The sequence below is a fragment of the Deltaproteobacteria bacterium genome, from assembly GCA_020848905.1.
In the GTDB taxonomy this organism is placed as follows: domain Bacteria; phylum Myxococcota_A; class Polyangia.
The window spans coordinates 56793-114463 of the sequence record JADLHG010000020.1 but is presented as its reverse complement, the minus strand read 5'-3'; the positions used below and the strand labels follow the sequence as shown (position 1 = coordinate 114463).

Annotated in this window: 40 protein-coding genes (2 of these 40 cut by a window edge); 14 read left to right on the top strand and 26 right to left on the bottom strand. The window is 69.4% G+C overall.

What is annotated here, in order from left to right:
* The 15 genes from IT371_09910 to IT371_09840 all read right to left on the bottom strand — a co-directional run.
* Window positions 1-292, bottom strand: the 5' end (the start) of a protein-coding gene (locus IT371_09910; protein MCC6747962.1) for a response regulator. It extends 1868 nt beyond the left edge of the window; the window shows 292 of its 2160 coding nt (coding positions 1-292); it begins with the start codon at window positions 290-292; its stop codon lies off the left edge, out of view.
* Complete coding sequence (locus IT371_09905) at window positions 289-2046, bottom strand: hypothetical protein (protein ID MCC6747961.1); 1758 nt, start codon at window positions 2044-2046, stop codon at window positions 289-291. Before IT371_09905 ends, IT371_09910 begins: the two co-directional genes overlap by 4 nt.
* 270 nt (window positions 2047-2316) lie before the next feature.
* Entirely contained in the window at window positions 2317-3345 is a 1029-nt protein-coding gene (locus IT371_09900) for a tellurite resistance/C4-dicarboxylate transporter family protein (GenBank protein MCC6747960.1), read from the bottom strand.
* Window positions 3346-3403: 58 nt separating this feature from the next.
* On the bottom strand, window positions 3404-5071 hold the full coding sequence (locus tag IT371_09895; GenBank protein MCC6747959.1) for a NarK/NasA family nitrate transporter: 1668 nt from the start codon (window positions 5069-5071) through the stop codon (window positions 3404-3406).
* A complete protein-coding gene (locus IT371_09890; protein MCC6747958.1) occupies window positions 5068-5730 on the bottom strand; it encodes a hemerythrin domain-containing protein in 663 nt (220 codons plus the stop codon). Before IT371_09890 ends, IT371_09895 begins: the two co-directional genes overlap by 4 nt.
* Before the next feature lie 16 nt (window positions 5731-5746).
* On the bottom strand, window positions 5747-6475 hold the full coding sequence (gene narI, locus IT371_09885) for a respiratory nitrate reductase subunit gamma (protein ID MCC6747957.1): 729 nt from the start codon (window positions 6473-6475) through the stop codon (window positions 5747-5749).
* On the bottom strand, window positions 6472-7167 hold the full coding sequence (locus IT371_09880; protein MCC6747956.1) for a hypothetical protein: 696 nt from the start codon (window positions 7165-7167) through the stop codon (window positions 6472-6474). Before IT371_09880 ends, narI begins: the two co-directional genes overlap by 4 nt.
* A gap of 1 nt (window position 7168) precedes the next feature.
* Window positions 7169-8719: a nitrate reductase subunit beta gene (narH, locus tag IT371_09875; GenBank protein ID MCC6747955.1), complete on the bottom strand. Its 1551-nt coding sequence runs from the start codon at window positions 8717-8719 to the stop codon at window positions 7169-7171.
* 14 nt (window positions 8720-8733) lie between these two features.
* Window positions 8734-12351, bottom strand: coding sequence for a nitrate reductase subunit alpha (locus tag IT371_09870; protein ID MCC6747954.1), 3618 nt, complete (start codon window positions 12349-12351; stop codon window positions 8734-8736).
* Between the two features lie 63 nt (window positions 12352-12414).
* Window positions 12415-13269 (bottom strand): c-type cytochrome, encoded by an 855-nt coding sequence (locus IT371_09865; protein ID MCC6747953.1) that lies wholly within the window; start codon window positions 13267-13269, stop codon window positions 12415-12417.
* A gap of 570 nt (window positions 13270-13839) precedes the next feature.
* Window positions 13840-14985, bottom strand: a complete 1146-nt coding sequence (locus IT371_09860) for a Fic family protein (protein ID MCC6747952.1) — start codon at window positions 14983-14985, stop codon at window positions 13840-13842.
* Between the two features lie 91 nt (window positions 14986-15076).
* A complete protein-coding gene (locus tag IT371_09855; GenBank protein MCC6747951.1) occupies window positions 15077-16489 on the bottom strand; it encodes an AarF/ABC1/UbiB kinase family protein in 1413 nt (470 codons plus the stop codon).
* Window positions 16490-16517: 28 nt separating this feature from the next.
* Window positions 16518-18074 carry an SUMF1/EgtB/PvdO family nonheme iron enzyme gene (locus IT371_09850; GenBank protein ID MCC6747950.1) on the bottom strand — a complete coding sequence of 519 codons (1557 nt, stop codon included), beginning with the start codon at window positions 18072-18074 and terminating at the stop codon, window positions 16518-16520.
* A gap of 38 nt (window positions 18075-18112) precedes the next feature.
* Window positions 18113-20683: a hypothetical protein gene (locus IT371_09845; GenBank protein MCC6747949.1), complete on the bottom strand. Its 2571-nt coding sequence runs from the start codon at window positions 20681-20683 to the stop codon at window positions 18113-18115.
* Window positions 20684-20794: 111 nt separating this feature from the next.
* On the bottom strand, window positions 20795-23200 hold the full coding sequence (locus IT371_09840) for a hypothetical protein (protein ID MCC6747948.1): 2406 nt from the start codon (window positions 23198-23200) through the stop codon (window positions 20795-20797).
* 480 nt (window positions 23201-23680) lie between these two features.
* On the opposite strand from IT371_09840, the gene IT371_09835 reads away from it, so the two are divergent.
* Together IT371_09835 and IT371_09830 are read left to right on the top strand one after the other, a co-directional pair.
* The gene (locus IT371_09835; GenBank protein ID MCC6747947.1) at window positions 23681-25999 is read left to right on the top strand and encodes a HEAT repeat domain-containing protein; all 2319 of its coding nucleotides are present in this window, start codon (window positions 23681-23683) and stop codon (window positions 25997-25999) included.
* 145 nt (window positions 26000-26144) lie between these two features.
* Window positions 26145-27605 (top strand): coniferyl aldehyde dehydrogenase, encoded by a 1461-nt coding sequence (locus IT371_09830; GenBank protein MCC6747946.1) that lies wholly within the window; start codon window positions 26145-26147, stop codon window positions 27603-27605.
* 12 nt (window positions 27606-27617) lie between these two features.
* On the opposite strand, the gene IT371_09825 is transcribed toward IT371_09830, so the two are convergent.
* On the bottom strand, window positions 27618-28424 hold the full coding sequence (locus IT371_09825; protein ID MCC6747945.1) for a histidine phosphatase family protein: 807 nt from the start codon (window positions 28422-28424) through the stop codon (window positions 27618-27620).
* Window positions 28425-28644: 220 nt separating this feature from the next.
* Entirely contained in the window at window positions 28645-28869 is a 225-nt protein-coding gene (locus IT371_09820; protein ID MCC6747944.1) for a hypothetical protein, read from the bottom strand.
* Window positions 28870-28953: 84 nt separating this feature from the next.
* Between IT371_09820 and IT371_09815 the strand changes: the two genes are divergently transcribed.
* A complete protein-coding gene (locus IT371_09815; protein MCC6747943.1) occupies window positions 28954-30006 on the top strand; it encodes a DUF2804 domain-containing protein in 1053 nt (350 codons plus the stop codon).
* Window positions 30007-30025: 19 nt separating this feature from the next.
* Here the strand turns inward: IT371_09815 and IT371_09810 are convergent, their stop codons facing one another.
* The 3 genes from IT371_09810 to IT371_09800 are packed head-to-tail and all read right to left on the bottom strand — an operon-like array spanning window position 30026 to window position 32506.
* Complete coding sequence (locus IT371_09810) at window positions 30026-30865, bottom strand: cytochrome b/b6 domain-containing protein (GenBank protein MCC6747942.1); 840 nt, start codon at window positions 30863-30865, stop codon at window positions 30026-30028.
* Between the two features lie 14 nt (window positions 30866-30879).
* A complete protein-coding gene (locus IT371_09805; protein ID MCC6747941.1) occupies window positions 30880-32025 on the bottom strand; it encodes a cytochrome c3 family protein in 1146 nt (381 codons plus the stop codon).
* A gap of 49 nt (window positions 32026-32074) precedes the next feature.
* The gene (locus IT371_09800; protein ID MCC6747940.1) at window positions 32075-32506 is read right to left on the bottom strand and encodes a hypothetical protein; all 432 of its coding nucleotides are present in this window, start codon (window positions 32504-32506) and stop codon (window positions 32075-32077) included.
* A gap of 199 nt (window positions 32507-32705) precedes the next feature.
* Here IT371_09800 and IT371_09795 point away from each other — a divergent pair, with 199 nt between their 5' ends.
* Complete coding sequence (locus tag IT371_09795; protein ID MCC6747939.1) at window positions 32706-33680, top strand: M48 family metalloprotease; 975 nt, start codon at window positions 32706-32708, stop codon at window positions 33678-33680.
* Window positions 33677-34180, top strand: a complete 504-nt coding sequence (locus IT371_09790) for a hypothetical protein (protein ID MCC6747938.1) — start codon at window positions 33677-33679, stop codon at window positions 34178-34180. Before IT371_09795 ends, IT371_09790 begins: the two co-directional genes overlap by 4 nt.
* Window positions 34181-34204: 24 nt before the next feature.
* Here the strand turns inward: IT371_09790 and IT371_09785 are convergent, their stop codons facing one another.
* From IT371_09785 to IT371_09775, 3 genes are read right to left on the bottom strand one after another with little or no spacing between them, the layout of a single operon-like run.
* Window positions 34205-34873, bottom strand: coding sequence for a response regulator transcription factor (locus tag IT371_09785; protein ID MCC6747937.1), 669 nt, complete (start codon window positions 34871-34873; stop codon window positions 34205-34207).
* Between the two features lie 11 nt (window positions 34874-34884).
* On the bottom strand, window positions 34885-37212 hold the full coding sequence (locus tag IT371_09780; protein ID MCC6747936.1) for a HAMP domain-containing protein: 2328 nt from the start codon (window positions 37210-37212) through the stop codon (window positions 34885-34887).
* A 26-nt stretch (window positions 37213-37238) separates the two neighbouring features.
* Window positions 37239-37847 carry a hypothetical protein gene (locus IT371_09775; GenBank protein ID MCC6747935.1) on the bottom strand — a complete coding sequence of 203 codons (609 nt, stop codon included), beginning with the start codon at window positions 37845-37847 and terminating at the stop codon, window positions 37239-37241.
* Between IT371_09775 and IT371_09770 the strand changes: the two genes are divergently transcribed.
* Window positions 37822-38718 carry a sigma-54-dependent Fis family transcriptional regulator gene (locus IT371_09770; protein MCC6747934.1) on the top strand — a complete coding sequence of 299 codons (897 nt, stop codon included), beginning with the start codon at window positions 37822-37824 and terminating at the stop codon, window positions 38716-38718. The genes IT371_09775 and IT371_09770 overlap by 26 nt on opposite strands.
* A 27-nt stretch (window positions 38719-38745) precedes the next feature.
* Here the strand turns inward: IT371_09770 and IT371_09765 are convergent, their stop codons facing one another.
* Together IT371_09765 and IT371_09760 are read right to left on the bottom strand one after the other, a co-directional pair.
* Complete coding sequence (locus IT371_09765) at window positions 38746-39504, bottom strand: hypothetical protein (GenBank protein ID MCC6747933.1); 759 nt, start codon at window positions 39502-39504, stop codon at window positions 38746-38748.
* Between the two features lie 2 nt (window positions 39505-39506).
* Window positions 39507-40964 carry a GMC family oxidoreductase gene (locus tag IT371_09760; GenBank protein ID MCC6747932.1) on the bottom strand — a complete coding sequence of 486 codons (1458 nt, stop codon included), beginning with the start codon at window positions 40962-40964 and terminating at the stop codon, window positions 39507-39509.
* A gap of 385 nt (window positions 40965-41349) precedes the next feature.
* On the opposite strand from IT371_09760, the gene IT371_09755 reads away from it, so the two are divergent.
* From IT371_09755 to IT371_09720, 8 genes are all read left to right on the top strand, one after another.
* On the top strand, window positions 41350-41928 hold the full coding sequence (locus IT371_09755) for a hypothetical protein (GenBank protein ID MCC6747931.1): 579 nt from the start codon (window positions 41350-41352) through the stop codon (window positions 41926-41928).
* 118 nt (window positions 41929-42046) lie between these two features.
* Window positions 42047-50932 carry a cyclic beta 1-2 glucan synthetase gene (locus tag IT371_09750; GenBank protein ID MCC6747930.1) on the top strand — a complete coding sequence of 2962 codons (8886 nt, stop codon included), beginning with the start codon at window positions 42047-42049 and terminating at the stop codon, window positions 50930-50932.
* A gap of 42 nt (window positions 50933-50974) precedes the next feature.
* Window positions 50975-52084 carry a hypothetical protein gene (locus IT371_09745; GenBank protein MCC6747929.1) on the top strand — a complete coding sequence of 370 codons (1110 nt, stop codon included), beginning with the start codon at window positions 50975-50977 and terminating at the stop codon, window positions 52082-52084.
* Between the two features lie 3 nt (window positions 52085-52087).
* Window positions 52088-53230 carry a DUF4185 domain-containing protein gene (locus tag IT371_09740; GenBank protein ID MCC6747928.1) on the top strand — a complete coding sequence of 381 codons (1143 nt, stop codon included), beginning with the start codon at window positions 52088-52090 and terminating at the stop codon, window positions 53228-53230.
* Window positions 53227-54234, top strand: coding sequence for a hypothetical protein (locus IT371_09735; protein MCC6747927.1), 1008 nt, complete (start codon window positions 53227-53229; stop codon window positions 54232-54234). The genes IT371_09740 and IT371_09735 overlap by 4 nt, the downstream gene beginning before the upstream one ends.
* A gap of 142 nt (window positions 54235-54376) precedes the next feature.
* Window positions 54377-55528 (top strand): hypothetical protein, encoded by a 1152-nt coding sequence (locus IT371_09730; GenBank protein ID MCC6747926.1) that lies wholly within the window; start codon window positions 54377-54379, stop codon window positions 55526-55528.
* A complete protein-coding gene (locus tag IT371_09725) occupies window positions 55525-56583 on the top strand; it encodes a hypothetical protein (GenBank protein ID MCC6747925.1) in 1059 nt (352 codons plus the stop codon). Before IT371_09730 ends, IT371_09725 begins: the two co-directional genes overlap by 4 nt.
* Before the next feature lie 294 nt (window positions 56584-56877).
* Complete coding sequence (locus tag IT371_09720; GenBank protein MCC6747924.1) at window positions 56878-57360, top strand: hypothetical protein; 483 nt, start codon at window positions 56878-56880, stop codon at window positions 57358-57360.
* Window positions 57361-57546: 186 nt separating this feature from the next.
* Here the strand turns inward: IT371_09720 and IT371_09715 are convergent, their stop codons facing one another.
* Window positions 57547-57671 carry the final stretch of an alpha/beta hydrolase gene (locus IT371_09715; GenBank protein ID MCC6747923.1) on the bottom strand. It continues 688 nt past the right edge of the window, so only the last 125 of its 813 coding nucleotides appear in the window; the start codon falls outside the window, past its right edge; it ends in the stop codon at window positions 57547-57549.

Genomic DNA, 57671 nt, shown 5'->3' with positions numbered 1-57671 from the left:
GCTTCATCGCCCCGACGGCCGAATCAACCGTTCCATAAGCTGTGAGCAGGACCACCTTCGTCCGCGGCCAACGTGAGCGGATACTCGTGAGCAGATCCACTCCGCTCATGCCAGGCATTCGAATGTCGCTCAATACGAGGTCATACTCTCGCGCCTCGAGAAAAGTTAGCGCGCGTTTCGCAGAGTATGCGACGTGTACCTCCGCGCTCAGCTCGGCCTCTCCGAGCAGCATAGCGATCCCATTCGCCATGTCGCGGTTGTCATCTACGACCAAGATGCGCGCGCCCGTCATGCGTCACGCTCCGCCACCCGCCCGTCCGCTCGCCGAGGCGCAGGAGCCGGCGAAAGCTCGGCTCCCGTCGTCCGATCCGGAAGCACGATGCGGAAGAGCGATCCGGTACCGACGACGCCTTGGACCTCAATCCGGCCGTCGTGGCTCTTGACGATATTCTCGGCGACGGACAGTCCCAGGCCCGTATCCGTCGCCTTGATGGTGAAGAAGGCCGGGGGGGCCTGCTCGACCTCGCCAGACGTGATAGCCGCGCCTGTGTCGCGCACTTCGATGGTATGCGCTGTCGCTTCCCCGTCCTGCGTTTCGTAGGCGCCGATCGAGATCTCCGCGCGCGCGCTACCAGCCTCGATGACGTTCATTACCAGCTCGAGAACCGCTTGGTGCAACATGCCTGCATCGGCCTCTGCCCAGATTGGCACGTCGCTGGCGTGGCTGCCACTCGAGAGCCGCACGCCAGCATGCGCCGCGAGCGGTCGCACCGAATCGATTGCGTCGCGACAAAGTTGGCGTAGGTCTACTCGGCAGCGTACTGGCTTCGGCGCGCGCGCCAGGTTCAGCAGCGTGCAGACGACCTCACGGCATCCCTCCGCACTTCGGCGAATCGTCTCGACGTGGCGGAAGATGGGGTTCTCCCGTGACAACTTCGCTAACGCGTGCTGGCTGTACAGGGAAACTACTCCGATGAGATTGTTGATCTCGTGGGCAACCGTGGCGGCGAGCTTGCCGACCTCACTCATGCGCTCCTCGTGCATGTGGTGCTTCTCCCTCGCCAAGCGGTCGGTAACGTCGCGGACGACCATCACCAGCCCCAGCGTCTCGCCGGGCGCGCTCTGCACCGGCGAGCGGGTCGCTTCGAACGTGCGACCAGCACGCTCGAAGGTGGCGCAGTCCAAGCGCCCCTCGATCTCGTGAGGGAGCACACCGGCTAGCTGGAGAGCGGCCAGTGCGCCGCGCGTGTCCCAGAGCTCTTGGGCGCGTCGGTTGGTGAAGAGCAGCTCTCCCGTCGGACCCAGGAGGATCACTGCTTCATCCATGCAGTCGATCATCGCCTGCAGCCTGGTGCGTTCTGCCTCGACCTGCGCGCGTGTGTTCGCCAGTTGTTGTCTTTCGGCGGTGAGCTCATCGACGGTGGCCGACAGTAGCCGTTGACCCAGCCGTAGCCTCGCGGTCGAAAAGCGCGTGACCAGCGAGGTCGCGACCAGCGCGAGGATCAGGCCACCCAGGAGCCCGAGAGCCCGTAAGTCCAAGGTGCGGCCGGTGCAGTGCTCTCCGGCCCGCCGCAAACAATGGTGCTCGACGAGCCCAGTGCCCTCCGCCAGAACGGTTGCTGCGACCAAGGCGACGGTGAGGCCCAAGACGCCCGACGCGGCGCGGGCAGAGAGCACGATGTTGGCGTTGACGATGTGAAGCACGAAGAGCGGCAGGAACGGGTTTTCGATCCCTCCTCCGAAGTGCACGAGAATCGCGAGGGCTACGCAGTCGACAGCGATTTGTCCTGCGATGCGCGTGAACCAGGACCCGGTCGGACGCGGTCCCAGAAGGGCCAGCAGCGTGTTATACGCAAGCAGCCCTACTACCGTCGCCCAGAGCTTGGGGGCCGAGCCCATCGGGAGCGTCTGAAGCACGGGCCCGGCAAACACGAGCAGCAGCGCGACGCCGACGGCGGTGACCCAACGGAGTCGAACGAGCCACCAGAACACCGCGTCGCCCCGCTCTGGATCAGAACCCTCCATCGCTGGCCAGCTTTGAAACATCGCCTCACACCTGACCCCAACGTGCCCCTTTGCATAAGCTGCCGAGAATCGCAGGCTAATCGGTCCGTTGTTGAGCTACCCTCTCGACGGATCGGCCACGGCTGTCGAGGAGCCGGCCGTTCGCCGCGCCGCGACGTGCGTGACGACCGTGCATCGGACCCTCCTCGGTGGACGGGGGACGCAGGTCGACCGCCGGAAGAATCGCGAGCAAACGGCCGAGCTCACCCATAGCGGAGGCCGTGGCGTGAGGTTCGCGCTCGAACCGGATGTTCATGCACCCGACCCCGCACACGTCGACCCTGAGCGCAGCCCGCGCACGACGCTGTGGAACCACCCGCCCATTGTAATCGTCCAGGCTCCTAGCGCGACCCAGACCATCGATCGTGCCACGAGCACGAGCGGCGGAAACTCCGCCGCGAGAGACAGTCGGTACGACGCGAGGCTGTACATGCCGAGTGGGAAGACGAGGCTCCAGTACATCGGATGATAGGTGAGTGGCACCTTGTGTACGACATGTTTCCAGATTCCGACGATGACAAAAAGCGGGATCCACCACGTACCCCAGGCCCAGAGCACCAGCGTGGTTCCCTCGACGAACGGCCGGAGGGTGGACAGGAACGGCACGATGGGTGCACACAGAATCAGCGCCGAGCCTGCGTTTGCACTGATCGCCGCGGCGCCCATGACGACCCAGAAGAGCGGCATCGCCTCCTCCGGTCCGACGCGAAGGAAAAAGATGCGGTTGCTGAAAAGGGTGACGAATACGCCGTACAGCGCGACCCCGATGCCCCAGAGCGCGTGCACGGCGACGAAGGTGAGCGCGGCGAAGCTACCGAAACTGGGTGCGAGCAGCGTACCGAGCAGAACGAGCGACTGGGTGCCCACGATGGCGATGAGCCACCCCCCGTGCACGACGCCGGCGCCGCGGCCGTCGTTGGTGAAGATGAGAACCGCGAAGCTGAAGTAAGAGAGCAGGACCCATAGCCCCAGCGCGATGAACCAGAGCGCAGTCGCGATTCCGTAGTAGCCGCGCAGGAGGAGCTGGATGCCGAGCACGTTGGTCCCCGCGACGATCGTGAAGAAGGAGAAGACGAGGCGCGGGTCGAGTAGGTCTCGCCAGAGCAGCGTACGATAACGCAAGGCGCGTGCGGTCGTGGCGACGACGAGCGCGGGGTGCGCGACCAGGTTGACCGCTAGCAGGAGCGCGGAAAGCGTTAGGTGGTCCAGGAAGAAAAATGAGTTCGAGATGATGCCCGTGGCCATGATCAATGCGAAGTGGCCGGGGTAGAGGCCGCTCACCGCGCCGTCGAGCGCTCTCGCGAGGCGGGTCGGGAGCGCAGGCTCTCGGACGCCGCTCTCAGCCACGGGGCACTTTTCCGCTGCTCGCTCCCGCGTCCTTGCAGGCGAGGCCGTCGAGCGCGTCGAGCACGCGGTGGATGCGACAGTCCTTGGATTGCGACTCGACGTGCACAATGGCGACGTCCGCCCTCACGCCGTGTGCGAGACACACAATCTCGCGTTGATCCGTTGTGGCGTCCACAGGCATCCCCTCGAAGCGCCGGGCCAGGTGCGGTGCCGCACGATCCATCATCTGGCGAACGACCCGGTGCATCCACGCGAGACACACGAGGCTCAGCGCACCGAGGAACAGCCAACACGTGATCCAGAGTCCGGTGGCGCCCAGCAGATAGCCAAAGATGACCGGTCCGACGAAGCCGCCGAGCCCTCCGATCATCCCGACGAAGCCGCCGACGAGTCCCACCTCGTTGGGAAAATACTGCGGAATATACCGGAACGTCGCCGCCATGCCGAAGCCCATCAGTAAGCCGACGAGGAGCAGGATCCCGGTGAAGATCCATATGTTGGCCTGGAAGTGGATGTGGGTAATGCCCTTGGCCAGGAGCTGCTTCTTGGTCACGTGGTCTCCCGGGGCGACCACCGGTGTCTGCCAGAAGTTCTGACGGGGCCAGACGAGCACGCCTGCGCGCTCGAGCATCTGCGATGGTTCGGGGTGAATCGAGTACGATACGCTGGATACGACGATTCGCGTCTTGTGCGTCTCCTCGACCTTCCCAGCGGTCTCGGCAAAGACGCCCTGGCCAGGCACGAAGAGATCCAACCGGGGCACCGACAGCAGCGCAAAGCCGACCACGCAGCCGGTGAGCACGTAGTACATGATGCGGCGCGCGCCGAGGCGATCGGAGAGCCAGCCGCCCGCCGCGCGCGTCAGGTTGGACGGAAAGGAGAAGACGGCGGCGAGCAGGCCAGCCGTCGCCAGCGGTAGCGCGTACAGGTTGAGATAGTACGCAATGAGCCACTGCGACAGCGCGACGAATCCTCCGAACACAAGGAAGTAGTAGAGACCGAAACGCCATACGCGAACGACGCGCAGCGGCGCAAGGGCCTGGCGCATCGTGCGTGGCTGCCCTACGGCCGGCAGGCGTGTTTCGGTGAAGAGCCAGAATATCACCGCGGTCACGGCGAGCGCCGCAGCGTAGAGGCGCGGCATGATGCGCCACGCTTCCGCGTTCGCCCCGTTGTGCGTCAGCCACATCAGGAGTGAGGGCGCGACGAGGTTGGTCACGGCCGCGCCCGCGTTCCCGGCCCCGAAGATTCCGAGCGCCGTTCCCTGCTTCTCCTTGGGAAACCATAGCGAGGTGTAGGCAACGCCAACCGAGAAGGAGGTGCCGGCGAGACCGAAACACAACCCGCCGACAAGGAACCCCCAAAACCCAGAGGCGAAGCTGGTCAGAAACGCGCCGACCGCGGAGGTCAGCATCACGACGACGAAGACGATGCGGCCACCATAGCGATCAGCGAGCATCCCCACGGGGAGTCGGAGGATGGCGCCGGTCAGCACCGGCGCGCCGATCAGCCATCCCATCTCGGAACGGCCGAAGGTGAATACGTGCTGGTCAACGAGGAACGTGACGAGCACCCCGCCCATCATCCATACGGCAAAGCACACCGCAAACGAGAACGTATTGATCGCAAGGATCCGGTGCGCTTTCGAGCGGTCCGTCATCGTGCGATTCTGTCGCCCTGCCCCGGCAGGATTTGGTCGAGCTCATCGGTGGACAGCAGCCGCTGCGCCGCCGCGAACACGACGTTGTCCTCGCGAAACATGTGCAGCTTCAGCGCATCCACCAGACACTTCGCGTGCCTCAGCGCGGCGTCGCGAACTACCAGCGCCGAGCTTGCGTCGGGCAAATGCGGTGCGATCTTGAGAAAGTTCGTGATGACCGCCGAGAGCCGGATGACCTGCAGATGGTCGTCCTTCATGATGTCTACGGCGGTCGTGGCGACGGGCCCCTTGCCGTGTTCGCCTTCCTCGAGCAGCCGGGCGTTGAGCAAGGGGAAGAGGCTCTCCTCCTCCTGCCGGCTATGCGGGACGAAAGTGCGTTCGAGTCCGTCGAGAAAGCCGAGCAATTCGCCGTGCACGTGCTTGGTGAAGCCGGCTTTCGGAACGGACTGGAGGACCGCTTCGAACGCTGTGAGCTCCGTGGACAGCAGGGAGTGCTCCTCGCACAACTGCTGGAGAAACGGATGCATGTCCAAGACAGAGACGCGCTCGAGGCCCGGCGGAGAAAAGGCCTCCGGTGGATCCATCGGGGACAACCCACCGCTGCCCATCCCCACCTGGGGTTGCCTAGTCAGCGGGTCCTCGTGATCCACGGCGCCCATCTCCGCGCTCCTTGCGTCAGTTGTTCTTGGGCCGCGTCCTGGTCCACGGGGTGGCGGGATCGCGTATCGCCTTGCGGTCCCAGTTCCACATCACGCGCTGATACGGACGCCCGAGGTAGTGAAGAGGTGCGACCAAGATGTGAACCAATCGAGTGAACGGAAAGATCGCCACGATCGTCCACGCGCCGACGATGTGAAGCTTGATCACCAGAGGCATGGCGCTCACTGCCACGATGTTCGGGTCAAACGCGAACAGCGACCTCAGGTAGGGCGTGAGATCTGCGGCGAACCAGGACGAGCCCCAGCGGTAGCCAATGGCGATCCACAGGCCGAGCACGACCTGAGCGAGCAGGAGCAGCTCGAGGGCGACGTCCATCCGGGTCGTCACCATCCGCACGCGCCGGTTGGTCAGCCTTCTGACCAAGAGGCCAAGCAGGCCGGCGAGAATGCACAGGCCGAAGGTGAACGCGGTGACGTGCAGCACGATCAGGCGGAGCGGGTTGCTGTTCCATAACAAGATCCCGCGCGGAATGAGGAACGCTGTCAGATGCCCGAAAAAGACCACGAGTATCCCGACGTGGAAGGGCATCGTCCCCCAGAACAGCGCCTTCGTCTCGAGGAACTGAGACGAGAGGGAAGAGACCTTGAATCCCTTGTTGCGGTAGCGCTGTATGGTGCCGACGAAGAAGAGGAGCAGCGCCGCATAAGGAAGTCCCACAAACAGGAAGACGTTCGGTAGATTCATGGCGTACCTCCTGGGGCGCTGGTGCAGCCGTCACAGTCCTCGATCCCGAGCTCGGTGCTGACGGCCTTGGCGAAGCTCGACTCCTGCTCGCGTGGCAAGGTGGTCTTGAGCGAGAAGTCTTGGCGGAGTACTTCGAAGATCGCCTCGAGAAGGTGACGATAGGCGACGCGCGTCTCCCCCGCTGCGGCCTCGATGAGGGTCTTGTGGTGTTTCTTGTAGAGCGCCTCCTTCTTCGCGAGCCGCGTTGGATCGAACTCGCGGATCATCTCCTCCAGGGCAGGCCCGAGCAGCACGCGAACGAGTTCCTCCCGCAGGGACGCGTCGATCAGCTTCGGAAGAAGGCGAAGCACGTTGGTCAGGTGGTCGGCGAGCTCCGTGCCGCAGTCGTTCCCCACCCGCGTGTGCTCGCTGCTCAGGTTGGCGAGCAGCGCTCCCCGCTTGTAGTCTTCGCCGAACAGCGTGTAGCCGATGTCGAGGGACGTGATGGGCTGTACGTCGAAGGTCCTCGTGTGCAGCTCCCGGAGGGCCAAAAGGTCGTCGGCGGGCAAGAGTTGCAGGAAGTGCTCGAGCTTCTGCGCTGCCCGCGGGTAGGACTCCGAGAGCGCGACAACCGCGTGCGCCACTTCCGCTCGGAGCTCGGGCCCAGGGTATGCGACCAGCCTCGACAACAGGTCGTAATGCGTCGTAGACATGTCACATCCCTCGCTCCGGCTTCTCGCGAAATCCGAAGCCGGTGGAGCCCTTCACGTCGCCAGTGAACTCCAGCATCTCCATCGCTTGCTCGCGGTGCGCCGGCGGGATGACGAAGCGATCGTTGAACTTCGCGAGCGCCGTGAGATAGAAGATGCCTTCGGCCGAGTCCGGGGTGAGCCCCGTCTCCTTGAGCGCCTTCTTCGCCTTCTCCTCGGACAGATCACCCACGGTCTTCCACCTGCGATACATTCGAACGGCCATCAGCTTCTTGAGACGAAGCGCGATCGCCGCCGTATCCCCCGCGCTGAACAGGCTCGCGAGGTACTTCAGCGGGAAGCGCGCCTGCTCGATCGTCCCCCAGAGCTCCTCGGTGCTGGTGTCGTAGAGCCAATTGTCCGTCCAGGTCTTTGCGATGGCGTTCAGCTTCTCCTTCTGAGCGCCGTCCGACTGGGATACGGACGCCATCACGGGCAGGAGCGGCGGCACGTAGAAGAGCATCGGCAGCGTCCTGAACTCCGGATGGAGAGGAAGCGCCATGCCCCACTGCTTGACGAACTTGTAGGTCGGCGAGTCCTGAGCCGACTTGATCGTGGAGTCTGGGATGCCGTTGGCCTTCGCCGCAGCGATCACGGCATCGTCGAATGGATCCATCAGAATATCGAGCTGGCGAGCGACGAGATCCTTCTCATCTGCCGACGCCGCGGCCTCGATGCGATCCGCGTCGTAGAGCATGACCCCGATGTAGCGGATGCGGCCCACACAGGAGTGCATACAAGCGGGCGCGTAGCCTGCCTCCATCCGTGGGAAGCACAGAATGCATTTCTCGGATTTTCCAGTGTGCCAGTTATAGTACGACTTCTTGTAGGGGCAGGCCGTCACGCACATTCGCCAGGCGCGGCACACCTTCTGGTTGATGAGGACGATTCCGTCTTCGCCGCGCTTGTAGATGGCGCCCGACGGGCAGGACGCGACACAGCCTGGATTCAGGCAATGGTTGCAGATCCGGGGCAGGTAGAAGAACGCCATGCGCTCGAGCTGGAACATCGCCTCGCGCTCGGCAGGCGTGAGCTTCTCCAGGTTAGGATCATTGCGGGCGTAGTCGGGCGTGCCGCTGAGATCGTCGTCCCAGTTCGGTCCCATCTTGACGTCCATCGGCTCGCCGGTGATGAGCGAGACGGGCCGCGCCGTCGGTTGGTCATCTCCCGGAGGCGCCTCGATCAGGTTCAGGTAGTCGTAGGTGAACGGCTCATAGTAGTCCTCGACGGACGGCAGGTGGGGATTGTGGAAGATGTTGAGAAGCCCCTTCCGCTTTCCCGCACCCTTGAGGTGAATGCGACCGGCGGCGTCCCGACCCCAACCTCCCTTGTAGATTTCCTGATTCTCCCACTTGCTCGGGTAGCCGGTGCCGGGCTTCGTCTCGACGTTGTTCCACCACTGGTACTCGGCGCCTTTTCGATCGGTCCAGATGTTCTTGCAGGCGACTGAACAGGTGTGGCAGCCGATGCACTTGTCCAGATGAAAGACCATGGAGACTTGGGCTCTGATATCCATCTCTGTGTCCCTTCTCAGAAGACGACCGTGGTCATTCTCTTGACGATGACGTGCGTGTCCCGCTGCGGTGCTATGGGGCCCCAGTAGTTGAAGTGGTAGCTGAACTGCCCGTAGCCGCCGCTCAAGTAGTTCGGCTTCAAGTGAATGCGCGTGAAGCTGTTGTGGCCGCCGGCCCTCCGGTTGCCACGCACCTGGGACTTCGGAATGCCGACCGTGCGCTCGGGGACGTGATAGACGATGCAGACCCCTTTCGGGATGCGCGAACTCACGCAGGCGCGCGTGCAGTACACGCCGTGATCGTTGTAGACCTCGACCCAGTCGTTGTCCTGAATCCCGAGCGCGGCCGCGTCAGCTTCGCTCATCCAGCACGGCTCGCAGCCCCGCGACAGGGTGAGCATGCGGTGGTTCTCCATGTAGGTCGAATGGATGTGCCACTTGCCGTGGGGCGTGAGGCAGTTGAGGGCGAGCGCCTCGCCGCCCTTGAGCGTCTCCTTCAGATCACCGTACGCGGCCGGCCTCGGTGACGGCTTGTAGGTGGGCAGGTTCTCCCCGTACGCGAGATACAGGTCGTGATCGAGGTAGAAGTGCTGCCGCCCCGTGAGAGTTCGCCAGGGCACACGCCTGTCGTGATTGTAGGTGTAGGCGCAATACGCTCTGCCGTCGTTCATCAAGCCCGACCACAGCGGAGACGTGTTGTAGCGCCGCGGCTGCGCTTGCAGGTCCTCATAGCGAATGAGCACGTCTTCGCTTCCCGCACCGAGGTCGGCGAGCTTCAGCCCCGTCTTCCTCTCCATGTTCCGGTAAGCTTTCATGTTGAGCTTGCCGTTCGTGAGCGTCGAGAGGTGCAAGAGAACGTTGGCGGCCAAGTTGTCTTCGCGCAGCGACGGATAGACCTTGCCGGCAATCACCTCGGTCGGAAAGTGATTGGAGGCGAGAAGTTGATCGTATTCCTCCTCGCAGTGGTAATGATTGCCGTGGGCGCCGAGCCCCTTCGATCGGATTAGGTCGCCGAGCGCAATATACTTCTCGTAGAGCTGGGTATAGTCGCGCTCGACGATGCCCATCTTGTGCATCGTCTTGCCCGGAATCGCTTCGCACTCACCGCGATACCAATCCTTCAGCGATGGCTGGGTGACCTCGTCCGGTGTGTCGTGAGACAGCGGCGTCGCTACGATGTCCTTGTGGGTTCCGGAAAAGTGCTTCTTGGCGCAGTCGGCGGTCGCCTTGGCGAGCGCCTTGAAGATGTCCCAGTCGGACTTCGATTCCCACACCGGCGCGACCGCCTGCGAGAGCGGATGGATGAAGGAATGAAGGTCGGTGCTGTTGAGATCAGCCTTCTCGTACCAGGACGCAGCCGGAAGCACGATGTCCGAGTAGAGGGCCGACGAATCCATGCGGAAGTTGAGGTCGACGACGAGATCCATCTTTCCCGTCGGTGCCACGTCATGCCATTTCACCTCCGTCGGATGTTCGTCGGAGTCCTTGCCGATCGCGTTGGAGTGCGTACCGAGGTAGTGCTTCAGCGCGTACTCATGCCCCTTCATGCTCCCCATGATCGCGTTGCCACGCCAAATATACCAAAGGCGGGGGAAGTTCTTCTCCGCGTCCGGGTCGGCGACCGAGTACTGCAGCGTCTTGCTCTTGAGCTTGTCGAGCGTGTATTTGAGGATCTCGTCGTCGGTCTTGGCGCCGTTCGCGGTGGCCTCGCGGGAAAGGGCGAGCGGGTTCTGCTCGAACTGCGGGTAGAACGGCATCCATCCGTTGCGCACCGACTGGAAGATCGTGTCCGCCGTATGTTGCGCGGTCATCTCGTTCTTCGGCACCGCGTTGTAACGAGAGAACTGTCCGTCGTAACGGTACTGGCAGGTGTTGATGTAGTGCCAGAGCGGGGCTTGCTGAAGCCGGCTCGGACCCTGCCAGTCCTTCGCGAAGGCGATGGCGGACCAGGAGTCGACTGGAGCGAGCTTTTCCTGGCCAACGTAGTGATTGAGACCGCCGCCGTTCTTGCCGACGCATCCTGAGAGCATCAGGGCCATGGCGCCGGCGCGATACATCAAGTTCGCGTGGTACCAGTGGTTGATACCCGCGCCGACGATGATCATGCACTTGCCCTCGGTCGCCGCGGCGGTGTTCGCCCACTCGCGCGCAAACTGGAGCACGGTCTTCGAATCGATCCCGGTGAGGATCTCCTGCCATGCGGGCGTATAGGCGGCGTCCGGGTCGGTGTAGTTCTTGGGGTAGTCCCCGGCCAGGCCGCGACCGACGCCGTACTGCGCCATGATCAGGTCGTAGACGGTCGTTACCGGTACCTTGCCTTCGGTGGTTTCGATGTACCGCACGGGCACATTGCGGACCACGGTCCTGTCGAGGCCGAAGTCCGTGAACTCCGTCGGAAGCGTGTCATCGCGGTCGCCAAGCAGGGTCAGCCTCGGATCGTAAGGCTTGTTGTCGATCGCATTCTCGTGCAGGGTGTTCCAGTTTCCCTGGGTCTTGTCCCAGCGGTGGCCCACGCTGCCCTTCGGGACCACGAGCTCGTTGCTCGTCTGGTCGATATTGAGAAACTTCCAGTCGCCGTGCTCGATGTCCCGCCACTTCGCGATCTCGTTGGCGCGAACGAGGCGGCCGGGACGGTAGTGATTTCCCACCTTCGCGAGCTTCACGAGATACGGGCTGTCGGTGTGCTTCTTGACGTAGTCCAGGAAATACGGAGTGGCCTTCTCGTGGTGGAATTCCTTTAGGATCACGTGCGAGACGGCCATCCAGAAGGCACCGTCACTACCGGCGTGCAGCGGCACCCACTGGTCCGCGTATTTGCAGACTTGGCTGAAGTCCGGGGCAAAGACCACGGCCTTCGTGCCGTTGTGCCGAGCCTCCGCGAAGAAGTGACAATCGGGCGTTCGCGTCATGTTCAGACACGCGCCCATGTCGGCGATCATCTTCGCGTTGTACCAATCGGCGCTCTCGCAGACGTCGGTCTGCTCGCCCCAGATCTCCGGAAACGCCGTGGGTAGATCGCAGTACCAGTCGTAGAAGCTCAGGTTCACGCCGCCAAATAGCTGCAGGAAGCGCGCGCCCGCGGCATAGCTCAGCATCGACATCGCCGGGATGGGCGAGAAGCCGAACACGCGATCCGGGCCATACTCCTTGGCGGTGTGAATGTTCGCAGCCGCCATCAACTCCAGCACGGTGTCCCACGAGGCGCGGCGGAAGCCGCCCTTGCCGCGCGCCTGCTGGTAGGCCGCACGCTTCTGGGGGTCCTTCTGCAGGTTCGCCCAGGCGAGGACCGCGTCACCCTTCGCTGCGGCCTTCTCTTTTTCGAAGGCGTCGAGCAGCGCGCCGCGGATCAGCGGATACTTGATGCGTAGCGGGCTATACAGGTACCAGGAGTACGAAATCCCGCGCTGGCATCCACGCGGCTCGTACGGCGGCAGCGAATCCTCGAGCAGAGGGTAGTCGAGTTGCTGCGTTTCCCAGACGACGATGCCATCCTTGACGTGAATCTGCCAGGAGCAGCCCCCCGTGCAGTTGACGCCGTGGGTGCTCCGGACGATGCGATCGTGCTGAAAGCGATTGCGGTAGAACTCTTCCCACCGCCGCGTCTCGGGCGAGATGATGTCCTGGATCCAGCTCATGTCTCTACCTCTCCGGTCTTTCGCGGACCAACGACGTTGCACGATTCACGGCACGGCCCTCGATCATTGCGTCTTCACCTGACGCTCGAAGATTGCGTGATTCACCGGGCGTCTCTTCCTGCGGCGTCCGAAGGCCCAAAACATGCCCATAAGCACCAGGAAGCCCGCCGCGCCGCTGTAGACGAGCTTGAATCCGTAGTCGCGCGGCTGCTGAAATGCCTGCTGTCGGTCGGCGTCCTGAAGGAAGCTCACGAGAGCGAAGACCTCGTCGTCGGTGAGCGGCCGCTCCCGGAAGGCCTCCTCCATCACGGGAAACGGCGGCCGGCCCAGGATCGCGTGAATGCCGGGTGCCCCCATGCGCCCGAAGACCGTGGTGAGCTCTGCAGCCAGCACGCCACCCCCGATCACCGCGTCGTTCTTGACGTGGTGACAGGAGTTACAAGCGGGGCCGCCATTGGTGAAGCGACGGTTGCCCTGAAAGAGCTCTCGTCCTTCTTGGATCGCCTCGGGCGTGGCGGGCCGCTCGCGAGGCTGCGCGCCGGACGGTCCGCCGCCGGTCTTCACATACGCTAGGATCTCCGCCACCTCGTCCGGGGATACCGGAGGGTCGGGCATCACCATGCCAAACTGCTTCTGGAGTTGGACGGCGGTGGCGTCGCCGCTGCTGATCATCTTCTGCGGGGATCGCACGAACCTGTTCACCCACTCCTCGGTGCGCCGCCCGAAGACCCCCTGAAGGTCGGGGCCGACTTTGCGTCCTCCCCCGATCGTGTGGCAGGCACCGCAAATACGACTGAACTTCGCCGCGCCGGCGCTCGGTTGCGCGACCGCCACCGTCGGGGTCCAGACTAGGAAAAGAAGCGTTGGGGCGAGGGTCAGAGACGCGTGGCGAACAGACGACTGCGCAGTCATGGTCATCGGGGCCTCCGGTTCCTCGCTCGCGGCGCTCGGCGCGGCGTCCCGGCACATCTAGCAGCGGCGACTTACACGGGGCTTACAGCGCGGCGGAAGACGTCGCACGGGACCTCGCGGTCAGCCGCCATATCAGTCTGCGGGGAGACGAATTCCTTCCGATGCGGACCTCTCGACGAGGTCGAAGCGGCGGACCAGACTCGCGGCAGGTCGAGCACCCGCCCCCGCGTCCTTTTCCCAGCCGCGGACGGGTTCCCAGCGGCCACCCGAGACGGCGTGCCTGATGGCGTCAGACGCGTACCAGATCGTGCCGATGCCGCCGAACATCTTCAGCAGCGGGCCCCAGCCCAGCTCGGGGTTCGCGTTCTGGCCGCCCCCGAGAGGGCGGGCACGTGGTGCCCCGTGAGCCCGTACAGGCCGCCAGCAAAGAGCATGTCCGAACGCCGGAGGGAAGCTGGCCGGGGAGCCACCGCGCGAAGAGGGGCTCCTTGGGGGATGGACCTTGGAGCGGCGGGTCCTGAAGCCCGTGGCGCGCATCGCCACCTTCCTCGGGGGCGCCTGTGCGGGTCTACCTCTCTACCGCGGCTGGAGCCGCGCGGGCTCCTCCAGGATGCTGAGAATTGCGGGCGCCACGTAGACCCGATCTCGCTTCGCCTCCGAGGTCCTGGAGAGGATCGACAGTACCTCGAGCCGGTCCACTGCCCTCTGGGCCGTGGTGAAGGCGACGCCCAGCCGTGCGGCTACCCGCTTCACGGTACAGTAGGGATTCGCGGCGAGCAGGTCGACGAGCTGGGTTGAGGCCCTCGAGGCCGCGCCGGCGACCGCCCTGCGCCATTCCGAGAGGAGATCGTTGATCTGCCTGGAGCGGTCGAGGGCGTCCTCCGCCTGACGGGCCACTCCGTTCAGGAAGTATTCGAGCCAGGGTTGCCATTCCCCTCGGTTGCTCACGCCGCGCAGATAGCCGTAATAGTCTTGGCGGGTCGCCTCGAAGAAGGCGCTCAGGTACAGGAGCGGCGCCGGCAGAACCTCGCGCTCGACGAGAAAGAGGGTGATCAGCAGACGCCCCACACGCCCATTGCCGTCGAGGAAGGGATGAATGGCCTCGAACTGATAGTGGGCTAGCCCAATCTGCGCCAGCGGGGGCATGGTCCGCTCGTGGAGGAACTTCTCCAGCGCCCCGAGGCAGGCCTTCATCTCGGGGACCGGCGGCGGGACATAGGAGGCGTTGGAAAGCGTACAGCCCGGCGGACCGATCCAGTTCTGGATGCGACGGAACTCACCCGGCCTGGACGGGTTCCCACGGACGCCTTCCATGAGGCGTCCGTGGACCTCTCGAATGAGTCTCAGGGACAGCGGCAGCACCTTCAACCGCTCCAACCCGTGTTCGAGGGCAACGACGTAATTTGCTACCTCGCGCAGGTCAGCCGGGCTCCGCTCGACGCCGGCCCCAGCCTCGGCGGCCAGCAACTCACCGAGAGTAGCCTGGGTCCCCTCGATCCTGCTGGAGAGCACCGCTTCGCGGCGAAGGAAGGGGCGAATCAGCAGATGCGGGTTGGGGAGGCGCCCTCCCTCTCCGGCGAGCCTCCCTACCGCTCGGTCGGCATCAGACAGCGCTCGCACGAGCCCTGCCGTCCACGTGAATGCGGGCGGTAACGGGTCGGGGACGAAGGCCCAGAAGCCCTCGCCCCTAAGCTTCCTCCCCGAAGCCCGCGTCTTGGCCATGGCGTCGTCCTCGTTTGCGGCGGCGAAAACAAGCCTCGGCTCTATTATCGTCTGAAGACAATAACGAAAACAACCCCATTGGCCCTCTCCGCTACGTCGGCGCCGCCTCGACGACCGCGGTGGCTTGTGGCGGGGCCTTCGACGCGGTCAGGGCGAGCGCGCGCTGGACGTCCTCGGCCAGGCTCAGGAAGACCCGCGGGTCGGAGAAGATATTCAGGTCGGGGGCGAGGAGCCGCGCGTAGCGGTCGAAGTAGAGCACCTGCTTGATGATCAGGATGAACTCCTTCGGCAGCCGCGCGCCGTGCCGCCGCGCCATGGCCAGGATGTTGGGCAGGAGGTCGCTGAACTTGAGCTGCGCGAAGGTCTTCTCGCGCATCGGGCCGTAGGCCTTCGCCATGTCCGCCGCCAGCGCGTCCACGTCGACCCCCTTCTTCACCCCGCCCATCTCCACCACCACGCGCGAGAGGTCGCCGTACTGCCCGGTGGCCATGGCCATCACGTAGCGCGCGACGAGAGTGCGCCGCAGGTCGTCGAAGCGCCCCACGATGCCGAAGTCGAGCAGCCCGATGCGCCCGTCCTTCAACCACATCAGGTTCCCGGCGTGCACGTCCCCGTGAAAGAGGCCGTAGAACATCACGCACTGGAACCAGGCGCGCATCCCCGTGAGGAGCATCGTCTCCGCGTCCAGGTTCGCGGCGCGGATCGACTCCACGTCGTCGACGTTGTAGCCGAAGAAGCGCTCCATGGTGAGCACGTGCTTGGTGGTGAAGTCCCACAGCACCTCGGGGGCGCGCACGTTCTCGTGCCCGAGCTCGACCATGATGCGGTTGAACTCGTCCATGTTGCGCCCCTCTTTCGTGAAGTCGAGCTCCTCGCGGATGGTCTCGCCGAAGTCCTCGATCACGCCGGTGGGGTTGGCCAGCGCCACGTCGCGGCTCACGGCCGCCGCCACGCGCGCCCCGAAGTGCATGATGTGCACGTCGGCGGTGACGCGCTTCTCGATGTTCGGGCGCTGAACCTTCACCACCACCTGCCGTCCGTCGGCGAAGGTCGCGGCGTGGACCTGCGCGATCGACGCGGAGGCGAGGGGCTTCGGGTCCACCGTGAGCTGAGCGCCCTTCTCGCCCAGCTCGCGCAGGAGGATGTGCTTCACTGTCTCGAAGGAGAACGGTCGCACCGAATCGAGGCAGCTCCGGAACTCCTCGACGTAGGGGGGGGTGAAGAGCCCGGGGCTCGAGGCGATGATCTGCCCGAGCTTGATGTACGTCGGCCCGAGGTCCTCGAAGGCCAGCCGCAGCGTGCCGGGCCGCGTGAGCCGCGCGTAGGTCCCCCCCGTCATGGCCGCCCAGAGGCGCCGCAGGCCGACCAGGTCGGCGAACCGCAGGAGGAGGTACTTCAGGCCGATGCTCACGGTGACGAGCAGGCGCCTCCCGGGACGGAAGGAGAGCAGCGCCCCGAAGAAGAGCCCCAGGACGGCCAGCGGGACGATCGCGCCCCAGCTCATGAGGAGGCCTCGCGGCGCAGGAAGACCACTACTTGCAGCAGCGGAAACCGAGGGTGGGGAGCTGGAGCGTCGCCCCCGGAGCCGGCAGGTCGTAGGTGCAGGAGAGCCCGTCGCCGTGGTCCGCGATGCTCGGCGTGTCGTAGGCCCCGCCCTTGATCGCGTAGCCCGCCGGCGTCTGCCCGCTGTAGCTGGTGGCGATCCACTCCTTCAGGTTGCCGCTCAGGTTCAGCACCTGGCCCCCGGCCACCGTGCTCACGCAGGCCGTGGGCTGATCCGTGACCAGCGCCTCGTCGTCGTTCGCCGGCGTCCCGGGGTTCGAGTCGTACGCGCGGCCGTTGCAGGTATTGGGCTGGAACGCGTCCCCGTAGGGGAACTTCGCGTTCAAGAACCCCTTGCACGCCGACTCCCACTCGGCCTTCGTGCAGAGCCGCGCCCCGACGCGCCGGCAGGCCGCGAGGGCGTCCTCCTTGGTCACGCTCCCCCAGGGGAGGCGCTTCGCCACCGAGCAGGGCCGGCCGTTCGAGTCGATCCCCGCCGCCCCCGCGGTCGCATCCGGGCGGCTCGCCTCGTACTTGAAGATCTGGAAGGCCGGCGTCCCCGCGACCGGCACCCACTGCTCGTCGGTCACGTTGTCGTCCACCGTGCCGTTGCAGTCGTCGTCGAGCCCGTTGCAGAGCTCCGCCCCCGGGCTCCGCCCCGCCGTCTTGAGCTTGCACGAGGTCTTGGTCCCCGACGCGTCGCACGCGAACTCGCCCACGCTGCGGCAGATGCCCTTCTTCGGTGGGTTGTCCACGTCGCACTCCTTGCCAATCGCCGTGGGCAACGACTGATTGGTCCACGGATCGTCGGCCAGCCCGTCGCAATCCCCGTCCACGCCGTCGCACCGCTTCTCATCGGCGATGACCACGTTCGGGCAGAAGCCGCCCACGCACTTGTTGCCCGCGCCGCACTGCGGGTCGGTGGTGCAAGGCTGGAGCTCGACGGCCCCGCCGTACTGGCACTGCCAGCCGTCCTTGCCCTTGCAGGTCGCCGCCGCCCCCGCGCACGGGCCGAGGTTCTTGCAGATCCCCGTCGGCGCCTTCACGTTGTCGTCGATCTTCTGGTTGCAGTCGTTGTCGACGCCGTCGCAGATCTCGACGCCGGTGGGCGTGCACTTGAACTCGCACCCGTTCGAGGCGTCCTTGTCGAAGTCGATCCAGCCCGCCTGGCAGCTCCCGATGGTGCACTTGCCCGCCTGGCAGGCCGGAAACGCGTTCTTGGCGAGGAGGTCCTTGCAGCCCTTGCAGCCGTCGCAGTACCGAACGTCCCCGAGCTTGTCGAGGCCCTCGTCGATCTGCCCGTCGCAGTTGTCGTCCGCGTTGTTGCAGACCTCCGTCTGCACCCGGCACGCGTCGAAGGTCATGTCCTGAAAGGGCCGCACGTCCGGCGTCGAGTCGGGCTTGCGCGCGTCGGCGTGGACGATCGCGTCTTGCCACCCTCCGTCGCCGGTGCCCGACCCGCCGTCACCGTACTCGCGGAGCTTGTAGGGGTCCTGGCTGCAGGCTGCGAGGCCGAGCACCAGAGCGAGCAAGAGCCGAGGTCTCATCGTCCGAATCTCCATGCTAACGAAGGTCACGTTACGTCCTATCGCACGCCCGCCGCCCCCGAGCGAGGCGCCCTGCGCCGCCGCCCGAGCCCGTGCAGCCCGAGGAGCGCCCCGAGAAGCCACAGGCTCCCCGCCACGCCGCCTCCCGCCTCCCCCTCGGTCGAGCAAGCGCACCCGCCCGCACCGGTGGCCAGGATGTCCCGGCCGCCGAGCGCCTGACTCACGCACCGCCCGAGCTCGCAGGAGTACCCCGCCCCGCAGGCCACCTGCTCGCAGGGGTCCTCGCCGCAGGTCCCGCCGCGGCACACCTGACCCTTGGCGCACTGCACGGGCAGGCAGGGGGCGGTGATGCACTGCCCGTCCTTGCAGACCGAGCCCGCGCCGCACGCCACCGTGGCGCACGGGTCGGCAACACACCTCGTCGCCGAGACGCCGCCCTCCTCTACCACCTGGCAGCTTTCGCCGCTCTTGCAGAAGAGCGTCTCGCAGAGCTTCACGCAGCTCCCCTTGCTGCAGAACTCGCTCGCCGCGCAGGTCACCCCCGCGCACGCGTTGGCCACGCACTGACCGGCCACGCACTTCTTGCCCGCTTCGCAGGCCTTGGCCGGGTTGTAGCAGGTCTGGTCCTCGCAGACGCCGCGCACGCACTTCTCGTGCGCTTCGCACTGCATGCCGGAGCAGGGGTCGATGCACTCGCCCGCCTTGCAGACAAAGCCCTTCGCGCCGCACTCCGCCGCGTCGCACGTATCGAGCACGCACCAGCCGTTCTTGCAGATCTGCCCCTTCGGGCAGCTGAACTCGGAGAGGCCGCAGGGCTTGCTGCACTGCCCGTTGATGCACTGCGAGCCGCCGGGGCACTCCGCCTGCTCGTCGGTCTCGCCGTCGCAGTCGTTGTCCACGCCGTCGCAGATCTCCTTGTCCGGGCCCACCGCGCCGCCGCAGGCTCCCCACTGCCCGGCAGCGCAGCTCCGCTGACCGATGCGGCAGCGCCCCTTGCACGCCCCGCTCTTCACGTCGCACCCGGCGCCGAAGGGGTAGCAGAGCTCGCTCATCCCATCCACGGTGCCGTCGCAGTCGTTGTCGAGGCCGTCGCAGATCTCGGGGCTGCCGAGCGTCCCGCCGTCGCAGAGCAGCGTGCCGTTCACGCACTTCGTTGTCCCCGGCTTGCACACGCCCACGGCCGCCCCGCAGGGCGACGAGACCAGCTCCTCGTCGATCTTGCCGTCGCAGTCGTCGTCCTTGCCGTTGCAGATCTCGGGCTGCGGCTGGCAGGTCGTGCACCCGCCCGGGATGTTGTCGTCCACCAGCCCGTTGCAGTCGTCGTCGATCGCGTTGCAGACCTCCGTCGTGCCCGTCGCGTCGGGGGCGTTGCAGGTGACCCCCGTCCCGTCCGTCTTGCAGACGTAGACGCCGCCGCGCGCGCAGAGCCCGTATTTGCCGTTCGAGCAGGGCTTGCCCTTGAGCGGGAAGTCCTCGTCCACCTGGTTGTCGCAGTCGTCGTCCTGGCCGTTACAGGTCTCCGACGGCGGCAGCGACCGCGCCACGATGTCGAGGAAGGCCCGCTTCACCGAGTCGGAGCTGCCGCTGACCGTCACGTAGGTGCCCTTGCCGGCCGAGGCGATGTCCGCGAGCATCTGCACGTTCACGTCCACGCCGATGGTGTGGGTCACCACCTTCAGGTTGTTGTAGAGGTTCCCGGCCCAGGTCGGCGCGTAGAACGGGTCGGTGGACGTCTCGTTGCAGGTCTCGCCCCCGTCGGTGAGAAAGGCGATGACCAGGCGCTCGCACTTCTTGCGGTAGTCCGCGGCCGGCAGCGCCACCTCCTTGTGGAAGTAGCCGTGGGCGTAAAAGAGGCTCTTGCCGAGCGGCGTGAAGGCCGAGAAGAAGGCGCGCACCTCCGGATTCACGAGCGGAGCGAGCGCGTCGGCGTCCTCCTGCTGGTCGAAGTACCACATCACGTCCTCGGGGGCAGAACCGAACGGGACCTTGAGGACCTCGGTCTTGTACTGCGAGTACCACGGCGCGCACAGGTTCGACGGGTCGCCGCAGTTCGCGGTCTGCTGCGTCGCCAAGAGCGGACTGTGCGTGGAGATCTTGCAGGCGAAGCGCCCGTCGCTTTGCGGGTGGCGCTCGGACATCGTGCTCGCGTCGGTGTAGTAGTGCCCGGCGCAGGGTCCCCCGGGGTCGCCCACGTTGCACTCGGAGGGGCAGCGCGGCGTGCGCGTCGCGCTCACGAGCTGCGGGAAGGTGGCCAGCGCGAAATCGACCTCCTTCTGCCCCATCCCCTGGAGCGCGTCGAAGAGGGCGCTCTTCAGCTGATAGAGGCGCGTGGTCTGGGCGCGGCTGCTGCAGAGCGGCGAGCCGTCGCTGCCCAGGTTGACCCCCGAACGGAGGCAGACGTTGTAGAAGGCGTTGCCGAAGCAGACGAGCCCGGCTCCGCAGGTCATGCCGGGCATGACGCAGGGCCCGCTCTCCACCCCCGCCACCTCGGTGCGCAGCATGCTGCCCGAGGTGTCGAAGAGGATCATGATCTTCGGCTTCACCTGCGCGGAGGCCACGCCGACCCACGCCACGGCGAAAACCGCCCCCGCGATCGCACTACGACGCATGCGCCTCCCTCCCGGCAAGCCTTCCGACGCCCCGATCGATTGCGTGAGTCGTCATCGTAGGAGGTCCGAAGGGGCCGGTCAATTTGGAGCCGATCGTCAAGAGTGCGCCGCTCAGCGGGACCGGACGCGTCGCGCGCGCCGCCGCCCGTGCAGCCCGAGGAGCACGCCGAGGAGGAGCAGACTCGCGAAGCCCTCTCCGGCGTCGCCCGTGGTCGAGCAGGCGCAGCCGCCCGCACCCGTGGCCAGGATGTCCCGCCCGCTCAGCGCGAGGCTCAAGCACCGGCCGAGCTCGCAGGAGTAGCCCGCCGCGCAGGAGACCTGTTCGCACGGGTCCGCCCCGCAGGTGCCGCCCGAGCAGACCTGCCCCTTCGGGCACTTCACCGGCAGACAGGGATCCGAGATGCACTGGCCGGCCTGACAGACCGCCCCCGCCCCGCAGGCTACCGTCGCGCAGGGGTCGGCCACGCACCGCGTGACCGGCTTGCCCGCCTCGTCCACGACCTGGCAGGTCTCGCCGCTCTTGCACACCAGCGTCTCGCAGAGCTTCACGCAGCTCCCCTTGCTGCAGAACTCGTCGGCGCCGCACTTCACGGTCGCGCAGGCATCCGCCACGCACTGGCCCCCGATGCACTTCTTGCCGGCCTCGCAGGCCTTGGCCGGGTTGTAGCAGGTCTGGTCCTCGCACACGCCGCGCACGCACTTCTCGTTCGCCTCGCACTGCATCCCGGCGCAGGGATCGATGCAATCGCCGGCCTTGCAGAGCCAGCCCTTGGCGTTGCACTCGCCCGGGTTGCAGGTGTCGAGGATGCACCAGCCGTTCTTGCAGAGCTGCCCCTTCGGACAGCTGAACTCGGCCAGGCCGCAGGGCTTGCTGCACTGCCCGTTGATGCACTGCGAGCCACCGGGACATTCCGCCTGCTCGTCGGTCTCGCCGTCGCAGTCGTTGTCCACGCCGTCGCAGATCTCCTTGTCCGGGCCCACCGCGCCCGCGCACGTGCTCCAGGCCCCGGCCGCGCAGTTCCGCGCGCCCATCCGGCACTTGCCCTTGCAGGCCCCCGTCTTGGTGTCGCACCCCTGCGGGAACGGGTAGCAGAGCTCGCTCATGCCATCCACCGTGCCGTCGCAGTCGTTGTCCTTGCCGTCGCAGATCTCGGCGCTGCCGCCGGTTCCGCCCTCGCAGACGAGCTGGCCGTTGACGCACTTGGTGACCCCCGGCTTGCACACCCCGACCGGCGCGCCGCAGGGCCCCGACGGGATGTCCTCGTCGATCTGGCCGTCGCAGTCGTCATCCTTGCCGTTGCAGATCTCGGCCTGGGCCTGGCAGGGAGCGCACGCCGCGGGGAAGCCCTCGTCGATCTGCCCGTTGCAGTTGTCGTCCACGCCGTTGCAGATCTCGGTGGTCCCCGTCGCGTCCGGCGCGTTGCAGGTCACCCCCGTCCCGTCGGCCTTGCAGACGTAGACCCCGCCCCGGTTGCACGCGCCGAGCTTGCCGTTCGAGCAGGGCTTGCCCTTGAGCGGGAAGTCCTCGTCCACCAGGTTGTCGCAGTCGTCGTCTATCCCGTTACAGACCTCCGTCGGCGGCAGCGACTGCGCGATGATGTTGAGGAAGGCCTGCTTGAGGGCCGTGCTGTCCCCCTTGGCGACCACGTAGGTCCCGTGTCCCGCGCTCGCGATGTCCTGGATCGCCTGGCTCGCCACGTCGATCGCCACGACGTGCGTTACGACCTTCAGGTTGTTGTAGAGGTTCGTGGCCCACTTGGTCGGGAAGTAGGTGTTCGACTGCGTGTAATTGCAGGTCTCCTCCCCGTCGGTGAAGAAGGCCACGACCAGCCGCTCGCACTTCTTGCGGTAGTCGCCGGCCGGCAGGGCCACCTCGCGGTGGAAGTAGCCGTGCGCGTAGAAGAGGCTCTTGCCGAGCGGCGTCCACCCGGAGACCCGCACCTCGGGGTTGTCGAGCGGCGCGAGGCGGTCCGTGTCCTCCTGCTGATCGAAGTTCCACATGATCTGTTCGATCGGCTGGCCGAAGGGGACGCGGAGGATCTCGTTCTTGTAGGACTGGTACCAGGGGGAGCAGGGGTTTGACGCGTCCCCGCAGTTGGCCGTCTGCTGGGCGGCGTCGGTGGGCGTGTGACCCGTGACCTTGCACCCGCGGCGGTCCGAGTCGATCTCCGAGGCCATCCCCGCGGTCTGGTAGTAGTGCCCGCGCATGCAGGTCGCGTTGATCGTCGGGTCCATGAGCTGGGGATAGGTGGAGAGGGCGAAGTCCACCTCCTTGGTCCCCATCCCCTGCAGCACCTCGAAGAGCGCCGTCTTGAGCTGGAAGATGCGGGTGTCGGTCCCCACGCCGGCGCAGAGGGGCGAACCGTCCTTGTCGATCTGGTCGCCGTTCGCGTCGGTGGTCATGCTGCCCGAGGTGTCGAAGATGATCATGATCTTCGGCTTCACCTGAGCAGAGACCATAGAGGGTGCCGCGCCGCACACGAGGGCGAGCAGCGCCAAGCCGGTACGTCTTCGCATCGAAGATACTCCCCGCTAATACGCCAACGATCTTGAAATCAATAGATCCTAGAGGGTGCCCGGGCCCGGGTCAACGTTCATTCCTCCTTTTATGTTGCGTACTTGTAGCTCAAGCGGGCGGCGCCTCCGCGGCTTGCGCACCTTCTGCGGAGAGATCCTACTTCCGCCGCCATGGGGCGCGGCGCGGACCGAGGAGGAGCGGGCCGCGCCTAAGGGCCCGGCGCGGAACAAGATGATCGGGTTGTGGTGGTCGAGGCGCGCGGCCAGCGAGGCGCGAGGAGTGCGCCTACCCGTCGGTAAGCAACCGACGAGCAACGACGCTGGTCGCGATGGATCGGCCGCCACAATGAGCAGGTTGTTCCGGGCCGGGCCCTAAGGTTCGCAAGAAGGTTGGGAACCGCGCGCAAGAGGCGGCTGTCCCAGGACGTAGGAAGAGGCGTCGGCCGCCCCCCCGCGGCCCGCTCGAAAGAGGAGGAACCGATGCAGGAGCTGGCGCGTGTCCGCAGGCGAAGTCGGTGGCTCCTCGGCGCGTGCGCCCTGCTCGTGGCGGCGACCGGGTGGTCCTGGCTGCGGCGCCCCTCGAGCGCGCGGGAGCCGCTCGACCTGGACCGCGACGGCGCGGTGGCCGAGCTGAAGGAGCAGCTCTCGTCGGCGGGGTACGCCGAACGCGTGCGGATGCTGCACAAGCTCGGACGGAGCGGGAGCCCGAAGGCCACCGCCGCGGTGATCGAGCTCTACCGCAGCGCCGCGAACGACCGCGTCCGGCTGAACGCGATCCAGGAGCTCGGGCGGCTCGGCACGCGCGAGGCGGTGGCGGAGCTGGCGGAGATCGCGCAGGGGACGCGGCGGCACCTGGCCCAGCGAGCGATCCGCGCGCTAGGGCAGACGGGGAGCCCCGATGCCGAGGGGAAGCTCCTCGAGCTGCTCGAGAGCGAGGAGCAGCGGTCCGGGCGCGCGCAGGTGCTCGACGCGCTCGGGGCGCTCGGCGGGGAGCGTGCGGTGGAGACGCTCGTCAAGCTGGCCCAGGACCGCGAGGAGTCCGCGCGGCTGAGCGCCGTCGGAGCTCTCGGCGAATCGGGTGCGCCCAGCGCCCTGACCGTGCTGGCGCAGCTCGCAGCCGACCCCGAACGCAAGGTGCGAGAGCGGGCCGTCGCCGCGCTCGGCAGCCACGGCAGTCCCGAGGCCAAGACCGCGCTCGTGCGCCTCGTACAGGAGGGGGAGGCGAGCCTGCGTCCCGCCGCGCTCGAGGCGCTCGGCCAGTACGGCGGCGACGAAGTGCAGATGCTCCTCGCGAGCTTCAGCGGGAGCCGCGACCCCGAGCTCGCCCGCGCGGCGCTCTCCGCGCTCGGCGAGAGCGACGGGCCGCTCGCGCAGCAGGCGCTGATCAAGGCCGCCAAGGAAGGGCCCGAGGAGGGACAGGGGGAGGCGATCCGCGCGCTCGGCCGCAACGGCTCGCCCGAGGCGCGGCAGACCTTGATCGAGCTCTTGCGCACCGGAAAGAACGCCTACGGCGTGGCCTCCGCGCTGGCCGAGATGAAGGACCCCGGGGCGCGCGCGGCGCTCCTGTCCGCCGCCAAGAGCGGCGCGGCGGAGACCCAGGTGGCCGCCCTCCACGCGCTGTCGCAGCTCCGCGGCGCCGACGTGGACGGGACGCTGCGCGAGCTCGTTACCAGCGGCGGCCCGCGCGTGAGCTCGAGCGCGCTGCACGAGCTCGCCTCGCGCCAGGGCAAGAGCGCGCTCCCGCTCCTCGAGCAGGCGTACCGCGACGGCAGCAGCCAGCTCAAGAGCGCGGCGCTGCGCGAGCTCGCCAGCCTCGGAGACCCGGCCTCGAAGGAGCTCTTCCTCAAGGCCGCGCAGTCCGGGGACTACCGCCTGACCCACACCGCCGTGGACGCGCTGGCCAAGCTCGGGGGCAAGGAAGCCGTCCCCACGCTCGTGGATCTGCTGAAGACCGGTCCGCAGGCCAGCCGGGGATCGGCGATCCACGCCCTCGGCCGGCTCGGTGGTCCCGAGGCGCGCACCGCGCTCCTCGACCTGCTGAAGGATCCGGATTCGCAGGACCACTACAGCGCGACCTGGGCCCTGGCGCAGATGAAGGACCCCGAGACGAGGCGGCACCTCGCCGGGATGCTCGACGACCGGACGGCGCCGGCCGCCGCCCGCGAACGTGTCGTCTCGGCCCTCGGCGGCGCGGAACACGCGGACCTTCTGCTCAAGGCGGCGCAGCACCCGGACAAGGAGGTCTCGCTCGCGGCGCTCAAGCAGCTCGGCCAGGTGGGCGGGGCCGACGCCGAGCGCACGCTCCTCGACGCGGCGGCGGGGCGCGGCGGGCAGAAGTCGGCTGCGCTCACGGCGCTCGGGCAGCTCGGCACCCCGAAGGCCGTCGGCGCGCTCAGCCAGGCGCTGAACGACAAGGAGAGCGTCGACGAGGCCACGCGCGCCCTGGCCCGCATCGGCGGCAAGCAGGCGCTGGAGGCGATCACCGACCGCTACCGCACGGCCGACTCCGGCGAGCGCAAGACCATGCTCAACAACCTCGGCTATCAGCCCGACGCCTCGCTCCGGCCGCTCCTCGTCACCGCGCTCGGGGACAAGGACACGCAGGTGGTGGCCACTGCCGCGCGCATGCTCATCCGGTCGGGGGATCGCAACGCCGAGCCGCAGCTCGTCGCGCTCCTGCAGAGCGGCGCCACGAGCGCCGACGTGAAGGCGGCCATCGCCTCGACGCTGCGCTCGTACAACAGCCGGCTCTACAAGACGCACAAACAGCTCATCGATGGCCTGAACGGGGACGGGTAAGCCTTCGCCGCTCCCGCAACTGCCAGGATCCAAAGGCCTCCCCGCCGCCTCCTATCTCGCTCCGTTCGATTGCGCTAGGCTGCGCGCCGAAAGCGGGCGCCAGACGGCGAGCGTTCCGCACAACCGCAAGACGGGAGGGTGTGAGATGGCTGGGGTGACGACGGACTTCCGAGGGGGAACGATCGACAGCACGGGTCACGTGGATCGCCTGTGGGCGACCTACGACACGCTGCGGCGCGGCTACCAGGGGGACATGACGCCCTCGTACAAGACGCGCAAGGAGCGGGTCGAGGCGGTGCTCGCCGTGGTGGCGGACCACCAGCAGGCGATGTGCGACGCCGCGGCGACGGACTTCGGCTGCCGACCGCGTCAGGTCACGATGGTGGGCGACGTCTTGCCCGTCTTGCTCAAGGCGCGGCACACGCTGTCGCACCTGAAGGAATGGGTCACGCCGCAGGCGCAGCCGGTGGACCGCCTGCTCTTCGGCCTGGCGCAGAACCGGATCATGTACCAGCCGCTCGGCGTGGTGGGGATCCTCGCGCCGTGGAACTTCCCCTTCGACCTGACCTTCGGGCCGCTCGTGGACATCCTCGCCGCCGGCAACCGGGCGCTCATCAAGCCCTCGGAGCTCACGCCGGCCTGCTCGGAGCTCGTGCGCCGCATGGTGGAGCAGGCCTTCCGCTCCGACGAGGTCGCGGTGGTCACGGGCGGCCCGCAGGTGGCCGAGTCCTTCGCCGCGCTCCCCTTCGATCACCTGCTCTTCACGGGGGGCACGCGCATCGGCAAGAAGGTCATGCGAGCGGCCGCGGACAACCTGACCCCCGTGACGCTCGAGCTCGGAGGCAAGTCGCCGGCCATCGTCTGCGCCGACCGCCTGACCGAGGCCACGGTGACCGACATCCTGGTGGGCAAGCTCTTCAACGGCGGCCAGGTCTGCATCGCGCCCGACTACGTGCTCCTGCCCGAGGGGCAAGAGGTCCGCTTCCTCGAGCTCGCGCGCAAGGTGGTCCAGCGCTGCTACCCGTCGATCTACGAGAACCCGGACTACACGAGCGCGGTCAACGAGCAGCACCTCGGCCGCCTGCTCGCGCACCTCGCCGACGCGCGCGGCAAGGGGGCCGAGGTGGTCCCGCTCTCGCCGCTCGACGAGGCGCAGGTCCGTCGCACGCGCAAGCTGCCGCCGGTGGCCGTGCTCCGCGCGACCGACGAGATGACCGTCCTGCAGGAGGAGCTCTTCGGGCCGATCCTGCCCCTCGTCCCCTACGTGCGCCTGGACGACGCCCTGGCCTACGTGAACGCCCGGGCGAGGCCGCTCGCGCTCTACGTCTTCACCAAGGAGAAGGCCACGGCCGAGCGCGTGCTCGGGAGCACCATCTCGGGCGGCGCGTGCGTGAACTCGACCATGATGCACGCGCTGCAGTCCACGCTCCCCTTCGGCGGCGTCGGCGCGAGCGGCATGGGTGCCTACCACGGCTTCTTCGGCTTCCAGAACTTCTCCAAGGCCAAGCCCGTCTTCGACCAGGCGCGCATCAACGCGAGCCGCGTCTTTCACCCGCCGTATGGCCGCGTGATCGACGCCCTGCTCAAGCTCATCCTGCGCAAGTAGCCCGCGCCGCGCTCAATTCCCCTTCATGACCTGGCGCAGCGAAGCCTCGCTGAGCGGATAGATCTGTCCGTTGGAGATCTTGAGGGCGCGATGGCTGAGCGCGTGCGCGGCAGGAAGGAGGGTAAACAGGGCCTTCGCGGTGTTGTCGTGGGCCACGAGCAAGATGGTGCGCCCCTGATACCTGCGCTCGAGGTCCGCGATGAGACCCGCCGTGCGTCCTTGAACGCTGGCGAACGACTCGACGCCGCGCGCCTCCAGCGAGGGCTCGTCGTTCGGCCCGATGACGCCCTGCTGCTGCCTCAGCACGTCTGCCTCGCGCACCCGGTCGTAGTCCGCGTAGAGCGATCCGTTCAGCGTGCCGAAGCCCCGCTCCCTCAAGTTCCAGTCGAGCGCCACCGCGCCGCTGATGCCGGCGGCGCGGCGAAAGAGCTTCGCCGTCTGGCGCGCACGCTTGAGCGGGGAAGAAATGATGAGGGTGTCCTCGGGCAGCGGAGACCGCTCGCCGGCCACCTGGGCCTGGGTCAGGCCCAGCGCCGTGAGGCCATGCCCGAAGAGCGCGGGCAGGCCGCACGAGATGACGCCCTTCACGTTGCCAGTGCTCTCGCCGTGCCGAAGCAGGTAGTAGGTGTTCTTCAGCTCGCTCGGCTGGACGCTCGGCGCTGCGCTCGCCGAGCCGCCGGCGCGCGGGCGGAAGCCGAGCAACGCTTCGAGGCCGCCCGCGATGAAGCGGCGGAACCCATCCGCACGGGCCTCGCCCGGCAGCGCAGCGGCGGTGCACACGGCGCCACACACGGCGATGACCAGCGATGCCTTCTTCATCCGACGCTTCCGGGGGTCAATCACCCCGGGTCATGCAACAAGCGTGCTCTTTCTCCGCGTCACGGCAGGCACGTAATCGACCGGAATCAAAGGCTCCGCCCCACGAAGCCGGCGGCCCTGGCGCGGGCCAGGCCCGAGCAGCCCCCAGCGCGCCCGACCACTGTAGCCAGCCCCTTGCGCTCGGCTGGGCCCAAGGGGCCCGCGGCCTCTCCGGCGGCAGCTACGGCACCGGTTCGGTGCTGATGCCCTTCGAGTTCGGCTTCTTCTTCTTGGCCGGCGTCTTCTTGGCCGGGCTCTTGTCCTCGGGGGAAGCCTTCTTGGCTACATCCTTGAGCTCCGTCGGGCTCGCGGACTTTGGCGCCCCCTCGTCGGCAGAGGCCGAGGCCCCCGTGGTCAGCCCGAAACCGCACAGCGCAACGCCCGTGATCCAGCTTCGCATCCGCATCGCTCGCTCCCTTTCACCCTCGATGGTGAGGAGCCAGTCTAGCATTCCTCGTGCTACGTTCGTGACCCGTCGCGGAGGTTCGAGATGCCCGCCCAGATAAGCGCTGTCCCCTCGTGCCTCGTCGATCCCTCGGGGAAGGTCGTCGCCGGCGTCTTTTCGGCCCCCGTCGGCTCGGCCAACCTCGAGGCGGCGCAGCCCACGGTGTGCGGGCTGCGGCTCCCGCACCCGCTGGCCCGCCTGCGGCTCAAGAGCTGGCACCACTACGCGCTGATCCTGCCCGAGGCCTTCGTCGGGCTGGCCGTGGTGGACACGGGCTATCTCCGCACGAGCTGGTGCTTCGTCGTGGACCGTCGCACCAATCGCTCGGCCGAGCACGCGCGGCTCGGGCCCCTGCTCGATTTGCACGTTCCGGAAGATCTCTGGCTCAGCACCGGACACGTGCGCAGTCGCGGCTATCAGGTAGAACTCGCGAGCCGCCTCGCGCAGGGGGAGCACGAGCTCGGGCTCGAGATCGACGGGGGCAAGGGGCGCCCCGAGGTGCGGGGGCGGCTGCGCTGCCTCGACACGCTCGGCGAGATCAACCCGCTCGTGGTGTGCCTGCCGCTGGGCGAAGGCCGCTTCATGTACTCGCACAAGGTGGCGCTCCCGCTCGAAGGGGAGCTCTCGATCGGCGGCGAACGGCTGCGCGCCTCCCCCGAGACCTCGTGCGCGATTCTGGACGTGCACAAGGCGCACTACCCGCACCACACCTTCTGGCGCTGGGCCACCTTCGCCGGCCGCGACGCGCGGGGCCGGCTCCTCGCGCTGAACCTCACCAAGAACGTGGTCACCGACGACGAGCGGTGGAACGAGAACGCGGTCTGGTGCGACGGAGAGGTCGAGCCGCTCGGCGCCGCGCGCTTCTCCTTCAACGAGAAGAACGTGCTCGCCCCGTGGAAGCTCGAGACGAGCTGCGGCAGCGTGGAGCTCACCTTCCGGCCGCAAGGGGAGCGCAAGCAGAGCCTGAAGCTCGGCCTCATCCGGTCGGTCTTCCACCAGCCCTACGGCGCCTTCACCGGCACGGTGCGTTTCCGCGGCGAGACGCTGGCCATCGAGCAGCTCTTCGGCCTCTGCGAGGACCACGACAGCCTCTGGTAAGAAGGGCCTCCGACAGAGGTCAGCGGCGCGCGGGTGAGCTCTCCGTCGCGGGCGTCGCGGCCGGCTCGGCCGGCTCGGTCGTCGCGGGCATCGCGGCCGGCTCGGGCGTCGCGGGCGTCGCGGCCGGCTCCGTCGTCGCGGGCATCGCGGCCGGCTCGGCCGGCTCCCCGAAGATGCGCTCGTACTCCCGCCCGTGGTGCTTGCGCAGGTGCTCCTTCGAGACGTAGCCCGTGAAGATGCTGCGGTCGAGCGGGAAGACGTCCGGCGAGAGGTGCGCCCCGTAGACGTGCCAGACCACCAGCACGAGGAGCGCCAGGAGCGCCTCGTTGGAGTGGGCCACGCGCGCGGCGGGGATGAGCTGTCCCGGCAGCCAGCTGGCCACCAGGGTCGGGTACATCAGCGCGAGGCCGGAGAAGATCATCACCAGGCCGCCGAGGAGGAGCCCCATGTACTCGAACTTCTGCCGGTAGTCGAACTTGGGCAGCGCGGGCGGGCGACGGCGCGCGCCGAGGTAATAGAGGAGGTTCCGCCAGGCGTCCCGCAGGTCCTGCGGCACCGGGAGCAGGGAGGGTCGCATCCGCCGGGTGACGAGCCCCACCAGAATCGCCAGCAGGTGCACGGCGGCGTGGAGCGAGAACACCACCCCGGCGATGCGGTGGATCAGGCGCACGTGATCGAGGCCGCCCATCGCCGCGAGCAGCCAGACCGAACCGTCGCCGTAGAGCTTCTGCGGGAAACCCGTCACCACCAGGACCACGAAGGTCACGGTCACGAGGACGTGCTCCGCGCGGCGGAGCGGAGAGAAGCGCTGGATCTGCGTTTCCCCGGCGGGAGTCTTGCGAAGGATCTCTGCACGCATGGGAGTCTCCCTTCTCATCGACCACTGCGAACGCGCCAGAGGTGCAGGAGGATGTGCAGCACCAGGGCGCTCATGATCAGCGGGATCAGGATGCGATAGCCCCACTTCACGCCCCAGACGAGCGGCGCGCGGGCCAGGGTCGGCGGATAGTGCGAGAGCCAGGCCGCGGCGAAGGCGGGGGTGGCGGTCTTGTGACACCGACGACAGAGCACCACCACGCGCTCGCGCACCGCGCTCGCCGTCCCCTGGCGGTCGAAGCGCGCGATGTCGTGCGCCCCGTGGCAGTCGATGCAGGTGGCCATGGCCTGCGTGGGCGCGCCCGCGCCCCTGGCGTAGAGCGCCGTCGAGCGCCCATGAAAGTCGTCGAGGTAGGTGGTGGTCACCGCCGAGCTCAGGCGATAGCGCTTCATGCGCTTCTCGTCGCTGTGGCACTCGGCGCAGAGCAGGTGCGAGGTGAGGCGGAACTCGGCGCGTCGGGGATCCGCGATGGCATGGGCCCCGTGGCAGTCGGTGCAGACCGGCACGTCCTGCTGGGCCTGCAGGTTTCCCTCGCGGAGCGCGCGCCCGTGCACCGAGCGCCCGTAGGCCCGCGCGACCTTGGCGTGGCAGCCCGCGCACCGCTCGCTGATGGCCAGGCGCGGACGCCGGGGGTCCAGCGTGTCGTGGGCGCCGTGGCAGTCCACGCAGGAGGGAGCCTTGGCCGACCCCTTCTTCAGCTCGGCGTAGTGAATCCCGTCGAGAACGCGCGTGTAGTAGGCGTAGTGGCAGCGCTTGCACCCCTGCGACTGCGCCAGGCGATAGGCGCGGGCGCTCGCGTCCCGGCGCTGCGGATGCGGGTGCTCGCCGAGCTGGCGGTGGCAGTCGGTGCAGCCGAGCTTGCGGCTGTGCACCGAGCGGCCCCACGCGGCGACGTCAATGCCCGTAGAGATCTTGGACCCGTCGGGGAAGGAGACCTCCTCCCCCTCCCCTTCGTGGCACTCGAGGCACGGCTCCGTGACGCCCTTGCGGGCCGGCACGGTGGGCTTCTCGCGGACCACCGGCTCCGCGGGAGCCGCCGCGAGCGGACCCGCGGACAGCCCGAGGACGAGGACGGTGAGGCCGAAGCGCAGGCGACCGTTCGCCCGGCTGCGCGCGCGACGCTGGCGATCGATGTACCTCATGACGAGCTCCTCTTCAGCGTTGAAGACCCGCGCAAACCGAGGCACCGCTTCAGGTCGGGTCGCCCGGTTTCTGTTCGTCACGGCGCTGCGCGTCCACGCGGTCCGCGAGGTCCTCGAGCTCCTCGTCGGTGGCGCCCGTCGTGGGCTCCTTGTCCGGGTGGTCCAGGTACGAGGCCTGCGGCTGGAAGCCCGGGCGCACCAGGTAGGCGTGCTCGCGCGCCTCGTGCCGGACGAGAGAGGTGACCTTACGCACTGCGACCCAGGCAATGGCCCCGAACACGACGAACGGGAAGGCCATCACGAAGACCGCGCCGAAGAGCGGGCTGAGGGCCGCGAGCAGGAGGGTCGGGAGACGACGATACCGCGCCCCCGCCGGACCCTCGAGGGACTCGCCGTCGGCCCCCACGTGCTGCACGTCGAGGGGACGGAGGCTGAGATAGACGCCCTGCGGGACGCTCTGACCGACGTTGTGGACTCTCATGGTGGGCCCTCCTGCGGCTGCGGGGCGCCATTGCCCACGCATCTGTCCCCAGCATGATCGGGGGGCCCGAAGCCCACTATCGGTACGGCTGCCGAGCGGCCTCCGGAAAAGTACCTAGGCGGCGGCCTTTGATTGCGGGGCAGGCCTCTGGCACGATGGACCCGGTTCCTGCGGAGGCACGGCAACCCTGCCCGCCGCCTTGACTCTCCTGCTGCTCAACCTCCTGCACGGGACGATCGCGCTCGCGTGGGTCGTGGCGCTGCGCCGCTCGGGCGCTCCCCTCGCTCCGCGCACCGCGGCGGGGCTCCTCACGCTGGCCGTGGGCCTGCCCCCCGTCGTCCTTCTCGCGCAGCGCCTGTGGCCTGTCCCCGACCGCTGGGCCGTGATGCGCCTGGACCTCTGGCAAGAGCGGCTCGGCGTGGCCGGCTGGCCGCTCTTCGCCTCACTGCTCCTGCTCCTCGCCGGGACCTCCGCGATCTTCCTTTTGCAGGAGCTCCTGCCGGCGCTGCGTCGGCGGCGGGCTCTGGTCGGTCCCCGCGTCCTCGACTCGCGGCTCGAGGCCTCCGCCGAGCGCGTGTGGGGCGCCGTGCTCGCTCGAACGAAGCGCCCTCGCCGCGACCGCCCCCGCCCCGTCGTCCGCTGCCTCGAGGTGGCGCGCCCGCTGGCCGCGCTCTCCGGCTTCCTCCGGCCCGAGGTGCTGGTCTCTCGCGGCCTGCTCGCGCACCTCGACGACGAGGAGCTCGACGGCGTGGTGGCCCACGAGCTCGCGCATCTGCTCCACGGCGGGAATCTCTGGCCCCTCGTGCTCTGGCTGCTCCGGGTTCCGCAGGCCGCCAGCCCGGCCGCGCTGATCCTCTTCCGTCAGCTCATGGAGCTGCGCGAGGCGGCGTGCGACGCGACCGCCGCCGAGCTGACCCGACGACCCGCGGCGCTGGCCGCCGTGCTGCTCAAGCTCCAGGGCCGTCCTCCGCCGGAGGTGGGGAGCGGCTGGCTGGAGCGGGCCCGCGGAGAGGTGCTCCGTCGGGCAGGGGTGGCCGCGACGCGCGCGCGGGTCGAGCGCCTCCTCGAGCCACAGGCGCTGCCCGCACGCCTCGGGACCTTGCTTCCAGTCGCGGCCGTCCTTCTCGGCGCGCTGCTCTGGAGCGTCGGTCCCACGCGGATCCCCGCGCCATGAGCGCGCACCTCGGCCCGCTGCCCCGCGCCGTGCTGTGGACCCTGCTGCTCGGCGCCCTGCTCCTCGCGACGGACCGCCTGGTCCTCGGCCCGCGACCGCCACGGGGCTGGGTGGCGATCGCCCGCCTCGAGGCCCTGCCCGCCGAGGCGGGGCAACCGGTGGTGCCGCCGTATCTGCCCGAGACGCTCGTCTGGCCCCCGGGACAGATCTTCTATCGCACGTGGCCCACGCCGGGATGGTGGCTCGGCCTCGCCGAGCGGACGGGAGACCCACCGCAGCTCTGGCTCGGCACGGGGGAGGCGCCCCCGCCGGCTCCGCTCGCGCCGCTGGCCGCGTGCTGGCGCGAAGGGCGGAGCGGCCGCTGTCCCGCGGGCTGGCGCGCGCTCTCCACCGCCAGCGCGCGAGGTCTCACGCTCTACCTCGTCGGACGCCTCGAGCCGGTGGAGCTGACGCGCATCCTCGAGGGGCTGCGCACCGCACCAGGCCCCGCGGGGAGGTGAGCGAGAGGTCCCGGGGCGAGCTGCTCAGCGCAGCCGGAGCACGCCCAGCCGGATGGCGAACTGCACCAGCTTCGACCGATTGTGGATCTGCAGCTTGTCCATCAGGCTGGCGCGGTGGGCCATCACCGTCTTCACCGCCACGTCGAGCGCGGTGGCGATCTCCTTGTTGGCGTACCCCTCGGCCACGAGCGTGAGCACCTGACGCTCGCGCGGAGTGAGCAGGGCCAGCCGCTCCTCGTCCGAGAGACTCTCCGGCTCCTCGCGGCGCCCCGCCAGCAGGCCCCCCGCGATGGTGGGGTCGAGATAGGTGCCCCCCGCAATCACGGCCCGAATGGCCGCCAGGAGCTCCTCCCCCCGGGCGGACTTGAGGACGTACCCATTCGCCCCGGCCTCGAGGAGCCGTCGTGGATAGACCGCCTCCGCGTACTGCGAGAGCACCAGGATGCGCACCGGCACCCCGCGCCGCCGCAGCTCCATCGTGACCTCGAGGCCACCCATCCCCTCGAGCGTGAGGTCCAGCAGCACCAGATCGGGGCCCACCCGCACGACCAGCTCCAACGCCGCCTCGCCACTGGCCGCCTCACCGAGCACCTCGATCCGCGGATCGCTCTGCTCCTCGAGAAAGGCCCGCAGTCCCACGCGCAGGACGGTGTGGTCGTCCACCAGCACGATACGGACCGGTCCGGTCGTGATCCCGCTCGGCTTCACCGCGGCGTCGCGCTCTCTTTCTCGCCCGTCAGGGGAACCCGCACCCGCACGCTCGTCCCTTCACCGACCTGACTCACGAGCTCGAAGGTACCACCGAGGAGCCGGGCTCGCTCCCGGATCCCGAGCAGCCCGAGGCCCCGGCCATCGGGCGCAGGGTCTTCCCGCTCCAGCGCGCGCGGGTCGAAGCCATCCCCGTCGTCTTCGACCAGGACCTCCACGAAGCCCTCGCCGAAGAGCAGGCTGACGAAGGCGTGCTGGGCGTGCCCGTGCTGGACCGTGTTCTGCACCGCCTCCTGGGTGATGCGAAAGAGGAGCACCGCCGTCTGATAGGGGAGCTTGACCTCGTCCCCGTCGACGGAGAAGACGCAGCGCAGGCCGTGCTCGCGCTCCAGCCGCTCGAGGTGCCACTGCAGCGTGCCGGCCAGGCCCATCGTCTCGAGCAGCGTGAGGCGCAGGCCGAGCATGATGTTCCGCACGCCCGTCTGCACGCCGCGCAGGCGCTCCTCGAGGGCCTCGAGGGGGGCGCGGTGCTGCTCGTCCGCCTGGCGTCGCGCCAGGCGCTCCACCTCGAGGCACAGCGCGGCCAGGTCCTGCGCGATGGTGTCGTGGAGGTCACGCGCCACCCGCCGCCGCTCCTCTTCCTGGGCCCGGAGCACGCCGTCCAGGTACTGCTGTTGCTGGAGGCCGCGCGCCGCGTCCGCGTCCCGCAACAGGCGATGCGAGGCCGCCATCGCCACCTGGTCGAGGAGCGAGCGGAGCCAGCGCTCCTCCACGAGCGGGCCCTCCCCGGGGTCCGCGAGGACGAGCACGAGCTCGAGCTCCTGCGGCGTCGAGAGCCGCGCCACGGCCCCCCAGCGGAGCCCCGAGAGGCCGAGGGCTTCGCGCTCGCCGGCGTCGAGGATTCGCAGCGCCGCGGTGCCCGAGGAGGAGCTCCCGGCGAGGAGGCTCTCCGCACGCGCGAGCGCCTCCTCGGGCCTCTGCGCGGGCCAGGCCCGGGCGGCCACCCAGCTCCGCTCGCGATAGGCGACCCGCAGCGCGCCGGCGGCGAGGCCGAAGACCCGCAGGATGGACACGAGGCCTTGCTCGGCCAGGTCCTGCAGGCCGCGCCCGCCCATCAGCTGGGCCGCGATCTCCTCGAGCGCGTCCAGCTGCACCCGAGTGCGCTCGAACTCGTCGCGCAGGGCACGCTTGTGGTGCTCGGCGGCGGCCAGCGACTCGCGCATGCGGCCGTGCCAGAGCACCAGGGCCTGGGCCAGCTCCCCCACCTCGTCGTCGCCGAACCGCGGCAAGGCGGCCGGCTCGAGGCTCCCGCGCAGGCGCCGCACCGCGCGGGTCAAGCGGGTCAAGGGACGCACGAGCCCCCGCACCGAGAGCCCGGCGAAGAGCAGGAAGAGCGAGACGAAGGCCGCGCCCACGAGCATCAGGCGCCGCCGGAGAGTCACCGCGGGGCGCAGCGCGTCCGCCTCGGGCTGGTGCACCGCCACTCCCAGGGTGAGGGTCGGCAGCGGCGCAAAGGCGAGCACCTGCGTGTTCCGCTCGACGCGCGAGCCGGCCTCCTGGTGACAGCTGTGACAGCGGGAGCGCATCAGCCGACGCTCGCGCAGCGCCGCGGAGAGCACCTGCTTGTGGTCGCCGGTCTCGAAGAGCCGCGCCGGGTCGGTGCTGGCCACATGAATCCCTCGGTCGTCCACCAGATCGAGCCCGGTCGTGTCGCCGCTGGCGCCGGCCAGGACCTGGAGCAGGTTCGTGCTGGCCGGCTGCAGGAGCCCGCCGAGGAAGCCGCTCGGCCGCCCGCGGCGGTCCTTGATCGGCACCACGATCACGATCACCGCCGCGGAGGAGGCCGAGGACTGCACGAGGTGGCTATTTACCGCCCCTCCCCGCGCGCGGGCCCGCTGAACCAGCAGCGCCACGTCGGGCCCCGGCAAGGAGCGCTCGGCGGCCGCGGGGACGGCGGCGAGCAGGCCTCCTTTCGGGTCGAGCAGGAAGACTCCCTCGCCAAAGGTGGTGCCGAGATACTCCCTCTCGAGGGCGCGGCGCAGGGCCTCGCGGCGCAGCGGCTGCTCCTCGAGCAACGTGCCCACCTCGGCCGCCAGCCGTTCCAGGTCGCGCCGCAGGTGATCTTCGAGGAGCACCCCGATGGTCCGCGCGTGGTGCGCACGCTCGGTGAGCAGACGCTCGATCGAGTCCTCCACCATGCGGGAGGAGACCACGAACGCCGCTCCCACGATGCTCGCGCTGCCGAGCAGCAGGTACAGCGCGGCGCGGGAGTAGAGACTGCGGCGCCAGCGGGGACGGGCCCCGTCGTGGGGAAGAGAGCTCATCACGCCCTCCGACGATGCCCTGCACCCTACTCCCGCGGCGCGTTCACGTCGACGGCGCTGCGCGAAGGCCGCCTTCTGGCGCGACCGAGCGCGAGGGCGGAGAGACAGAGCGCGGCGAAGAACGCCCGCTCGGAGCTCGGCATCGACGGCGCCGCCGGCACGCTGCAGCCTCCCGAGCCGCCGCTGCCCGGGGCCGGGCTGCTCGCATCCACCGTCGCTGCGGCGCCCGCGTCCGGACTAACCGCGCCGCCGGAGTCGGGGCCGGTGGTGCTGCCTGCATCGGGCTTCGCGCTCGGTGGACCGAGCTGCGAGCTGATGTACTTGCTCGGGTCGTCGACCTTCGTGCCGACGGGCGGGAGGCGGAGCTCGACCCAGGTGTACGCCTCGGGCGAGGCGGAGGAGACGAGGACCAGCTCGGGGACCAGCCGGTCGTTGGCCGCCTTCTTGGGCTCCACCAGCGCGTAGAGGTTCGAGCCCTGGCCGTAGGGCGCCTGCACGCCCCACGTCGCGTTGACGAGCTCCCCATCGTTCTTCGGCGGCAGGTCCTCCTTCGGCACGCCGAAGGTGTTGAACTGGGCCGGGCGGTTCTCGAACGCGGCGAGCGCGCCGGTGCTGGTGGTCGGCGAGACGGGCACCGGCAAGGAGGTCGTGGCGCGCGCGATCCATCAGGAGGGACCGCGGTCGCATCAGCCGTTCGTCGCGGTCTCGTGCGGCGCCATCCCGCGCGAGCTCTCGGAGAGCGAGCTCTTCGGCCACGAGAAAGGGGCCTTCACCGGCGCCGTCAATCTGCGCCTCGGCTGCTTCGAGCGCGCGGACGGCGGCACGCTCTTCTTGGACGACGTGGACGACCTGCCGCTCGACATCCAGGTCAAGCTCCTGCGCGTGCTCCAGGAGGGGACGTTCACCCGCGTCGGAGGGGCGACCGAGGTCACGGTGGACGTGCGCGTGGTCGCCGTGACCAAGCTCCCTCTCACCACCGCCGAGCAGCGCCACAATCGCTTCCGAGACGACCTCTACTACCGCCTCGCGGGGCTCGAGATCCGGCTGCCGCCGCTGCGAGATCGCCTCGACGACGTGCTGCCCCTCGCCACGCACTTCCTGCAGGTGTGCGCCGCCAGCGAACACCGGACGCCGAAGCGGCTGACTCCTACCGCAGCGGAGCTCCTGATGCGGCACACCTGGCCGGGCAACGTGCGCGAGCTCCGACGGGCCATCGAGTCGGCCGTGGTTCTCAGCGCTCACGACGCCATCGAGCCGGAGGCCTTACCCTCCTACCTCCACGAAGGAGACCCGGAAGCCGAGCAGAGGCGCCTCTTCTCTCTGCACCTCGACCAGGCCGAGCGACTCGACTTCCAGGAGCTCGTCGCGGACTTCGAGGAGGAGCTCCTCTCCTGGGCGCTGCGTCGAGCGGCCGGCAATCGGGTGCGCGCCGCCGAGCTCCTCGGCCTGGCCCGCACGACGTTTCAGAGCCGCCTGGCCAAGCGGCAGGGAACCCCACCGCGCTGAACCTCGGCGTCGGTCCCGCGTCCGTCCTCAGTCCAGATTCCCGTCCTTCGTGAGCTCCTTCGACAATGCCTTGCGGAAGCTGAAGTCCGGGTCCTGCATGTAGCCCGGGTTCGCGCCGGGGTAGCCGAGGTGCGCGGCGGCGCCGGCCGAGCTCAGGTAGCCGAGCTTCACGAGCTGCACGGCGAACTCGAGCAGGTCCATCGAGGCCAGGGCGCGCTCGAGGGCCTGCTCGCGCTCCCCCGGGGTGAGCTGCGCGAAGACGCGGCCCCCGGGGAGCGCGCGGGCCGCGCCATCGAGAGTCAGCGTGAGGAGCGGCAGAAAGGCCAGCGCCGGTAGCTCCGGGTCGAAGAAGAGCGCGGGAGCTCCCACGTCGATCGCGCCGAGGGCATTCTTCGGGTCCCGGTGCTTGCCCGGGATCACCGTGTCGCAGAAGGCGGCGATGGTGCGGCCTTCGATCGTGTCGGGCGCGCCGCCCAAGGTGGGCAGGTCGAAGGGAGGCGCGGCATCGGGGCGCGCGTCCTTGCCGGGGGGCGGCCCACCGTCGGGAACGCCGCCGTCGGGGGCGGCCGGGCCGGGGCTCGAGCTGCAGCGCGGCAGGCCGAAGGTGGCGGCCGCGAGCGCGGCGAGCTGCACGAAGGCGCGGCGGTGGAGGGCCGCAGACCTGGCGGCGGGGCTCGCGTCCGAGCTCGCGGCGGGGCTCGCGGCGGGGCTCGCGTCCGAGCTCGCGGCAGCTTGCGCCGCGTCGCCAGGTAGAGTCTCGATCGTCGGGTCTCGTTCCTCGTGCATGCTCATCCCTTGGCGATGATGCGCGCCGCTGTGCGCTCGGCGATGGCGGAGATGGTCAGCGCCGGATTCACGCCGATGGCGCAGGGCACCGCGCTCGCGTCGCAGACGTAGAGCCGCTCGTGGCCGAAGACCTGGCCGTCGGCGTCGAGCACCCCGTCGGCCGCGCTCTCGGCCATGCGGCAGGCGGCGAGCAGGTGCGCGGAGGTGGTGCCCGCGAACTTGCGCGGCGTGGCGGGGAGCAGCGCCACCCCCGTCTTCTGGCCCACCTCGAGGACGATGCGTTCGAGCCGGTCGAGGTAGGCGTCGTTCGCCGACCTGTCCCCCTCCACGAGCTGCGGCGTCCCCTTCGCGTCCACGCTGATGGTGTGAAAGCCCGGGGCGAGGCCGAGCGCGGAGAAGGCGATCACCCGGTGCGGGAAGACCTGCTCGACGAAGCGCTTGTACTCCATCCCCCAGGCGCGGCGCGGCAGGACGGGGTGCTTGTCGGCGGCGAAGCTCGCGGCGAAGAGGGAGGGCTCGAGGCCCGCCCCCGGGTGGAGCGTGAAGCCGTCGGACTCGAACCAGTGGAAGGACATCACGGCCCCGTTGTCCTGCCCCTTGTAACAGAGGTAGCTCGAGAGGTCGTCGAACTCGGGGGGCAAGATACCGACGAAGGCGTGCTCGCCGTTGTTGCTGAAGTGCCGGCCAAGGTGCGCGCTGAGCTTGGTCAGATACTTCGCGGAGCGGAGCAGGAGCGCGGGAGTATGAATCCCGCCGCCGGCCACGATCACGCGCCGCGCGAGGAGCTCCTGCCCCTGCCCTCCCTGCCGATAGACCACCTTGTAGCCGTCGCTCCCCGCGGGCTCCAGGTGGTCCACCTCGGCCTCGGCGCGAAAGACGGCCCCCGCCCGCTCGGCCCCGGGGATGTAGTTGTGGAGCAGCGTCATCTTCTTGCCGAAGGTGCAGCCTTGGGCGCAGAAGCCGCAGCCCAGGCAATCGGTGTAGTTCAGGCGCGCGCGGTCGCAGCTCGCACCGGCGAGGTCGAGCATCTTGGCGAAGAGGCCCCCGGCCTTCGGGATCTCGTCCCAGACGAACTGGCGCACGAGGAGCATCTCCTCGGCCTTCGCGTAGTAGGGGTCCAGGCTCTCGCGCGAGAGCGCCGCGGGCCAGTAGGGGCGGCCCGCCTCGTCCTTCGCGCGGAAGGAGTGGCGCGGCATGCGAAAGTGCGCCCCGTCCATCGGAATCGAGGCCCCGCCGACCATCTTGCCCGTGCGGAAGGCCAGGTTTCCCGCCGAGACCACGAGGTCCACGATGCCGTTGATGTACTTCGGCTCGTCGGACTGGCGGAAGGTGGCGAGCGACCTCCGCGGTCCGCGCTCGAGGACCACGACCCTCATCCCCGCCTGCGCCAGACGACACGCGGGGATGCTGCCGCCGTAGCCCGAACCCACAACGGCGACATCTACGGTCTCGGTGGCCATGCGTCTCTCCGCCTGCGGCGCGAGGCGCTACGCTAGCCGCGCCAGCCAGCGCTTGGCAAGCGCACGGACAGCGCGCGGACGCGCACGGTGATCACGGACCGTCGGTCAAGGATGCCCGGGGGAGGGTGACACTGGCCAGGGAGGGGTGGGGAAGCGCGAGCGCCGGTGGGCGCACGCGGAGCACGGGGGTGGATCGGTGCGGCGGGGAGGGGGTGCTTGTTTGCTTCTTTTCTTGTGTGTGTGCAACCACAGACATCCTTGACGCTAAACCAGCACTCTGCTAGTATTAGCCTTATTCATGCTGGCACGCAAACGCAAATCCTCCTCGGGTGATGGCAGGTATTCGGGCACACGTTCGCCGGCGGGTTCTGCGAAGCAGCTCCCGTTGCCACTGCGGGAGGCGACGGGCTGGGGCGGGAAGCGCACGGGTGCGGGAAGGAAGAAGCAGCCGGGGAGCGGATTGCCGCATCGGGCGCGACCGCTCCTCGCGAGCCGGTTTCCGGTGCACATCACGATGAAGGTCGTGGAGGGGCTACCGAATCTGCGCGCGAAGCCGCAGCTCCGGGTGATCGAGGGCGCATTTCGGGCGGCGCTTGGCCGCCACGGGCTCAATCTCGCCCACTACTCGATCCAGAAGAACCACCTGCACCTCATCACGGAGGCCAAGGACCGGGACGTCCTGATGAAGGGGCTCCGGGGGCTGGCGATTCGCCTCGCCCGGCGACTCAACGACCGCCTCGGGCGGCACGGGCGGGTCTTCGCCGACCGCTACCACCAGCGCATCTTGCGCACGCCGAGCGAGACGAAGCACGCCCTCAGCTACGTGCTCCAGAACCGACGGAAGCACTGCGCGCCGGTGCCGCCCTCGGGAGAGCCCACGGTCGGCGAGCCACGGACCTGGCTCCTGCACACGGGGTGGAAGCTGCGAGGGAAGCTGCGTACGGACGAAGTCCCAGGACGCTGAGCTTCGAGAGGACCCCGCGCGCGCGTGTGCCCGCCGCCGGCGAAGTGGGGCCGCCTCGAGGCGCATGACCGATCATCGTGGCTCACACCGGACCCGCGCGCAGCACGGTCGGCGGCGAATGATTCGTGGCGTTTTCCCCCCTCGCGCGGTAGAGAGGGCGCATGGTGCACGGGGCGGAGTTGCGGCGGGAAACCAGCGGCCAGGACGGTTCGCTCTGAGGCGCGCGGTCCGCAGGTCGGTCGCGTCGGGCAAGACGCCCAAGCCGCTCACCTCCGTGGAGCTCACCCGCTGGGCCGAGGCGCTCTACAGCGCCAGCGCCTCCGAGCCTCCCTTGCGCGGGGCGATCCTCACCATCGAGCAGCTCGAGCTGCACGCCAGGACGCTGGCCGCCACCCACCGCGTGGCGCCTCGCCGAGGCAGCGGGCGCCTCCTGAAGCGGCTCACCGACTCGGAGCAGGTGATCCTCCAGTGTCACGCGCTCATGTCGGAGGCCCACGCGGGGGGGCGCCGCCTGACGCCGGCCGCCGAATGGCTGCTCGACAACCACTATCTGATCGAGGAGCAGATCCACCTGGCGCGCAAGCACTGCCCCCCGGGCTACAGCCGCCAGCTCCCGCGCCTGGCGGGGGGCGAGTCGCCCGGGTTGCCCCGCGTCTACGACCTGATCCAGGAGCTCATCTCCCACGTCGACGGTCGCGTTGACGACGACGCACTATCTCGCTATTTAGCAGCATACCAGTCGGTGACGCACCTGACGCTGGGCGAGCTCTGGTCGGTGCCGATCATGCTGCGCCTGGCGCTGGTCGAGAACCTGCGACGCGTCGCGCAGAGCGTGAGCTGGCAGCGCGCGCACCGCGATAGCGCGCTGGCGTGGGCCCAGCGGATCAACTCACCGGGCGAGGGGCACGAGAGCGCCCTGCTCGTGCTGGCGGACATGGTGCGCGAGGACCCTCCCTTCTCGACGGCCTTCGTCGCGCAGTTCACGCAGGCGCTGCAGGGCGGCGGCGGGGCACCCACCGGCTTCGTCACGGCCTGGCTCGAGCACCGCCTGGCCGAGCGGGGCCAGACCATCGAGGAGGTCGTGCGCTGCGAGAGCCGCAGTCAGGCCGCGGACCAGGCGTCGATGGCGAACAGTATTGCTAGCCTGCGCTTCGTGAACGCCACCGAGTGGCACACCTTCGTCGAAGCGCAGAGCGCGACCGAGCAGATCCTGCGGGGCGAGCCATCCGGGGTGTACGGCGCGATGGACTTCGCGACCCGCGACAGCTACCGGCACGTCGTCGAGGCCCTCGCACGGCGGCGCCGCATCGACGAGGAGGAGGTGGCCCGCACCGCGGTGGCGCTGGCCGCCGAGGCGCACGCCCGGGACAGCGACGGCGTCGGGGCGCACGTGGGGTATCTCCTCGTGGACGAGGGGAGGCCGCAGCTCGAACGGGCTCTCCGCGACGAGGTGCGCCCGCGCCTCCTACGACCGCGGCTGGTGCGCAACCTGAAGCTCCTGGCCTACCTCGGCCCCGTCGCGCTTTTCACCGCCGCGGCTTTCGCGTGGGTCGTGCACCGCTCCGCGACCGCCGCGCTGTCCGCGAGAGTGGCTCTGGCGCTCGCCGCCGCGGTGGCCGCCTCGCAGTGCGCAATCGCTCTCGTGAACTGGGTGGCCTCGGTCACCTGGCGGCCTCGCGGTCTGCCCCGCCTGGACTTCGAACACGGCATCCCCGACGCGTGCCGCACGCTGGTGATCGTCCCCACGCTGTTGACCCGGCCGGAGCGCATCGCCGAGCTCATCGAAGGACTCGAGCTGCGGTACCTCGCCAACCGCGACCCGAACCTCTGGTTCGGCCTCCTCACCGACTTCGGCGACGCCAAGACCGAGCACCTCCCGGGCGACGAGGAGCTGCTCGAGCGCGCCTCGGGCGACATCCGCGGGCTGAACGACCGCTACGGCGGCGCCGCACCGGGACGCTTCTTCCTCTTTCACCGCCCCCGCCTCTTCAACCAGCAAGAAGGGTGCTGGATGGGCCGGGAGCGGAAGCGGGGCAAGCTCGAGGACCTGAACGCCCTCCTCTGTGGGGAGGACCGGCAGTGCTTCAGTCGCATCGTGGGGGACGCCTCGGAGCTCGACTCCGTCCGCTACGTCATCACGCTCGACACCGATACGAACCTGCCGTGGGGGGCCGGGTGGCGCCTCGTGGGCGCCGCCGCGCATCCTCTGCATCGCCCGCGGCTCGACCTCGCGAAGCGACGCCTCCTCCGCGGCTACGCCATCCTTCAGCCCCGCGTGGCCAGCTCGCTGCAAAGCTCCCAGCAGAGCCACTACGCGCGGCTCCTCGCCGGCGAGGTGGGCCTCGACCCCTACACGCGCGTGGTCTCCGACCTCTACCAGGACCTCTTCGGGGAGGCCTCCTTCATCGGCAAGGGGATCTACGACGTGGGGGCCTTTCGCCGGCTGCTCGACGGGCGCTTCCCCGACAACACGGTGCTGAGCCACGACCTGCTCGAGTCCTGCTATGCCCGAACCGGGCAGTGCAGCGACGTGGAGCTGCTCGAAGACTCTCCCTCGCGCTACCTGACGGACGTGAGCCGTCGCCACCGCTGGATGCGCGGCGACTGGCAGATCGCCCCCTGGCTGGGCACCCGCACCAGCGACGCCGCGGGACAGCGCCTGAGGCCGTGGCTCGCGGCGCTCGGCTGGTGGAAGATCTTCGACAACCTGCGTCGCGCCTTTCTCGCGCCGGCCTACGTGCTCTTGTTCCTGCTCGGCTGGCTCGTGCTCCCCGCGCCCGTCTCCTGGACGCTCGGGGTCCTGGCCCTGCTCCTCGGCCCCGAGCTCCTTCCGGGGCTGGCCGAGCTGACCCAGCGCCCGGCGAAGCTCCCCTGGCGCTTGCACCTCGCGACCGTGGCCCGCTCCACCGCGCGCCGCCTGAGCAAGATGACGCTCTGGGTGGCCTTTCTCCCCTTCGAGGCCGTGGTCGCCCTGGACGCGGCGCTGCGCTCGCTCTGGCGCATGTTCTTCAGCCACAAACGCCTGCTCGAGTGGCAGACCGCCGCCGCCGCCGAGAGCGGAGCGGCGTCGCGCTTCGGCCCGGTGCTGCAGCGGATGTGGGTCGCACCGGCCGTGGCAATCGCCACCGCGGCCTTCCTGGCCACGAGGGCCCCTGCGAAAGCGGGCGTCTCCGCGAGTCTGGTCCTCGTGCTCTGGCTCCTCTCCCCCCTCATCGCATGGTGGGTCAGCCGGCCGGTGCGACCCCCCTCGAGCCGGCTCGCCGCCGAGGAGGTGGGCTTTCTGCGGCAGGTGGCCCGACTCACCTGGCGCTACTTCGAGGTCTTCGTCGGCCCTCGCGACAACTGGCTCCCCCCGGACAACGTCCAGGAGCTCCCCGGGCTGCGCGTGGCGCATCGCACCAGCCCCACCGACCTGGGCCTCTCGCTGCTCTCCAACCTGGCGGCGCACGACCTCGGGTACCTGAGCGGCGGGCAGCTCCTCGACCGCACCGCCCGCTCCATCGAATCGATGGAGACGCTCGAGCGTCACCGGGGGCACTTCTTCAACTGGTACGAGACGGAGACGCGCAAGCCCCTCGCCCCGCTCTACGTCTCCTCCGTCGACAGCGGCAACCTCGTGGGGCACGTGCGCGTGCTGCGCAGCGGGCTCCTCGAGCTCGCGACGGCCCCGGCGTTGCCCGCAAGGGCGCTCGACGGCCTGCGCGACACGTTCGGGGTCCTGACCGCGCAGCTCGGCGGGCGCGACGAGCCGCAAGCGCGCTGCGACCCCGAGGCGTTCGCGACCTGCTCGCGGCTCCTCGAGACGCGCGCGCACGGACTCTCCGCCACGCGGAGCTGGCTGGAAGTGCTGAGCGCGGCCTCCGCGCGCCTCGCCGAGTCGTGCGATCGGCAGCGCCACCCCGAGGCCTCCTGGTGGGCCAGCGCCTTCGATCGGCACGCGCGGGCCTTTCTGGCCGACCTGACCGAGCTGGCCCCCTGGCTCGCGCTCCCCCCCGACCCGCGCGACGCGGATACGGCGCGGTGTCTCGCGGAGCTCGACGGCGCCGCCACCCTCGAAGCGCTCGGCCGCCTCGCGCAACAGGCGGCCGAAACGCTGGGGGCTGATGGCGCGCTGGGGTCCGTCCGTCCCGAGAATCCACGTGCCGCGCTGCTCGAGGCCCTGCGCCTCGGCGCCGAGGCTGTCTTCGCGCGCCTGCAGCAACTCGAGACGCTCGGGCAACGCTGCCTGGGCCTGGCCGACGCGGAGTTCTCGTTCCTCTTCGATCGGCAGCGCAAGCTCTTGGCCATCGGCTACTGGGTCACCGAGCGCCGGCTGGACAAGAGCTTCTACGATCTCTTGGCGTCGGAGGCCCGCCTCGCGAGCTACCTGGCCATCGCCTCGGGCGAGCTCCCCTTCGAACACTGGTTCGCCCTAGGCCGCCGCCTGACCACCGCGCGCGGGAAGCAGGCGCTGCTGAGCTGGAGCGGCTCGATGTTCGAGTACCTGATGCCGCTCCTCGTGATGCCCGCCTACGAGGGGACGCTCCTGCACGAGACCTGCGCCGCGGCGGTGGCCCACCAGATCGCCTACGGCCGCCAGCGCGGCGTGCCCTGGGGCGTCTCCGAGTCCTGCTTCGGCCTGACCGACGTCGAGGGGACCTACCAGTACCGCGCCTTTGGCGTCCCCGGCCTCGGCCTGCAGCGCGGGCTCGGCGACGACCTCGTCATCTCGCCGTACGCCTCGACCCTGGCGCTCCTCGTGGACCCCGAGCGGGCCTGCGCCAACCTGCGCCGCTTGTCGGACGAGGCGTGCGTGGGAGCGTACGGCTTCTACGAGGCGGTAGACTTCACGCCCACGCGCGTGCCCGAGGGGCAAAGGAGCACGCTCGTCCGCTCCTACATGGTCCACCACCACGGCATGAGCTTGCTCGCGCTCGGCCAGGCGGTGCTGGGCCCCGAGATGCAGCGTCGCTTCCTGAGCAACCCGGAGCTGCGGGCGGCTACGCTCCTCCTGCAGGAGCGCATCCCCAAGGTCCACGCGCTGATCCACCCGCACGCCCGCGAGGCGCAGGTGTCGCGGCGCGTGGTCCGCAGAGGCCCGGAGACGGTGAACCGCGTGCTCACAAACCCGAACACCCCCATCCCCGAGGTGCAGCTCCTCTCGAACGGTCGCTACCACGTGATGGTCTCGGCCGCCGGCGCCGGCTACAGCCGCTGGAACGACCTGGCCGTGACGCGCTGGCGCGAGGACCCCACCTCGGAGACCTTCGGCGTCTTCTGCTTCGTCGGCGACCGGGCGACGCACCGGAGCTGGTCCAGCGCCTATCAGCCGCTGCTCCACGCCGGCCGACACTACGAGGCGATCTTCACGCCGGGGCGGGCCGAGTTCCGCCGCCAGGACGATCAGATCGAGACGCACACCGAGATCGCGGTCTCCGCCGAGGACGACCTCGAAATCCGCCGCCTCCGTCTGACCAACCGCTCGGCGTCCCCGCGCGCGCTCCAGGTCACCGCCTACGCGGAGGTCGTGCTCGCTCCGGGCGTGGCCGACGAGCTTCACCGCGCCTTCAGCAACCTGTTCGTGCACGCGGAGCTCGTCCCCGAGCACGGCGCCCTCCTGATGACGCGGCGCCCGCGCTCCGCCGAGGAGCGCCCGCCCTGGATGTTCTGCATGCTCCAGGCGCGCTCCGCCGACGCGGGCCCGTGCAGCTACGAGCTGGAACGCGTGCGCGCCATCGGTCGTGGCCGGAGCCTTCGTCGACCCGCCTTTCTCGACGACTTCGGCCCGCTCTCCGGACAAGCCGGGGCGCTGCTCGACCCGTGCGTCGCCGCCCGTCGCGCCGTGGAGCTCGCGGTGGACGGCAAGGTCCAGCTCGACCTGGTGATCGGCGCGGCCGCGACGCGCGAGGCGGCCCTGGCGCTCGTCCTGAAGTACCAGGACCACCGCATGGCGGACCGGGTCTTCGAAGCCGCGGGAACGCACAGCCGCGCCGCGCTCGGGCACCTCGGAGCCAGCGAACGTGAGGCTCTGCAGTACGCCCAGCTCGCCTCGGCCGTGATCTTCCCGGTGGGCGCCTACCGGGCCCCCGGCAGCATTCTCCTGCGCAACAGGAAGGGCCAATCGGGGCTCTGGGGCCACACGATCTCCGGCGACCTCCCGATCGTGCTGCTCCGCGTGAGCGACGCGGAGAACCTCCACCTCGTGCGCACGCTCCTCGGGGCGCACGCCTACTGGCGCACGCGCGGCCTGCTCACCGACCTCGTGATCTGGAACGAGGACGCCTCCGGCTACCGGCGGGTGCTGAACGATCAGATCATGGGACTCATCGCCTCGGGGACCGAGGCCCAGCTCGTGGACCGCCCGGGCGGCGTCTTCGTCCGGCACCTCGACACCTTCCCCGAGGAGGACCGCGTGCTTCTGCAGGCCGTGGCCCGCATCGTGATTCGCGACGGCGAAGGACCGCTCGAACAGCAGCTCGAGCGCTGGAGGGAGGCGTCTCTCACGTCGCGCCCCCCGATGCTGGCCCTCGCGCGCCCCGCCCCGTCGCCTCCGCCGGCCGAGCCCTCGGGGTCCGTGCGGCGGGACCTGATCTTCTCGAACGGCACGGGCGGCTTCACGCAGGACGGGCGCGAGTACATCGTGGACCTCCCGCCCGGCCGGCAGACCCCCGCCCCCTGGGTCAACGTCATCGCCAATGCGCAGCTCGGCACGGTGGTCAGCGAGAGCGGCAGCGCCTACACCTGGTACGGCAACTCGCAGCTCTACCGCCTCACCCCCTGGAGCAACGACGCGGTCAGCGACCCGAGCGGCGAGGCGATCTACCTCCGCGACGACGAGGGGGGGCAGACCTTCAGTCCCACGCCCGGACCAAGGCCCGGCGAGGGCCCGTACGCCTGCCGTCACGGCTTCGGCTACAGCGTCTTCGAGCACCAGCACGACGGGCTGCAGACCGAGCTGACGACCTACGTGGCCATCGAGGCGCCGGTGAAGTTCTGGGCGCTCAAGATCCGGAACCTGAGCGGCCGCAGCCGGAGCGTCAGCGTCTTCGCCGCGGTGGACCTCGTCCTCGGGGACCTGCGTTCGCGGCAGGCCATGCACGTCATCACCGAGCTCGATCCGCTCACGGGCGCCATCCTGGCGCGCAACAGCTACAGCAGCGACTTCCCCGAGACCGTCGCCTTCTTCGACTGCAGCGAGACGGTCCGCAGCGTGAGCGGCGACCGCGCCGAGTTCTTGGGACGCAACGGCGATCCGTCGAGCCCGGCCGCGCTGCGGCTGCGGCGGCTGAGCGGGCGACTCGGCCCGGGGCTCGACCCGTGCGCCGCGATGCAGACGCGGCTCGAGCTCCCCGAGGGGGCCGAGCGCGAGGTCGTCTTCATCCTGGGCGCCGCGCCGAGCGCCGCCGAGGCCGTCGCGCTGGTCCAGCGCCACCGCGGCAGGCGCGTCGCGCGCGTGGCGCTCGAGGAGGTCTGGCGCTACTGGAACGACAAGCTCGGCGTGCTGCACGCTGAGACCCCCGACGCCGCGGTCAACGTGCTCTTGAACGGGTGGCTCCCCTACCAGGTGCTCTCCTGCCGCATGTGGGGCCGGAGCGGCTTCTATCAGTCCGGCGGGGCCTACGGCTTTCGCGACCAGCTCCAGGACTGCGTGGCCCTGCTCCATCAGACGCCCGAGCTCTCGCGGGAACACCTTTTGCGTTCGGCGGCCCGGCAGTTCGTCGAGGGAGACGTGCACCACTGGTGGCACCCACCGAAGGGGCGCGGCGTCCGCACGAGCTGTTCGGACGACTACCTGTGGCTCCCCTACGCCGTCTGCCGCTACGTGGCCTTCACCGGCGACACGGGGGTGCTCGACGAGCAGGTGCCCTTCCTCGCGGGCCGACAGCTCACCGACGGGGAGGAGAGCTACTACGATCTGCCGAGCCGCTCCGATCAGAGCGGGACGCTCTACGAGCATTGCGCGCGAGCGCTCCTCAACGGCCTGCGCGTGGGGGCGCACGGCCTGCCCCTGATGGGGAGCGGCGACTGGAACGACGGCATGAACCGGGTGGGCCACCGGGGCAAGGGGGAGAGCGTCTGGCTCGGCTTCTTCCTGCACCACGTGCTCTCGCAGTTCGCGACGCTAGCGGCAGCGCGGGGGGACGAGCCCTTCGCGCGGCGCTGCGGGGAAGCGGCCGGCGCGCTCGAGGCCGCGCTCGAGACGCACGCCTGGGATGGGGAGTGGTACCGGCGGGCCTACTTCGACGATGGGGAACCTCTCGGCTCGGCGGGGAGCGCGGAGTGCCGCATCGACGCGCTGCCGCAGGCCTGGGCCACCATCGCGGAGGTGGGCGCGCCCGGGCGCCGCCGGCTGGCCCTCGACGCGGTCTGGTCCGAGCTCGTGTGCCAGGAGCCGCCGCTCGTGAAGCTCTTCGCGCCCCCCTTCGAACGCTCCGCCCAGGAGCCGGGCTACATCAAGGGCTATCCGGCGGGCGTGCGCGAGAACGGCGGGCAGTACACGCACGGGGCCGTGTGGGCCGCTCTCGCCTTCGCGCTCGCCGGACGGAGCGAGCAAGCCGCGGCTCTCGTCTCGCTCCTGAACCCGATCAACCACGCGCTCGACCCCGCGGGAGTCGACCGCTACAAGGTCGAGCCCTACGTGCTCGCCGCTGACGTCTACAGCCATCCGGCGTGGGCCGGTCGCGGCGGCTGGACCTGGTACACCGGCTCGGCCGCCTGGTTCTATCGCCTGCTCCATGAGGTCATCCTGGGCCTCGAGCGGCGGGTCGACCGGCTGCACGTCCAGCCGCGGGTCCCGGCGGCGTGGACGAGCTTCAAGGTGCACTACCGCTACTACGCGACCTTCTACCACCTGCTCTTCACGCAGGACCCGCTGCACGCCGGTCCGCCGACCCTGACGCTCGACGGCGCGACGCTCGCGGGGAACGTGCTCCCGCTCGCCGACGACCGCCGGGACCACACCGTCGAGGTGCGCTTCGGCCCTTCCGCCGCCGAGGGCCCCCCTGCTACGGTACGCGCCAGTTGAGCGCGTGACCGGGCTTCGTCTCGAACGCGGAGGGTGACGCCGATGAGTAGCTCCTCGCGAGACATCGTCTTGCTGTGCAACCCGCAGGCCGGCGGCCACTGGAAGGCCCTGGCGGAGATCCTCGACTCCGAGGAGGCGCAGCACGCGCGGCGCATCGTCACCGACTCGATCGACGATCTGGGCCCCGCGCTCGAGGAGCTCGGCAAGCGCACCGAGCTGGTCTGCATCTACGGCGGAGACGGCACGATCCAGCGCGTGCTCGACCGCGTTTGCCGCCAGGCCCGCGCCCGCCGGCCGCGCTTCGCCTTCATCGGGGGCGGCACGATGAACGTCGTGGCGCGCTGGTGCGGGCTGAGCGACACCCCGGCGCAGAATTTCCGCAGCGTGGTGCGGGCGCACCGCGCGGGACAGCTCCTCTTCAAGTCGGTGCCGCTCCTCGCCGTCCGCCACGGCGCCGAGCTCCACCACGGCTTCACCTTCGGCAGCGGCCCGCTGGTCCGCCTGCTCTCGCAGTTCGAGAAGAGCAGTAAGAGCCTGGTGCAGGTGGCGAACACCGCGGTCCGCTCGCTCTCCGCCGTCTGGAGCAAGCGCCCGGCCGATTACGCGGCCCTCGTCGAGCCGATGCAGGCCCGGGTGCAGATCGACGGGGAGACGCTTCCGGCCGACCGCTTCACGCTGGTCTTCTGCAACACCACCGGCCGGCTCTTCGTGGGGACCGACCCCTTCGTCGAGCCGCGGACCCGCGACACCTTCCACGTCGCCGCGTACGCCATCACGCCGCGCGAGTTCTCGTTGATGATGCCGCTGCTCGCGCGGGGGCTCTTGCCCATCGATCCGCACGCGCTGCGCTCGCCGGTCTCCGCCTGGACCCAGGCCGCGCTCTCCTTCTTCGGGCGGGGGCAGTTCCCGACCGACCCGCGCTACGTGAACCGGCCCGCCTCGCACCTCGAGCTCGACAGCCCCGAGAGGATCTTCACGTTGGACGGCGAGGTGCTGGAGAGCGACGGTGAGCCGATCTCCGTCGAGCTCGGGCCCGCGATCGAGCTGGCCATGAGCTCGACGGTCGACGTGGTCCCGGGCATCCGGCTGGCGGCACGGATCGCGCGCAGCGCCACGGACCTCGCGCTCGGCACGCTCCGGCGCGGGATGTAGGTCGTGGGCCGCGAGACGCGCTCGAGAGGCACGACGCGCCTCCGGCAGGCCCCCTGGCTCCTCGCCTGCCTGCTGCCCCTCGCGTCGTGCATCAAGCACCTCGGTGACGAGAGCCTGGCCATCGGGGTCGGGCAGGTGGAGCGCGACTGCCTCGTGCCCGTGCCCCCGAACGTGACGGGCCTCGGCGCTCCTGTCTCGGTGGAGTGGCCCGGACGGTCGCTCTGGCTGTGGGAAGAGCTGACGCTGAAGGCCACGCCCACCGAGCCCGAACGGCGCGTACCGGCGGCTGCCGCTATGGTCGGCGACGCAGGCCTCGCGTGCTCCCAGGGCGTGAGCCTGCTGCGCGGACCTGGCGGTCAGCTCCTCTCGCTCCTCGCCCTCGACCCCGAAGAGCTCGCGGAAAACGCCGCACGCACCGACGGGAAGCGCGTCGCGCTGCGCGCCGTCGGGGGCTTCGTGCACGGCGGGCAAGCCACGATCTACTACGACAAGCTCCTCCTCGGCCCCGGCGTCTTCGACGCGGAGGTGCTGGGCACGGGGCTCTGCACGCAAGCGGCGCCCGATCGCCCGTGCGAACGGGTCCGCCCGGCGCGGGCCCGGCACGAACCGTTTCTGCTCTGGCTGCGCCCCGGACCGAGCTTTGGGGCGAGCGCCTTCGTGGATCGCGACGGCTTCGCGTATCTGCACGGCTGCCAGCAGGTGGGAGCGTTCGACCACCGCTGCAGCGTGGCGCGCGTGAAACCCGAGGAGGCCGCAAACCCCGCCGCGTACCGCTACTACGACGGCCTCGGCGCGAGCTGGAAGGAGAGCGCAACGGGCGCGGGCCTTCTGGCCTCGGGGCCGCCGCTCGTGACGGCCGGCTACAACGCCTTTCTCCGACGGTACACGATGGTGGGTCTCGCGTATCTGGGCGAGCGCGTCGAGGTTCGGGTGAGCGACCGGCCCGAAAGCGCGTTTTCCGACCCGCTGCGCCTCTTCGACGCGGTGAAGCCTACCGAGTGGTTCGTGCAGGGAGGACGCGAGCACGCCGCCCTGCGACGCGAGGACGGACGCACCGTCGCGGTGAGCTACCACGTGGGCAACGCAGGGGCGGCCACGGGGCTGCACCTCGTGTCCTTCCGCTTCGACGAGGACTACCGGCGATGAGCGCTTCGTCCGGGACGTACGCGAGCCGCCCGCGCCCCACTCGCCTCGCCTCGCGGACCCTCGTCGCACTGCTGTGCGCGAGCGTGACCGCCACCGTCGCGCCCACGCTGGCGAACGGCACGCCCCGCGCCGCCGAGGCCGCGCCGCCCCGGAGCTCGGGCGCGACCGAGCCGCGCTTCGAGTTTCTCGCCCCCTTCCGCTCGATCTCGCTCAATGCCTCCGCCTCGCGGGACACCCCCGCCGTGGGAGTGGTCTTCCTCCCCCGCACCGTGCTCAGCGCCGGAGGCCAGTTCAGCGTCTTCACGCTGCGCGCGGCGGGCCTCACCTCCCGGCTCGGCATCTACGGCATGGTCGAGCTGGACGGCAACAACTCCACCACCGTCGGCTTCCCCTGGTTCAACGGCGACGTGCGCTTCTGGCGCGGCCTCTTCGGCTACTCGGTGGCCATCGCGTTCGACCGCCTGGCGCGAAGGTGGTGCGATCGCGGGTGCGCGCTCGAGGCCTCCGTCTCGTTTCGGCACGAGAGCGATCACCTGACCGCCTCGAACTCCTCGGGCGAGGGGACGACCGAGTACCTCACCTCCTCCCAGGTGGGCGACTGCATCATGCTGGACGCGGCGGCCCGCTATCCGCTCGGCCGCTTCGAGTTCACGGCCTCTCTGCGCCACAAGTTCTTCCTCCCCGGTCGCAGCAGCTACAGCCACGGCCCGGGGGTGGAGCTCATCGCGCGCTGGCGTCGCTTCCGCTACCTGCACCCCTTCGTCTCGTTCTTCGCCGAGTACCTGGTCGGCGTGCGCACCGTCCCCGCAGACCGCCGGACGCAGTACGGCACGCGCGGCTTTCCCGACGCGTATCTCGTGCGGAGCCTGCTCGGCGTGGCCGTCCCCTCCCGGGTCGGGGACATCTACCTGTTCGCGGACGGGACCGTGGGGCACCGCAAGGGCCTGGCGGTCTTCACCGAAGAGGCCACCCTCGGCGGCGGCGTGCGCTTCGCCTTTCCGTAAGGGCGCGAGGCCTGGACCGCCGAGTGGCCGGCAGGTGGTGCCAACTGTCACCCCCCGCTGGCGCTCCCCGCTGTAATTCCACGCCAATTCCACGCCGATTCCACGCACCCGGCTGGCATGTGCCGTGCAAACGCCCGTGGGCATGAAAGCCTGCAGGCAGTCCCCCCAGGCCGTAGCCGGCCTGCTGGTCGCGTCCATTCTGCTCTGTGCCGGCCCCGCGCAGGCGACGAAGGGCTCGCCCCGTCAGCTCGTGAGCCCGCAGCGCGTCCGCAGCATCGGCCCGCGCAGTCCCGTGCCGACCTACTCCGCGGATGGACGCGCCCCTCTGAACGACCTCTACGCCGCCTACGACAAGATGGCCCGGGACCACGGCTGGATCCGCGAGGTGATCTACCGGCAGGGCGTCACCGTCGACGGCAAGCGCTATCGCCTCCCCGTCGTGACCTACCGTACCCCGTGGACCGGCAAGGCCATGTGGATCACCGCGGGCATCCACGGCGAAGAGCCCTCGGGGCCGAACGCGCTGGCCCAGGCTACGACGCTGGAGAAGCTGGCGCAGGTCGCGAAGGACCGCCACATCCCGATGGTTCTCATGCCGCTCATCAACCCCGCCGGCTACCGCAAGAACTGGCGGCACCCGAACACGCCGCGCAACGAGGACAAGAGCCAGAGCGTCTCCGATGCGTGGGGCGTGCTGGCCGGCCTGCCGAAGGAGGGTCAGGACCCCATGCGGCCGCGGGCGGCCAAGCCGAGCAGCGCCGGCGCACACGCGATCACCACCTGGATCGCCCGCATGTCGGCCCGGTACCCGACCTTCGACCATCTCGATCTCCATCAGGACGACCTGCTCGCCCCGGGCACCTCGTACCTCTACTCGCAGACCAAGGCCGGGGCCAACGACCCCGTGGCCAAGATGCTCCGCACCCTGGTGCGCCAGAGCGGCTTCCCCACGGTGGACGGACGCAACGTCCCCGCGCTCGCCGCGAACGGCCTCCCCACCGTCACCGGCGTCACGCGCTTCGGCGAGAAGATCGTCCGGGGCATCGTGCCCACCGTCAACGACGGGTCGATCAACGATCTGATGGCCGCCACGCGGGTCATCCTCGACGGCAAGGTGGTGCGAAAGCGCGGCGCCAAGAGCGTGGTCATCCCCGATCTCGCGCTGCAGGGGCGCCCGGGTGGCAAGAATCCGATCGAGACCCACACGCGCATCCTCTTCTCGGTGGAGAAGATCTGGGACCTCCTGAACCGACCCGCGCCACGCAAGCCGGCGCGCAAGGGGAAGACCTCATGAACTCCTCGACGACCCACGCCACGGGACGTCTCCAGGCCCTCGCCGCTCTCGTCGCCACGTGCGTGCTCTGCGGCGCCTCCTCGGCTTCGGCCCTCGAGGGGTCGCGCGCGGTCGGCAAGATCGGCCCCCGCACGCCGGTGAAGACCTACTCGCGCGACGGCCGCGCCTCGCTCAACGACCTCTACGCCGCCTACGATCGCCTGGCCCAGGAGCACGGCTGGATTCGTGAGGTGGTCTACGTGGCGCGTACCACCGTCGACGGCAAGCGCGTGCGCCTGCCCGTGGTGGCCTACCGCACGCCCCAGCAGGGCAAGGCGATCTGGATCGTGTCCGGCGTCCACGGCGAGGAGCCCGCCGGGCCGAACGCGCTGGCGCAGAAGAAGAACGTGGACCGGCTGGCGAAGATCGCCAAGGAGCGCGGCATCCCGATGGTGGTCATGCCTCTTCTGAACCCCGCCGGCTACCGCAAGAACTGGCGCTACCAGAACATCCGGCGCAACTGGCGCAAGGGCAAGAGCGTCTCGGACGTGGACCACCTGGTCCTCGGCCTGGCGGAGGCGGGACAGGACCCGACGAAGACCATCCGCGCGAAGGCCATCAGCCCGCTCTCGCGCGACGTGACCACCTGGATCGCGAAGATGTCCACGGCGTACCAGCCGGTGCTTTGGCTCGACTCCCACGAGGACGAACGCAACAAGGGGACCTACTCGTACGTCTACTCGCAGACCGCGACGGGCGCCAAGGACCCCGTGGCCCAGGCGCTGCGCAAGATCCTCGGCCGGGCCGGCTTCCCCTCGCAGCGCAGCGGCAAGACGCGCTTCGGCGAGACGATCGTGAACGGCGTCGTCTCCAACCTCGGCGACCGGTCGCTCGAGGACCTGGCGGCCCGGGACCGCGTGGTGCTGGACGGCAAGGTCGTGCCCAAGCCCGCCGCGCGCAGCGTGATCGTCCCCGAGACGCCGGTCCGGCACGCCCTCCCCGCGCGCGTCGCGGTCCACGGCAAGATCTTCCGCTCGGTGGAGAAGTTCTGGGACCTGCTCATGGCGGGCGAGTAGCCCGGGGCTCCACCCGACAGGCGACCCGGCCCCTTCTTCTCCCCTCCTAGCCTGGCTGAAACCGCCGCTGCCGCAGGGGCACGCGGCCGAGCCGCCGTCCCCGACGAAGCACGCCCACCGCTGCACCACCGGTCGAAGCCTTTCACGCAACTAGCCGCGCTCGTGCCGCTCGACCTCCCGCGGCCACCACGCCGTTCGTCCTCCGAGGACTCCGACCTGCCCACGACCGGCCGCAATCGGTGCGTGGCGCGGACCTTGCGTAGTTCCTGCCTGGAGTCACCCAGGGAGGAATGGATGTCCCATCGCCGTCGCGCTCTCTCGTTCGCTCGTCCACGCCACGCGGCCCTCGCCCTCCTGCTCGGGCTCGCGCTGGCGAGCTCAGCGCACGCGCGCTCCGGCGGCTGGCCGGGTCGCGACACGACCACCCGACGCGCCCCAGGTGGCGAGAGCTCGGGCGCCTTCAGGCGGTGGGCCCCGCGCATCCTGACCCTGACTGGGGCCGCCCTCGTGATGGCGACCCTCTCCACCAGCGGCTTCAACGTGCGCTGGCGGCGCGGCAACGAGGAGGTGCAGGTCTCGCAAGACGAGGAAGGGCTGCTCGTCGAGGGGTACGGGCGTCGAGACCACGCGCCGGGGATCGGCCGCTGGGCCGCGGGCCTGATCATGCAGTTTCTCGGCCGCCGCGCCGACCCGATGATGCACAACGAGCACCCCGAGGCGCGTCACCAGGCCGAGGTCATCGAACAGCTCGCTGAGCGCCACGGCTGGAGCCGCTGAGCCGAAGCGCGCTCACCGACGGACGTGTCGCATTTGACGGCACCTCGCCTCACGGCGCGCCCAGATGCTCCTCGACGGCTGTTGCAACTGAGATCGGTTCGCGTTTCCACCGGCGGCACGCCGTAGCGACGAGGCCGGCGACGAGATCCGGTCGTCTCCTTCGCCTGCTGGCGAGCGCGACGACGCTCAGCGGGGTCGCCCGCACTCCACGACGAACGCGGCCACGTCGCGCGCAAACTGCTCCGGCACCTCCCAGTGCGCGGTATGCCCAACGCCGTGGTACTGAACCAGCCTCGACGAGCGCACCGCGC

Bases quoted from the DNA above. Each gene is read 5' to 3' on its own strand.
- IT371_09810 (MCC6747942.1), bottom strand. From the start codon at position 30,865: ATGCGTGCAGAGATCCTTCGCAAGACTCCCGCCGGGGAAACGCAGATC.
- IT371_09820 (MCC6747944.1), bottom strand. From the start codon at position 28,869: ATGCGGATGCGAAGCTGGATCACGGGCGTTGCGCTGTGCGGTTTCGGG.
- IT371_09745 (MCC6747929.1), top strand. From the start codon at position 50,975: ATGAGTAGCTCCTCGCGAGACATCGTCTTGCTGTGCAACCCGCAGGCC.
- IT371_09880 (MCC6747956.1), bottom strand. From the start codon at position 7,167: ATGTCTACGACGCATTACGACCTGTTGTCGAGGCTGGTCGCATACCCT.
- IT371_09850 (MCC6747950.1), bottom strand. From the start codon at position 18,074: ATGAGACCTCGGCTCTTGCTCGCTCTGGTGCTCGGCCTCGCAGCCTGC.
- IT371_09720 (MCC6747924.1), top strand. From the start codon at position 56,878: ATGTCCCATCGCCGTCGCGCTCTCTCGTTCGCTCGTCCACGCCACGCG.
- IT371_09840 (MCC6747948.1), bottom strand. From the start codon at position 23,200: ATGCGAAGACGTACCGGCTTGGCGCTGCTCGCCCTCGTGTGCGGCGCG.
- IT371_09890 (MCC6747958.1), bottom strand. From the start codon at position 5,730: ATGGGCGCCGTGGATCACGAGGACCCGCTGACTAGGCAACCCCAGGTG.
- IT371_09865 (MCC6747953.1), bottom strand. From the start codon at position 13,269: ATGACCATGACTGCGCAGTCGTCTGTTCGCCACGCGTCTCTGACCCTC.
- IT371_09725 (MCC6747925.1), top strand. From the start codon at position 55,525: ATGAACTCCTCGACGACCCACGCCACGGGACGTCTCCAGGCCCTCGCC.
- IT371_09805 (MCC6747941.1), bottom strand. From the start codon at position 32,025: ATGAGGTACATCGATCGCCAGCGTCGCGCGCGCAGCCGGGCGAACGGT.
- IT371_09895 (MCC6747959.1), bottom strand. From the start codon at position 5,071: ATGACGGACCGCTCGAAAGCGCACCGGATCCTTGCGATCAATACGTTC.
- IT371_09815 (MCC6747943.1), top strand. From the start codon at position 28,954: ATGCCCGCCCAGATAAGCGCTGTCCCCTCGTGCCTCGTCGATCCCTCG.
- narI (MCC6747957.1), bottom strand. From the start codon at position 6,475: ATGAATCTACCGAACGTCTTCCTGTTTGTGGGACTTCCTTATGCGGCG.
- IT371_09750 (MCC6747930.1), top strand. From the start codon at position 42,047: ATGATTCGTGGCGTTTTCCCCCCTCGCGCGGTAGAGAGGGCGCATGGT.
- IT371_09835 (MCC6747947.1), top strand. From the start codon at position 23,681: ATGCAGGAGCTGGCGCGTGTCCGCAGGCGAAGTCGGTGGCTCCTCGGC.
- IT371_09870 (MCC6747954.1), bottom strand. From the start codon at position 12,351: ATGAGCTGGATCCAGGACATCATCTCGCCCGAGACGCGGCGGTGGGAA.
- IT371_09735 (MCC6747927.1), top strand. From the start codon at position 53,227: ATGAGCGCTTCGTCCGGGACGTACGCGAGCCGCCCGCGCCCCACTCGC.
- IT371_09905 (MCC6747961.1), bottom strand. From the start codon at position 2,046: ATGTTTCAAAGCTGGCCAGCGATGGAGGGTTCTGATCCAGAGCGGGGC.
- IT371_09860 (MCC6747952.1), bottom strand. From the start codon at position 14,985: ATGGCCAAGACGCGGGCTTCGGGGAGGAAGCTTAGGGGCGAGGGCTTC.
- IT371_09825 (MCC6747945.1), bottom strand. From the start codon at position 28,424: ATGAAGAAGGCATCGCTGGTCATCGCCGTGTGTGGCGCCGTGTGCACC.
- IT371_09765 (MCC6747933.1), bottom strand. From the start codon at position 39,504: ATGCACGAGGAACGAGACCCGACGATCGAGACTCTACCTGGCGACGCG.
- IT371_09790 (MCC6747938.1), top strand. From the start codon at position 33,677: ATGAGCGCGCACCTCGGCCCGCTGCCCCGCGCCGTGCTGTGGACCCTG.
- IT371_09730 (MCC6747926.1), top strand. From the start codon at position 54,377: ATGAAAGCCTGCAGGCAGTCCCCCCAGGCCGTAGCCGGCCTGCTGGTC.
- IT371_09855 (MCC6747951.1), bottom strand. From the start codon at position 16,489: ATGAGCTGGGGCGCGATCGTCCCGCTGGCCGTCCTGGGGCTCTTCTTC.
- IT371_09845 (MCC6747949.1), bottom strand. From the start codon at position 20,683: ATGCGTCGTAGTGCGATCGCGGGGGCGGTTTTCGCCGTGGCGTGGGTC.
- IT371_09780 (MCC6747936.1), bottom strand. From the start codon at position 37,212: ATGAGCTCTCTTCCCCACGACGGGGCCCGTCCCCGCTGGCGCCGCAGT.
- IT371_09800 (MCC6747940.1), bottom strand. From the start codon at position 32,506: ATGAGAGTCCACAACGTCGGTCAGAGCGTCCCGCAGGGCGTCTATCTC.
- IT371_09760 (MCC6747932.1), bottom strand. From the start codon at position 40,964: ATGGCCACCGAGACCGTAGATGTCGCCGTTGTGGGTTCGGGCTACGGC.
- narH (MCC6747955.1), bottom strand. From the start codon at position 8,719: ATGGATATCAGAGCCCAAGTCTCCATGGTCTTTCATCTGGACAAGTGC.
- IT371_09830 (MCC6747946.1), top strand. From the start codon at position 26,145: ATGGCTGGGGTGACGACGGACTTCCGAGGGGGAACGATCGACAGCACG.